This window comes from Microbacterium sp. NPDC055988 (assembly GCF_042269505.1).
In the GTDB taxonomy this organism is placed as follows: domain Bacteria; phylum Actinomycetota; class Actinomycetes; order Actinomycetales; family Microbacteriaceae; genus Microbacterium.
Genome location: NZ_JBHJXY010000001.1, coordinates 2,776,890 through 2,833,972 on the forward strand (window position 1 = coordinate 2,776,890; position 57,083 = coordinate 2,833,972).

At 67.7% G+C, this 57,083-nt stretch carries 54 protein-coding genes, 1 tRNA gene and 1 other RNA gene (1 of these 56 only partly in view); 42 read left to right on the forward strand and 14 right to left on the reverse strand.

Annotated elements, in window-relative coordinates:
* Window position 1: 1 nt before the first annotated feature.
* The 18 genes from ACFC14_RS13235 (at window position 2) to dapF (ending at window position 16,563) form a co-directional block, all read left to right on the forward strand.
* On the forward strand, window positions 2-811 hold the full coding sequence (locus tag ACFC14_RS13235) for a thymidylate synthase (RefSeq protein WP_136043715.1): 810 nt from the start codon (window positions 2-4) through the stop codon (window positions 809-811).
* A complete protein-coding gene (locus ACFC14_RS13240) occupies window positions 808-1,284 on the forward strand; it encodes a dihydrofolate reductase (protein WP_376105236.1) in 477 nt (158 codons plus the stop codon). The genes ACFC14_RS13235 and ACFC14_RS13240 overlap by 4 nt, the downstream gene beginning before the upstream one ends.
* Window positions 1,284-2,045, forward strand: a complete 762-nt coding sequence (locus ACFC14_RS13245) for an SDR family NAD(P)-dependent oxidoreductase (protein WP_376105239.1) — start codon at window positions 1,284-1,286, stop codon at window positions 2,043-2,045. Before ACFC14_RS13240 ends, ACFC14_RS13245 begins: the two co-directional genes overlap by 1 nt.
* A gap of 51 nt (window positions 2,046-2,096) precedes the next feature.
* Entirely contained in the window at window positions 2,097-3,074 is a 978-nt protein-coding gene (gene dapA / locus ACFC14_RS13250; RefSeq protein WP_029259018.1) for a 4-hydroxy-tetrahydrodipicolinate synthase, read from the forward strand.
* Between the two features lie 53 nt (window positions 3,075-3,127).
* Window positions 3,128-4,804, forward strand: coding sequence for a ribonuclease J (locus ACFC14_RS13255; protein WP_376105243.1), 1,677 nt, complete (start codon window positions 3,128-3,130; stop codon window positions 4,802-4,804).
* A gap of 73 nt (window positions 4,805-4,877) precedes the next feature.
* Window positions 4,878-5,372, forward strand: coding sequence for a GNAT family N-acetyltransferase (locus ACFC14_RS13260; protein WP_376105246.1), 495 nt, complete (start codon window positions 4,878-4,880; stop codon window positions 5,370-5,372).
* Window positions 5,373-5,446: 74 nt separating this feature from the next.
* Entirely contained in the window at window positions 5,447-8,167 is a 2,721-nt protein-coding gene (locus ACFC14_RS13265) for a DNA translocase FtsK (RefSeq protein ID WP_376105249.1), read from the forward strand.
* The gene (gene pgsA, locus ACFC14_RS13270) at window positions 8,167-8,745 is read left to right on the forward strand and encodes a CDP-diacylglycerol--glycerol-3-phosphate 3-phosphatidyltransferase (RefSeq protein ID WP_376105252.1); all 579 of its coding nucleotides are present in this window, start codon (window positions 8,167-8,169) and stop codon (window positions 8,743-8,745) included. Before ACFC14_RS13265 ends, pgsA begins: the two co-directional genes overlap by 1 nt.
* Window positions 8,742-9,230: a CinA family protein gene (locus ACFC14_RS13275; RefSeq protein WP_376105255.1), complete on the forward strand. Its 489-nt coding sequence runs from the start codon at window positions 8,742-8,744 to the stop codon at window positions 9,228-9,230. Before pgsA ends, ACFC14_RS13275 begins: the two co-directional genes overlap by 4 nt.
* Window positions 9,231-9,371: 141 nt before the next feature.
* Window positions 9,372-9,680 carry a helix-turn-helix domain-containing protein gene (locus ACFC14_RS13280; RefSeq protein ID WP_017830901.1) on the forward strand — a complete coding sequence of 103 codons (309 nt, stop codon included), beginning with the start codon at window positions 9,372-9,374 and terminating at the stop codon, window positions 9,678-9,680.
* 21 nt (window positions 9,681-9,701) lie between these two features.
* Window positions 9,702-9,926, forward strand: coding sequence for a DUF3046 domain-containing protein (locus ACFC14_RS13285; RefSeq protein ID WP_376105258.1), 225 nt, complete (start codon window positions 9,702-9,704; stop codon window positions 9,924-9,926).
* 269 nt (window positions 9,927-10,195) lie between these two features.
* A complete protein-coding gene (gene recA, locus ACFC14_RS13290; protein WP_105668419.1) occupies window positions 10,196-11,245 on the forward strand; it encodes a recombinase RecA in 1,050 nt (349 codons plus the stop codon).
* Entirely contained in the window at window positions 11,245-12,105 is an 861-nt protein-coding gene (locus tag ACFC14_RS13295; protein ID WP_376105261.1) for a regulatory protein RecX, read from the forward strand. The genes recA and ACFC14_RS13295 overlap by 1 nt, the downstream gene beginning before the upstream one ends.
* A gap of 49 nt (window positions 12,106-12,154) precedes the next feature.
* On the forward strand, window positions 12,155-13,702 hold the full coding sequence (miaB, locus tag ACFC14_RS13300) for a tRNA (N6-isopentenyl adenosine(37)-C2)-methylthiotransferase MiaB (protein WP_376105264.1): 1,548 nt from the start codon (window positions 12,155-12,157) through the stop codon (window positions 13,700-13,702).
* Entirely contained in the window at window positions 13,699-14,625 is a 927-nt protein-coding gene (gene miaA, locus ACFC14_RS13305) for a tRNA (adenosine(37)-N6)-dimethylallyltransferase MiaA (protein ID WP_376105267.1), read from the forward strand. Before miaB ends, miaA begins: the two co-directional genes overlap by 4 nt.
* A gap of 42 nt (window positions 14,626-14,667) precedes the next feature.
* On the forward strand, window positions 14,668-15,207 hold the full coding sequence (locus ACFC14_RS13310) for a dihydrofolate reductase family protein (RefSeq protein WP_376105270.1): 540 nt from the start codon (window positions 14,668-14,670) through the stop codon (window positions 15,205-15,207).
* On the forward strand, window positions 15,204-15,668 hold the full coding sequence (locus tag ACFC14_RS13315) for a GNAT family acetyltransferase (protein ID WP_376105273.1): 465 nt from the start codon (window positions 15,204-15,206) through the stop codon (window positions 15,666-15,668). Before ACFC14_RS13310 ends, ACFC14_RS13315 begins: the two co-directional genes overlap by 4 nt.
* A 22-nt stretch (window positions 15,669-15,690) precedes the next feature.
* Window positions 15,691-16,563 (forward strand): diaminopimelate epimerase, encoded by an 873-nt coding sequence (gene dapF / locus ACFC14_RS13320; protein ID WP_376105276.1) that lies wholly within the window; start codon window positions 15,691-15,693, stop codon window positions 16,561-16,563.
* A gap of 48 nt (window positions 16,564-16,611) precedes the next feature.
* Here dapF and ACFC14_RS13325 read toward each other — a convergent pair whose 3' ends face one another.
* Complete coding sequence (locus ACFC14_RS13325) at window positions 16,612-17,259, reverse strand: class I SAM-dependent methyltransferase (protein ID WP_376105280.1); 648 nt, start codon at window positions 17,257-17,259, stop codon at window positions 16,612-16,614.
* Window positions 17,260-17,514: 255 nt separating this feature from the next.
* On the opposite strand from ACFC14_RS13325, the gene hflX reads away from it, so the two are divergent.
* The gene (gene hflX, locus ACFC14_RS13330) at window positions 17,515-18,840 is read left to right on the forward strand and encodes a GTPase HflX (RefSeq protein WP_376107201.1); all 1,326 of its coding nucleotides are present in this window, start codon (window positions 17,515-17,517) and stop codon (window positions 18,838-18,840) included.
* 6 nt (window positions 18,841-18,846) lie between these two features.
* On the opposite strand, the gene ACFC14_RS13335 is transcribed toward hflX, so the two are convergent.
* Window positions 18,847-19,512 (reverse strand): SIMPL domain-containing protein, encoded by a 666-nt coding sequence (locus tag ACFC14_RS13335; protein WP_376105282.1) that lies wholly within the window; start codon window positions 19,510-19,512, stop codon window positions 18,847-18,849.
* A 141-nt stretch (window positions 19,513-19,653) separates the two neighbouring features.
* Here ACFC14_RS13335 and ssrA point away from each other — a divergent pair.
* Window positions 19,654-20,023: a transfer-messenger RNA gene (gene ssrA, locus ACFC14_RS13340) on the forward strand.
* A gap of 74 nt (window positions 20,024-20,097) precedes the next feature.
* Here the strand turns inward: ssrA and ACFC14_RS13345 are convergent.
* The gene (locus ACFC14_RS13345; protein ID WP_376105285.1) at window positions 20,098-20,697 is read right to left on the reverse strand and encodes a hypothetical protein; all 600 of its coding nucleotides are present in this window, start codon (window positions 20,695-20,697) and stop codon (window positions 20,098-20,100) included.
* Window positions 20,698-20,833: 136 nt separating this feature from the next.
* On the opposite strand from ACFC14_RS13345, the gene ACFC14_RS13350 reads away from it, so the two are divergent.
* Window positions 20,834-23,695: an HAD-IC family P-type ATPase gene (locus ACFC14_RS13350; protein ID WP_376105287.1), complete on the forward strand. Its 2,862-nt coding sequence runs from the start codon at window positions 20,834-20,836 to the stop codon at window positions 23,693-23,695.
* Window positions 23,696-23,719: 24 nt separating this feature from the next.
* On the opposite strand, the gene ACFC14_RS13355 is transcribed toward ACFC14_RS13350, so the two are convergent.
* Entirely contained in the window at window positions 23,720-24,292 is a 573-nt protein-coding gene (locus tag ACFC14_RS13355; protein WP_376105290.1) for a hypothetical protein, read from the reverse strand.
* A gap of 20 nt (window positions 24,293-24,312) precedes the next feature.
* Window positions 24,313-25,110, reverse strand: coding sequence for an inositol monophosphatase family protein (locus tag ACFC14_RS13360; RefSeq protein WP_376105293.1), 798 nt, complete (start codon window positions 25,108-25,110; stop codon window positions 24,313-24,315).
* A 154-nt stretch (window positions 25,111-25,264) separates the two neighbouring features.
* On the opposite strand from ACFC14_RS13360, the gene ACFC14_RS13365 reads away from it, so the two are divergent.
* Window positions 25,265-25,337: transfer RNA gene (locus ACFC14_RS13365), tRNA-Lys, on the forward strand.
* Window positions 25,338-25,593: 256 nt separating this feature from the next.
* Window positions 25,594-27,147, forward strand: coding sequence for an Ig-like domain-containing protein (locus ACFC14_RS13370; protein WP_376105295.1), 1,554 nt, complete (start codon window positions 25,594-25,596; stop codon window positions 27,145-27,147).
* Between the two features lie 111 nt (window positions 27,148-27,258).
* Here the strand turns inward: ACFC14_RS13370 and ACFC14_RS13375 are convergent, their stop codons facing one another.
* The 4 genes from ACFC14_RS13375 to ACFC14_RS13390 all read right to left on the reverse strand — a co-directional run bounded on the left by ACFC14_RS13375 (window position 27,259) and on the right by ACFC14_RS13390 (window position 30,302).
* A complete protein-coding gene (locus ACFC14_RS13375) occupies window positions 27,259-27,741 on the reverse strand; it encodes a YbaK/EbsC family protein (RefSeq protein ID WP_376105298.1) in 483 nt (160 codons plus the stop codon).
* A gap of 71 nt (window positions 27,742-27,812) precedes the next feature.
* Complete coding sequence (locus ACFC14_RS13380; protein WP_376105301.1) at window positions 27,813-29,042, reverse strand: MFS transporter; 1,230 nt, start codon at window positions 29,040-29,042, stop codon at window positions 27,813-27,815.
* Entirely contained in the window at window positions 29,039-29,476 is a 438-nt protein-coding gene (locus tag ACFC14_RS13385; RefSeq protein WP_376105304.1) for a MarR family winged helix-turn-helix transcriptional regulator, read from the reverse strand. Before ACFC14_RS13385 ends, ACFC14_RS13380 begins: the two co-directional genes overlap by 4 nt.
* Before the next feature lie 37 nt (window positions 29,477-29,513).
* Entirely contained in the window at window positions 29,514-30,302 is a 789-nt protein-coding gene (locus ACFC14_RS13390; protein WP_376105307.1) for an IclR family transcriptional regulator, read from the reverse strand.
* Between the two features lie 104 nt (window positions 30,303-30,406).
* On the opposite strand from ACFC14_RS13390, the gene ACFC14_RS13395 reads away from it, so the two are divergent.
* From ACFC14_RS13395 to ACFC14_RS13405, 3 genes are read left to right on the forward strand one after another with little or no spacing between them, the layout of a single operon-like run.
* Entirely contained in the window at window positions 30,407-31,180 is a 774-nt protein-coding gene (locus ACFC14_RS13395; protein WP_376105310.1) for a CoA transferase subunit A, read from the forward strand.
* A 1-nt stretch (window position 31,181) separates the two neighbouring features.
* Complete coding sequence (locus ACFC14_RS13400; protein WP_376105313.1) at window positions 31,182-31,850, forward strand: CoA transferase subunit B; 669 nt, start codon at window positions 31,182-31,184, stop codon at window positions 31,848-31,850.
* A complete protein-coding gene (locus ACFC14_RS13405; RefSeq protein ID WP_376105315.1) occupies window positions 31,843-33,027 on the forward strand; it encodes an acetyl-CoA C-acetyltransferase in 1,185 nt (394 codons plus the stop codon). The genes ACFC14_RS13400 and ACFC14_RS13405 overlap by 8 nt, the downstream gene beginning before the upstream one ends.
* Window positions 33,028-33,051: 24 nt before the next feature.
* Here the strand turns inward: ACFC14_RS13405 and ACFC14_RS13410 are convergent, their stop codons facing one another.
* On the reverse strand, window positions 33,052-33,351 hold the full coding sequence (locus tag ACFC14_RS13410; protein ID WP_029263584.1) for a hypothetical protein: 300 nt from the start codon (window positions 33,349-33,351) through the stop codon (window positions 33,052-33,054).
* Between the two features lie 9 nt (window positions 33,352-33,360).
* On the reverse strand, window positions 33,361-34,566 hold the full coding sequence (locus ACFC14_RS13415; protein ID WP_376105318.1) for a PLP-dependent aminotransferase family protein: 1,206 nt from the start codon (window positions 34,564-34,566) through the stop codon (window positions 33,361-33,363).
* A gap of 235 nt (window positions 34,567-34,801) precedes the next feature.
* Here ACFC14_RS13415 and ACFC14_RS13420 point away from each other — a divergent pair, with 235 nt between their 5' ends.
* The 7 genes from ACFC14_RS13420 to ilvC all read left to right on the forward strand — a co-directional run bounded on the left by ACFC14_RS13420 (window position 34,802) and on the right by ilvC (window position 43,589).
* Window positions 34,802-36,064, forward strand: coding sequence for an MFS transporter (locus ACFC14_RS13420; protein ID WP_376105320.1), 1,263 nt, complete (start codon window positions 34,802-34,804; stop codon window positions 36,062-36,064).
* A gap of 66 nt (window positions 36,065-36,130) precedes the next feature.
* A complete protein-coding gene (locus ACFC14_RS13425; protein ID WP_376105323.1) occupies window positions 36,131-37,537 on the forward strand; it encodes a trehalose-6-phosphate synthase in 1,407 nt (468 codons plus the stop codon).
* A gap of 52 nt (window positions 37,538-37,589) precedes the next feature.
* The gene (gene otsB, locus ACFC14_RS13430) at window positions 37,590-38,387 is read left to right on the forward strand and encodes a trehalose-phosphatase (RefSeq protein WP_376105326.1); all 798 of its coding nucleotides are present in this window, start codon (window positions 37,590-37,592) and stop codon (window positions 38,385-38,387) included.
* A 9-nt stretch (window positions 38,388-38,396) separates the two neighbouring features.
* Window positions 38,397-40,115, forward strand: coding sequence for a dihydroxy-acid dehydratase (gene ilvD / locus ACFC14_RS13435; protein WP_091027444.1), 1,719 nt, complete (start codon window positions 38,397-38,399; stop codon window positions 40,113-40,115).
* Between the two features lie 50 nt (window positions 40,116-40,165).
* Window positions 40,166-41,968, forward strand: a complete 1,803-nt coding sequence (locus ACFC14_RS13440; protein WP_376105330.1) for an acetolactate synthase large subunit — start codon at window positions 40,166-40,168, stop codon at window positions 41,966-41,968.
* A 3-nt stretch (window positions 41,969-41,971) separates the two neighbouring features.
* The gene (gene ilvN / locus ACFC14_RS13445) at window positions 41,972-42,481 is read left to right on the forward strand and encodes an acetolactate synthase small subunit (RefSeq protein WP_376105332.1); all 510 of its coding nucleotides are present in this window, start codon (window positions 41,972-41,974) and stop codon (window positions 42,479-42,481) included.
* Window positions 42,381-43,589 carry a ketol-acid reductoisomerase gene (ilvC, locus tag ACFC14_RS13450; RefSeq protein ID WP_376105335.1) on the forward strand — a complete coding sequence of 403 codons (1,209 nt, stop codon included), beginning with the start codon at window positions 42,381-42,383 and terminating at the stop codon, window positions 43,587-43,589. The genes ilvN and ilvC overlap by 101 nt, the downstream gene beginning before the upstream one ends.
* A 68-nt stretch (window positions 43,590-43,657) precedes the next feature.
* On the opposite strand, the gene ACFC14_RS13455 is transcribed toward ilvC, so the two are convergent.
* On the reverse strand, window positions 43,658-46,492 hold the full coding sequence (locus ACFC14_RS13455; protein WP_376105337.1) for an FAD-binding and (Fe-S)-binding domain-containing protein: 2,835 nt from the start codon (window positions 46,490-46,492) through the stop codon (window positions 43,658-43,660).
* A gap of 73 nt (window positions 46,493-46,565) precedes the next feature.
* Here ACFC14_RS13455 and ACFC14_RS13460 point away from each other — a divergent pair, with 73 nt between their 5' ends.
* Window positions 46,566-47,234: a GntR family transcriptional regulator gene (locus tag ACFC14_RS13460; RefSeq protein ID WP_376105340.1), complete on the forward strand. Its 669-nt coding sequence runs from the start codon at window positions 46,566-46,568 to the stop codon at window positions 47,232-47,234.
* Between the two features lie 13 nt (window positions 47,235-47,247).
* Here the strand turns inward: ACFC14_RS13460 and ACFC14_RS13465 are convergent, their stop codons facing one another.
* Window positions 47,248-48,189: a hypothetical protein gene (locus ACFC14_RS13465; protein WP_376105343.1), complete on the reverse strand. Its 942-nt coding sequence runs from the start codon at window positions 48,187-48,189 to the stop codon at window positions 47,248-47,250.
* A gap of 85 nt (window positions 48,190-48,274) precedes the next feature.
* On the opposite strand from ACFC14_RS13465, the gene ACFC14_RS13470 reads away from it, so the two are divergent.
* The 3 genes from ACFC14_RS13470 to serA all read left to right on the forward strand — a co-directional run bounded on the left by ACFC14_RS13470 (window position 48,275) and on the right by serA (window position 50,799).
* A complete protein-coding gene (locus ACFC14_RS13470) occupies window positions 48,275-48,739 on the forward strand; it encodes a hypothetical protein (RefSeq protein WP_376105345.1) in 465 nt (154 codons plus the stop codon).
* Window positions 48,736-49,071 (forward strand): hypothetical protein, encoded by a 336-nt coding sequence (locus ACFC14_RS13475; protein WP_376105347.1) that lies wholly within the window; start codon window positions 48,736-48,738, stop codon window positions 49,069-49,071. Before ACFC14_RS13470 ends, ACFC14_RS13475 begins: the two co-directional genes overlap by 4 nt.
* 123 nt (window positions 49,072-49,194) lie before the next feature.
* A complete protein-coding gene (gene serA, locus ACFC14_RS13480; RefSeq protein ID WP_376105350.1) occupies window positions 49,195-50,799 on the forward strand; it encodes a phosphoglycerate dehydrogenase in 1,605 nt (534 codons plus the stop codon).
* Window positions 50,800-50,863: 64 nt separating this feature from the next.
* Here the strand turns inward: serA and ACFC14_RS13485 are convergent, their stop codons facing one another.
* Entirely contained in the window at window positions 50,864-51,406 is a 543-nt protein-coding gene (locus ACFC14_RS13485) for a TetR/AcrR family transcriptional regulator (protein ID WP_376105353.1), read from the reverse strand.
* A 95-nt stretch (window positions 51,407-51,501) separates the two neighbouring features.
* Between ACFC14_RS13485 and ACFC14_RS13490 the strand changes: the two genes are divergently transcribed.
* The 5 genes from ACFC14_RS13490 to ACFC14_RS13510 all read left to right on the forward strand — a co-directional run.
* Entirely contained in the window at window positions 51,502-53,037 is a 1,536-nt protein-coding gene (locus ACFC14_RS13490) for an MFS transporter (protein WP_376105355.1), read from the forward strand.
* A gap of 79 nt (window positions 53,038-53,116) precedes the next feature.
* Complete coding sequence (locus ACFC14_RS13495; protein ID WP_376105358.1) at window positions 53,117-54,160, forward strand: 3-isopropylmalate dehydrogenase; 1,044 nt, start codon at window positions 53,117-53,119, stop codon at window positions 54,158-54,160.
* A 60-nt stretch (window positions 54,161-54,220) separates the two neighbouring features.
* On the forward strand, window positions 54,221-55,321 hold the full coding sequence (locus tag ACFC14_RS13500; RefSeq protein ID WP_376105361.1) for a branched-chain amino acid aminotransferase: 1,101 nt from the start codon (window positions 54,221-54,223) through the stop codon (window positions 55,319-55,321).
* A gap of 830 nt (window positions 55,322-56,151) precedes the next feature.
* Window positions 56,152-56,481, forward strand: coding sequence for a hypothetical protein (locus ACFC14_RS13505; RefSeq protein ID WP_376105364.1), 330 nt, complete (start codon window positions 56,152-56,154; stop codon window positions 56,479-56,481).
* 189 nt (window positions 56,482-56,670) lie between these two features.
* Window positions 56,671-57,083, forward strand: the 5' portion of a protein-coding gene (locus ACFC14_RS13510; RefSeq protein WP_376105366.1) for a fumarylacetoacetate hydrolase family protein. It continues 364 nt past the right edge of the window; only the first 413 of its 777 coding nucleotides appear in the window; its start codon is at window positions 56,671-56,673; its stop codon lies beyond the right edge, outside the window.

Genomic DNA, 57,083 nt, shown 5'->3' on the forward strand with positions numbered 1-57,083 from the left:
CATGAGCGCAGCCGTCCCGACTCCCTACGAAGACCTGCTCCGCGACGTCCTGGAGACCGGCACGCACAAGTCGGATCGGACGGGAACCGGGACCACGAGCGTCTTCGGCCGACAGATCCGCTTCGACCTGTCGAAGGGGTTCCCGCTCATCACCACGAAACGCGTGCACTTCAAGTCCATCGCCTACGAGCTGCTCTGGTTCCTCCAGGGCGACTCCAACGTCGGATGGCTGCGGGAGAACGGCGTCACGATCTGGGACGAGTGGGCGGATGAGTCGGGCGATCTTGGCCCCGTCTACGGTGTGCAGTGGCGGTCGTGGCCGACGCCCGACGGCGGCAGTATCGACCAGCTGTCCGAGGTGATCGAGCAGATCCGCCGCTCGCCCGATTCGCGCAGGCTGATCGTGTCGGCGTGGAACCCGGCCGACATCCCCGACATGGCCCTCGCGCCCTGTCATGCGCTCTTCCAGTTCTACGTGGCCGACGGCAAGCTCTCGTGCCAGTTGTATCAGCGCAGCGCCGACATGTTCCTCGGTGTGCCGTTCAACATCGCCTCCTATGCCCTGCTCACGATGATGATCGCGCAGCAGGTGGGGCTCGAGCCCGGTGACTTCGTGTGGACGGGTGGCGATTGCCACGTCTATGACAACCATGTCGACCAGGTGCGCGAGCAGCTGAGCCGCGAGCCTTTCGAGTACCCGACGCTGCGCTTCGCGCGGAAGCCGGAGTCGATCTCGGACTACCGCTACGAGGACTTCGTCGTGGAGGACTATCAACACCACGCCCCCATCCGCGCGGCGGTGGCGGTATGACCTGGGTCGGCCTCATCTGGGCCGAGGCTCACGGCGGCGTGATCGGCGCCGAGGGCGGCATGCCCTGGCACGTGCCCGAAGACCTGGCTCATTTCAAGGACGTCACCCTCGGTGCGCCGGTGGTGATGGGGCGCAAGACCTGGGATTCGCTACCTGAACGGTTCCGGCCGCTCGCGGGCCGCGACAACATCGTGGTGACCCGACAGCAGGACTGGTCCGAAGAAGGTGCGCGTCGCGCGGCGACGGTGGCCGAGGCAGTCCGGGGCCAGGACAGGCTGTGGATCATCGGTGGCGCGGAGATCTTCCGCCAGGTGATCGGGGACGCCGACCGGCTTGAGGTGACCGAGCTCGATCTCGATGTCGACGGCGACGCCTACGCGCCCGCCAAGACCGGGTGGCGACTCGTCGACGAGGGGGAGTGGCAGACTTCGCGCACCGGCATCCGCTATCGCTTCCTCGGATTCGAGCGCTGATGCCCACTGCTCTGATCACGGGAGCCAGCGCCGGACTGGGGGCGGAGTTCGCCCGCCAGCTCGCCAGGCGCCGAGCCGACCTCATCCTCGTCGCCCGATCCGAGGACGCGCTGCAGCAGCTGGCAGCCGAGTTGCGCAGTGAATATGGGGTGGCGGTCGAGGTGCTTCCCGCCGATCTGGCGGACGCGGCCGGGGTCGAGGGCATCGCCGCACGGCTGCGCGACACTGCCGACCCCGTCGACCTGCTCGTGAACAATGCCGGGTTCGGGTTGCCGCTCCAATTCGCCGACAACGACATCGACGACGAGGTCCGGCACCTCCGGGTGCACGTCGAGGCGTCGATGCGCCTCATGCACGCAGCGCTGCAGTCGATGCGCGGACGCGGAGGCCGCATCATCAACGTGGCCTCCGTCGCCGGCTTCATCTCCCGCTCCACCTATTCCGCATGCAAGTCCTGGCTGATCGGCTTCAGTCGCTGGGCGAACGCGGAGTATGCGCGCGACGGAGTCAGCGTCACCGCCCTCTGCCCGGGATTCACGCACACCTCATTCCACGAGCGGATGGGCTTGGCTGTGGGCGAGGAGGGCGTGCCGGGGATCATGTGGTTGAACGCGCGCGACGTCGTCCGCACGGCATTGCGTGATGCGGCCCGCGGCAAGTCCGTGTCCATTCCGTCGCTGCGATACAAGGCGATCGTGGGGTTGACGCGTGTGCTGCCGAGTTCGCTGACGTCGGGCGTCGCCCGTCGTGGTCGCGTGTGACGAGCGTCACCGCGTCCGCATGACGGTGACCCGAACCGATACGCTGGGTCTATGACGCACTCGGGCAACCCTTTCGGACAGGTTCTCGTCGCGCTCGTCACTCCGATGACGGCCGACGGCGAAGTCGATTGGCCCGCCGTCGAGAAGCACATCGATGACGTGATCACCGCGGGTGCGGACGGCATCGTCGTGACGGGAACGACCGGCGAGACCTCGACCCTGACGGACCCTGAGAAGCTCAAGCTCGTCGAAGTCGGCAAGTCGGTCTCGGCAGGCCGCGCCAAGATCATCACCGGAGGTGGCTCGAACGAGACGGCGCACGCGATCGAGCTGTACAAGGCCAGTGAGAAGGCCGGCGCCGACGGCATCATGATCGTCACGCCGTACTACAACAAGCCCACGCAGGCCGGAATCCTCACGCACTTCCGCCTCGTCGCCGACGCCACCGACCTGCCCGTCATCCTGTATGACATTCCCGGCCGAACCGGTGTGCCGATCAAGTACGAGACGATCCTGCGCCTCGCGAAGCACCCGAACATCCTCGCGGTGAAAGACGCCAAGGGCGACTTCTCCGAGGTGAGTCGCGTGCTCAACCAGACCGATCTGATGTACTTCTCCGGCGACGACGCGAACGTGCTGCCGCACCTCGCGATCGGGGCCACCGGCCTCATCGGCGTGACGGCGAACGTCGCCGCTGCGCCGTACCGCACGATCATCGACGCGGTGAACGCCGGCGATCTGGCCACGGCGACAGCCGAGCACAAGCGGCTCGAGCCGCTCGTGCGCGCTGTCATGACCCACGTGCCCGGAACCGTTGCAGCCAAGTACATCCTGCACGGGCTCGGACGCATCTCCAGCCCGCGCGTCCGCCTCCCCCTGGTCGGTCCCGAGGAATGGGAGGCCGCGCTCATCGAGGATGAGCTCGACCTCGTCCAGAACGTCCCAGGAGCCGATTTCTCGAACTTCCGACCCGACCGCAACGCGGCTGCGGGTGGTGCCCTGCCCAAGGTGCACGGCACGACGCGCTGAGTCGCGTCCCCATGAACGAACGGACGCGCGGAGTGTCCGACTGAGGAGACAGCATGTCCATTCCCCTGGTAGAACCGGCCCCTCTCGCTGACGGGACGCTGCGGGTCATCCCGATCGGCGGGCTCGGCGAGATCGGTCGCAACATGACCGCCTTCGAGTACGACGGCAAGATCCTGATCGTCGACTGCGGCGTGCTCTTCCCCGAGGAGCATCAGCCGGGCGTCGATCTGATCCTTCCGGACTTCGAGCCCATTCGTGACCGGCTCGACGACATCGTCGGTGTCGTGCTGACGCACGGCCACGAGGACCACATCGGCGCCGTTCCGTACCTGCTGCGCCTGAAGAGCGACATCCCGCTGATCGGTTCGGGCCTGACCCTCGCGCTGGTCGAGGCGAAGCTCAAGGAGCACCGGATCAAGGCCTTCACCCTCACGGTGAAGGAAGGGCAGCAGGAGCGGGTCGGGCCGTTCGATCTCGAGTTCGTCGCGGTCAACCACTCGATCCCCGACGCTCTGGCCGTCGCCATCCGTACCCCTGCCGGCATGGTGCTCGCCACGGGTGACTTCAAGATGGACCAGCTGCCATTGGACGGCCGCATCACAGACCTGCGGGCCTTCGCACGCCTCGGTGAGGAGGGTGTGGACCTGTTCCTCGTCGACTCGACCAACGCCGACGTCCCCGGCTTCACGCCGACCGAGCGCTCGATCGGTCCCGTTCTCGATCAGGTCATCGCCAAGGCGCCTCGCCGCGTCATCGTCGCGAGCTTCTCCAGCCACGTCCACCGTGTGCAGCAGGTCATCGACGCCGCGTACGCCAATGGTCGCCGCGTCGCCTTCCTCGGTCGGAGCATGGTGCGCAACATGACGATCGCCGAGCAGCTCGGCTACCTGAAGGTCCCCGACGGGGTCCTCATCGACTTCAAGAAGGCGCGCGACCTCCCCGACGAGCAGATCGTCTACATGTCGACCGGTTCCCAGGGTGAGCCCATGGCGGTGCTGAGCCGCATGGCGAACATGGACCACGCGATCGAGATCAGCGAGGGCGACACCGTCATCCTCGCCTCCAGCCTCATCCCGGGCAACGAGAACGCTGTCTACCGCGTGATCGACGGGCTGACCAAGCTCGGCGCGAACGTCGTGCACAAGGCGAACGCGAAGGTGCACGTCTCCGGACACGCTGCCGCCGGCGAGCTGATCTACTGCTACAACATCCTGAAGCCGAAGAACGTCCTTCCAGTGCACGGCGAGTATCGGCATCTGATCGCGAACGCCAAGCTCGCGCAGGACACGGGTGTTCCGGAGTCGAACACGATCATCGCCTCGAACGGCACGGTGATCGACCTGAAGGACGGCGTGGCGAGCGTCGTCGGGCAGCTGGATCTCGGGTTCGTCTACGTGGACGGCTCTTCGGTCGGAGCGATCACCGATGCGGACCTGAAGGATCGACGCATCCTCGCCGAAGAGGGCTTCATCTCCGTGATCGTCGTCGTGGATGCCGCGACGGGCCGCATCATCTCCGGGCCCGAGATCCACGCGCGTGGTGTGGCCGAAGACGACTCCGTCTTCGACGACGTCGCGCCGAAGATCGTCGCGGCGCTCAAGGAGGCGGCGGGCAACGGGGTGCGCGACACCCATTCGCTGTCGCAGGTCGTGCGACGCACCATCGGTCGCTGGGTCAACCAGCGTCTCCGCCGTCGGCCGATGATCGTCCCGCTCGTCATCGAGGCGTGACGGCAGGGAAGACCTCTTCCCACTCACGGCTGCCGGACATCCCGGCGTAACACCGTCGTCCTAGGCTCGCGTCATGGACAGGGGCATTGCCCTTCGCAGGGCGGCGCAGACGGATGCGAAGTTCCTCGGCGACATGCTCGTCGAGGCCGCCAACTGGCGCGCCGGGGGAGTGCGTCCGCGCCACGAGGTGCTGACGTCCCCGGAACATCGGCGGTATCTCGCGGGCTGGAAGCGCCTGTCCGACGACGGTCTTGTCGCCACCGGCGGCGACGGCGTCTCGGTCGGTGCCGCCTGGTATCGGGTGTTGCCCCAGGATGCCCCGGGATTCGGCTTCGTCGGTGCCGCTGTCCCCGAGCTGATCATCGGAGTGCACCCGCTCTGGCGCGCTCGGGGGGTCGGACGCTCCCTCCTGCGCGGCATCGTGCAGCTCGCCGGAGCGGAGGGGCACGCACGGATCAGCTTGAGCGTCGAACGGGACAACTTCGCGCGCAACCTGTATCGCGCCGAGGGATTCACGGTCGTGGGGGAGGGTGCGACCCGCGACACGATGGCACGTCGCACCCGATAGCCGGCGTTGCCCGGATCGGTGGAAAGCCGCGTCATTACGCGGAGATGTCGGCTGTTGGACGTAACGTGAGAATCATGGCCAGGAGTACCACGAAGACAGAGCGCGCGTCGACAAGCGCGCCGTCGCGCCCCAAGCGGCAGACGGCTCCCAAGGCCCAGCCCGCTCCCAAGAAGTACATCGACGAGGCGGAGAAGCCTCCGGTCGCCGTTCGTGCCTGGCTCGGACTGGCGCACGGTGTCGGCGGCCTCTTCCGCGCCTTCGGACCGGAGGCTCTCGAGAAGGATGACCGTCGAGACGGCTTCCCGTTCCTCCTGGTGCTGCTCGCTGCCCTGGGGGCCGTGAACGAGTGGGTCTTCATCGGCAACGAGGTGGCCGAGAACATCAGCGCCTACTCGGTGGGGCTGCTCGTCGGCAGAGTGGCGTTCATCATGCCCCTGCTCCTGCTCGTGCTGGCAGGATGGCTGTTCCGTCACCCGGCCTCCGTTCACGACAACGGACGCATCGGCTTCGGTTTCGGCCTGTTCGTGATCTCGCTCGCGGGTTTCTGCCATGTCGCCGGTGGACAGCCGCAACCCCAGCCGGACATCACCGCATTGAGTGCGGGGGGCGGCCTATTCGGGTGGCTCGTGGGTCAGCCGCTGACGTACCTGACCGTCATCCCCGCCTATATCGTGCTTGCTCTGCTGACCGCACTCAGCATCCTCATCCTCACCAAGACCCCGCCGAACCGCATCGGTCGGCGCCTCGGCGACCTCTACGCGTGGATGTTCGACGCCGAGCGTCCGGAGAAGCCTGCGAAGGACGTCGCTGCGATCGACGACGCCGACAAGGTCGACGACCCTGACGTGCTGCCGTGGTGGCGGCGCAACAAGACCGGGCGGGAAGAAGACCCCGACGAGGGCACTCTCGGCTCCGATGACATCACGGCTCTCCTCACGACCTCCGACCCGACTCCGGCCTACGACCAGGCGGTTGTCGTCGAGAATCCCTACGACGCCGCCACCGAGGTGCTGTCCGATGTCCGGTCGGTCGCCGATTCGCTGGCCGAGCAACAGACCACGGCTCTGCTCGATGATTCCTCCGACACCGGAGAGGTGCCGGAGCTTCCCGGCCTCGACGGTTTCGGCACGGAGGGCCCGGGCGACCGTGGGCCGCAGGCCCCCGTCACGCCCTACATCCTTCCCTCTCCGGGCCTCCTGGTCGAAGGACCGCCGCCGGTCATGCGCTCCGAGGCCACCGACAAGGTGATCGAGCAGATCACGAGCGTGCTGTCCCAGTTCAAGGTCGACGCGAAGGTCACCGGCTTCTCGCGCGGGCCGACGGTCACGCAGTACGAGGTCGAGGTCGGTCACGGTGTCAAGGTCGAGAAGATCCTCCAGCTGAGCAACAACTTCGCCTACGCCGTGGCGTCGAACGACGTCCGCATCCTCTCGCCGATCCCGGGCAAGAGCGCGATCGGCATCGAGATCCCCAACGCCGACAAGGAGATGGTCGCGCTCGGCGATGTGCTGCGCTCGCCCGCCGCCCAGAAGAGCACGCACCCGATGACGATCGGTGTCGGCAAGGATGTCGGCGGCAACATCGTCATCGCCAACCTCGCCAAGATGCCGCACCTCCTGGTCGCCGGTTCAACGGGCTCCGGTAAGTCGAGCTTCGTGAACTCCATGATCACGAGCCTGCTGATGCGGGCGCGCCCCGCTGACGTGCGTATGGTCCTGATCGACCCGAAGCGCGTGGAGCTCACCAGCTACGCCGGCGTCCCTCACCTCATCACGCCCATCATCACGAACCCGAAGAAGGCAGCCGAGGCGCTGCAGTGGGTCGTGAAGGAGATGGACATGCGGTACGACGACCTCGCGTCGTTCGGCTTCCGCCACATCGACGACTTCAACCGGGCCGTGCGTGCGGGCGAGGTCGAGGTGCCGGTCGGCAGCGAGCGGGTGCTCAAGCCGTACCCTTATCTGCTGGTCGTGGTCGATGAGCTGGCCGACCTCATGATGGTCGCCCCGCGCGACGTCGAGGATTCGATCGTCCGCATCACCCAGCTTGCTCGAGCTTCCGGCATCCACCTGGTCCTCGCGACGCAGCGCCCCAGCGTCGACGTGGTCACCGGTCTCATCAAGGCCAACGTCCCGTCGCGACTCGCGTTCGCCGTCACCAGCGTCACAGACAGCCGCGTCATCCTCGACAGCCCCGGTGCCGACAAGCTGATCGGGCAGGGAGACGCGCTGTTCTCACCGATGGGGTCCTCGAAGCCGTTCCGTCTGCAGGGGGCCTGGGTCGACGAGAAGGAGATCGACGCGGTCGTCAAGCACGTCACCCGTCAGGCTCGTCCGGATTACCGTCCCGACGTTCAGGAGGCGATGGAGCCGACGAAGAAGAAGGAAGTCGACGAAGACATCGGTGACGACCTGGAGCTGCTGCTCGCGGCTGCCGAGCTCATCGTCTCCTCGCAGTTCGGATCGACGTCGATGCTCCAGCGAAAGCTGCGTGTCGGCTTCGCCAAGGCGGGTCGCCTCATGGACCTTCTGGAATCGCGCGAGATCGTCGGACCCTCCGAGGGGTCCAAGGCTCGCGATGTGCTGGCCACGGCTGAGCAGCTCCCGCAGGTGATGGCGAAGCTGCGCGGAGAAGATGCCCCGGCGGCGTCCCCGGCTTCGGCTGCTCCGGTGGCCCCTCCGGTGCCGCCAATGCCTCAGACGCACGATCCGATCGCTGCCCAGTACGAAGGTCTCCCCGAGGTGGAGGCCGAGGGCGGCGATGAAGACGCCTGGGGTCTGACGGGGCGCGACTGATGGCGATTCCTCGGCAGCTGCCCAACGCCATCACAGTCGCGCGCATCCCGCTGGCGGTCATCTTCTTCGTGCTGCTGCTGCTGGGCGGTACGTACGGTCTCCCCGACCCCGGCCTGCGCTGGGCGGCCGCCATCATCTTCATCGTCGGGATCTCCACCGACTGGGTCGACGGTTACCTCGCACGCAAGTACGACATCGTCAGTGACTTCGGCAAACTCTGGGACCCGATCGCCGACAAGATGCTCACCGGAGCGGGCTTCATCGGGCTCGCCATCCTCGGCGAGGTCAGCTGGTGGATCGTCGCGATCATCCTCGTCCGTGAGTGGGGGATCACCATCCACCGTTTGATGGTCGCCAGCGAACATGTCGTCGCGGCAGCCTGGATGGGCAAGATCAAGACGGCCTTCCAGGGCGTCGCGCTCGGCTGGGCGCTGCTGCCGCTGCACGTCCTCATCGGCCTCGAGGCCTGGACGATCATCACGTTCATCCTGATGCTCATCGTGCTTGTCCTCACGGTGGCCAGCGGTGTCGACTACATCGTTGCCCAGGTGCGCGGATCGCGCCAGAAGCGGGCATGAGCGACGCGGGCACCGCCGCACTGCTGTCGGCGCTGACTCGCCGCGGCTGGACTCTGGGCGTCGCGGAGTCACTCACGGGCGGTGCGCTGTGCGCCGAGGTCGTATCCGTTCCGGGAGCCTCGAAGGTCCTGCTCGGCGGCGTCGTGGCCTATGCGACCCCGGTCAAGGCGACCGTCCTCGGCGTGGACCCCGAGCTCCTCGCCGCACAGGGACCGGTCCATCCGCAGGTCGCCCTGCAGATGGCCGACGGCGTGCGCAGGGTCGTGAGCGTGGATGGCGTGCCGGCTGACGTCGGGCTGTCGACGACCGGTATCGCCGGCCCGGATTCCCCCGACGGCCAGCCTGTGGGAACTGTTCACATCGGGATCGTGACGCCGGACGGCTCTTCGGTGAAGGCGCTGCACCTGAGCGGTAGCCGTGATGCGATCTGTAGGCAGACGGTGACGGCGGCTCTGACGACGCTGCTCGAGACGGTCTCGGAATAGTGACGGCCCGACGTCGGTTATTACCGATGTGCTCACATTCAAACCACAGAGTGCAGGGGTAGATTTCGTGCAGGCCAGGAGTACTAGACTGGCTGTCTCATCGGGGGAGACCTCGAACGATCACACGGGGAGGAGGTTCCGATGATTCTTGTACGACAGGAAATCGGCGATGTGCTGAGGGACTTCCGCCTGCAGAAGGGGCGTACGCTCCGGCAGGTCGCAAGCAAGGCGTCGGTGGCGCTCGGCTACCTCAGTGAGGTCGAGCGGGGCCAGAAGGAGGCGTCGAGCGAGATTCTCGCGTCCGTCGCCGATGCCCTCGACGTTCCCATCTCGACGATCATGCGCGAGGTCGGAGATCGCATCTCGGTGCTCGAAGGTATCCAGGTGTTCCCGGACGTCGTTCCCGACGACCTTGTCGCATCGATCGAGCCCCAGCTCTCGCTGCACTGAGCCGCAGCGTGCGTATGAGCAATGCGTCGTAGCGAGTTCCTTCGCGCCGTCGAAACCGAGTTCCAGGCCCGAGCTTCCTCGTTGGTGAACGATCTCGGGTTGTCGGCCTTGCATGGCCGCACGGCGCTCGAAGCTCTGGAAGACGGTACACCGCCGCGGGAGATCTGGCTGGCGCTCTGCGCCGAGATGGACATTCCCGAGAGCCGTCGACACGGCGTCGGACGGCAGGAGCCGCGCGGGCGCTGAGCCCCGGAGGAATGTCCGCAGGTTACGGGACATGGCGCGCGATCTTCGGCGTGTCGTCGAAGATGTGTTCGAAACGGGCGTAGTCTTCTGCACAAGTGGTTCAGAGCTTCTGCTCTACACCGAATGCGGGTTCGCCGAGACGATGTCGGTGGCCTCTCGTACGGTGGAGAACAAGCCGAAGAGCCATACGCCTTGTCGGAGAGTTCTTCCCAGCCGGGACGAGCCGCGACAGCCTACAGGCGGCACCACGCGCGCAGAAGGAGCACATCATGCCATCACCCGCCGACCGCGAGAAGTCTCTCGAGACCGCCCTCGCTCAGATCGACCGCCAGTTCGGAAAGGGTTCGGTCATGCGGCTGGGCAGCGATGAGCGCGCCCCCGTGGCCGTCATCCCCACCGGCTCCATCGCCCTCGACGTCGCTCTCGGCGTCGGAGGTCTCCCGCGTGGCCGTATCGTCGAGATCTACGGGCCTGAGTCCTCGGGTAAGACGACCCTCACGCTGCACGCGATCGCCAACGCCCAGCGCGCCGGCGGCATCGCGGCTTTCATCGACGCGGAACACGCGCTCGACCCCGACTACGCGGCGAAGCTCGGTGTCGACATCGATGCACTTCTGGTGTCTCAGCCCGACACCGGTGAGCAGGCGCTGGAGATCGCCGACATGCTCGTGCGCTCCGGCGCCATCGACCTCATCGTCATCGACTCCGTCGCAGCGCTCGTGCCTCGCGCCGAGATCGAGGGAGAGATGGGTGACTCGCATGTGGGTCTGCAGGCGCGACTCATGTCGCAGGCGCTGCGCAAGCTGACCGGTGGTCTCAACCAGACCAACACCACCATGATCTTCATCAACCAGCTCCGTGAGAAGATCGGCGTCTTCTTCGGCTCGCCTGAGACGACAGCCGGTGGTAAGGCGCTGAAGTTCTACGCGTCGGTCCGCATGGACATCCGTCGTATCGAGACGCTGAAGGACGGCACCGACGCGGTCGGAAACCGTACCAGGGTCAAGGTCGTGAAGAACAAGATGGCCCCGCCCTTCAAGCAGGCGGAGTTCGACATCCTCTACGGCGTCGGCATCTCACGCGAGGGCAGCCTGATCGACTTCGGCGTCGAACACGCCATCGTGAAGAAGTCGGGTTCGTGGTACACCTACGACGGCGACCAGCTGGGTCAGGGCAAGGAGAACGCACGAACGTTCCTGCTCAACAACCCCGACATCGCGCTCGCGATCGAGACGCAGATCAAGCAGAAGCTCGGCATCGGCGGACCGGCGGCCGTGCCTGCTGCGGCAGACGAGCTCGCTGAGCGTCGTCCGGCCTGATGAATGATGCTCGTGGGGGCGACCCTGACCGGATCGCCCCCATCATTCCCCTTTTCGGGCGCGCCACCAAGAATGTCGACCCGGTTTCGATCAGCCCGGTCGCTGGTGACGACAACTCTGGTGGTGTTCCCGAGCGCGCGGCTGATGCAGAGCTGTGGCGGTCGACGTGGCATTCGCCTGAGGGCGCCACTCCCGTGGCGAGCCGAGCTGAATCAGGTAGTCCAAGCGATCGTCATCCCGCGCGAGGGGCATCAGCCAGATCGGGTTCGTTGACAGCGAGTTCCTCGCCCCGACTTCATGCGCTTGGGACTCCAACCGCGCCTCAGGACGATATCGAGGACTCGGTCGATTCCGACGAGATTCGAACCGCAGCCGAGGAATCCCTCGTGCGAAAGCTGCGGACCCGGTCGCTCTCCGTCTCCGAAGCGCGCCAGGCCCTCCGTGGGCACGGTCTCGAGAACGGCGTGATCGATGAAGTGATCGAGGATTTCCGTCGTCGTGCCTACCTCGACGATGCTGCACTCGCCAGCGTTCTGGTGACTTCCGGTGTCGAACGAAAGGGGCAGGGGAGAGTCGCCCTCGCGCGCGCGCTCGCTCAACGAGGTATTCCACGGGACGTGATCGACGGTGCACTCGACGAGCTACCGGACGACGACGATGAGCGCGCCCTGGAGTTCGCGCGCACCAAGGCGCGTTCTTTGAGCCGTCTCGACAATGACACCGCTCTCCGGCGACTGGTGGGGCAGCTCTCACGACGCGGGTACAACGGGTCCGTGGCGATGAAGGCGGCCAAGCAGGCGCTGCGGGAGACAGGCTCGAATGCGTCGAGCTCTGGCGTCCGGTTCGTCGATTCGGAGTGACTAGGTCACGCAGCAACCGCACCAGCACGGCTCGTAGAATAGGTCGATCATGACTATTCCGCGCAGTGAACCGACGATCATCAGCGCCTCGTCGGCAGCCGTCGACGAAGACGGACGCCAGCGATCGTATGAGGTGCGCACTTTCGGGTGCCAGATGAACGTGCATGACTCCGAACGGCTCTCCGGGTCGCTGGAAAGCGCAGGCTATGTCCGCGCGCTCGACGGTGCCGAGGCCGACGTGGTGATCATCAACACATGCGCAGTCCGTGACAATGCCGCAGGAAAGCTCTACGGCACGCTCGGACATCTCGCCTCTGTGAAGCGCCGCAAGGAGGGAATGCAGATCGCGGTCGGCGGCTGCCTTGCCCAGATGGACAAGCAAGCGGTCCTCGACAAGGCGCCCTGGGTTGACGTCGTGTTCGGCACGCACAACATGGGGTCGCTGCCCGGGCTGCTGGAGCGCGCGCGTCACAACGGAGATGCAGAGCTGGAGATCCTCGAGTCGCTCGAGGTCTTCCCGTCGACGCTTCCGACGAAGCGCGATTCGGCGCATAGCGGATGGGTGTCGATTTCGGTCGGCTGCAACAACACGTGCACCTTCTGCATCGTCCCGAGCCTGCGTGGCAAGGAGAAGGATCGGCGTCCCGGTGACATCCTGAACGAGATCCGGCTTCTGGTCGAAGACGGCGCCATCGAGGTCACGCTTCTCGGGCAGAACGTGAATTCCTATGGTGTGGAATTCGGCGACCGGCAGGCGTTCGGAAAGCTGCTACGCGCGGCCGGCGAGATCGATGGGCTCGAGCGCATCCGCTTCACGAGCCCGCACCCCGCTGCGTTCACCGACGACGTGATCGATGCCATGGCCGAGACTCCGAGTGTGATGCCGCAGCTGCACATGCCGCTGCAGTCCGGCAGCGATCGAATCCTCAAAGCGATGCGGCGGTCATACCGCAGCGAGCGCTTCCTCGGGATTCTCGATCGTGTCCGCGCGCGTATCCCGAACGCCTCGATCACGACCGACATCATCGTCGGCTTCCCGGGCGAGACGGATGAGGACTTCGAAGACACGATGCGTGTCGTCGAACAGTCCCGCTTCGCGTCGGCGTTCACCTTCCAGTACTCGATCCGAGAGGGCACTCCCGCCGCGACGATGGAGGACCAAGTGCCCAAGGAGGTCGTCCAGGAACGATACAACCGCCTGATCGCACTCCAGGAGCGAATCTCCCTGGAAGAGAACCAGAAGCAGGTCGGACGCCAGGTCGAGGTGCTCGTCTCGACCGGCGAAGGTAAGAAGGACGCCGAGACGCACCGCCTCACCGGCCGCGCCGAAGACAACCGCCTGGTCCACTTCGAGGTCACGGCCGGCTCAGACCTACCGCGCCCCGGCGACATCGTGACCGTGACCGTCACGCGTGCGGCCCCCTTCCACCTGCTCGCGGATGACCCGACCGGAGCACCGTTGCGGATCCGTCGGACGCGCGGGGGCGACGCGTGGGATCGCTCGCAGGCGGAATCGTGTGCGATTCCGGCGCCGGCGTCGGATGGCGCCCCTCGTGCCGTGTCGCTCGGCCTTCCCACTCTTCGCGTCGGGGTGTGAGCGAACCGCGCCTCTGGGCGATCGTCGGAGCAACCGGGACAGGGAAGAGCGACCTCGCGCTCGACCTGGCGGAAGCGCTCCGTGCTCGCGGCAATCCGGCCGAGGTGGTGAACGCCGACGCGATGCAGCTGTACCGCGGGATGGACATCGGCACCGCGAAGCTGCCCCTGACCGAGCGACGCGGAATCCCGCACCACCTCTTCGACGTGCGCGAGGTCGACGAGGAGGCCGCAGTCGCCTGGTATCAGCCGGTGGCTCGAGAGGCGATCTGCGCGATCCATCGGCGAGGTGGAGACGCGATCCTCGTCGGAGGCTCCGGTCTGTACGTGTCGAGCGTCGTGTACGAGTTCCACTTCCCGCCGCGCGACGCCGCGATCCGGGATCGTCTCGAGCGCGAGTTGGAATCCGAGGGTCTCGAGGGCCTGCTCGAACGTCTCCGGGCGCAAGATCCCGCGGCTGCGGCGAAGGTCGACCCGCGCAACAGCCGGCGCGTCATCCGAGCCCTCGAGGTTCTCGAGCAGGGAAGCAGCACGCACGGCGCCGCGCTCCCCGAACGCCCCGTCCTGTGGCATCCTCAGACACGCGTGGTCGGCCTGCACGTCGAACGGTCCGACCTGGTGGCGCGCCTCGATGCCCGTGTAGAGCGGATGTGGGAGGCAGGTCTCGTCGCGGAGGTCGCCGATCTGCGCGCGCGAGGCCTCGAACGCGGTATCACGGCTCCGCGGGCCATCGGCTACGCCCAGGCGCTGGGGCAGCTCGACGGGGCCCTCACCGAAGCAGACGCCATCGCACAGACACAGGCACTCACCCGCCGTTACGCGCGCCGGCAGGTGTCATGGTTCAAGCGGTATCCGGAGCTGGAGTGGCGGTCCGCACCCGCCGATGCGGAGGCGCTGCTCCGCACCGGAGCCGTCTCGGACTGACCGAACTTCTGCGATGTCGGTGAGGGCTGCGAGGCTAGGTCCATGACCACCCACTTCTTCACCGCCTCCAGCCTCGACGGCTTCATCGCGACGGACGAGCACTCGCTCGACTGGCTGCTGACGCAAGACGTCGATCCCGATGGCCCGATGGGCTACAACGCGTTCGAGAAGAACATCGGCGCGCTGGCGATGGGGTCGTCCACGTACGAATGGGTCATGCGTCATGAAAACGGGCGGTGGGTCTATACCCAGCCCACCTGGGTGTTCACGCACCGGGAGCTCGCACGCCCTGAGGACGCCGACGTGCGCCTGACTCACGACGTCGTGCAGAGGGTGCACGCCGAGATGCTCGAGGCTGCCAACGGCAAGGACATCTGGATCGTCGGTGGGGGAGACCTCGCTGGGCAGTTCGCCGACGCGGGACTGCTGGATGAGATCTGGGTGCAGTATGCGCCCGTGACGTTGGGGTCCGGCGCGCCGCTGCTCCCGCGCAGGCTCGATCTGGAGCTCCTGGAGGTCGCACGCAACCGGAAATTCCTCTGTGGACGCTACGCCGTCGTCTCGACGGGAGCTACGGCGTGAGCGAGTCGGCCGAGCCGCGGGAAGAGGCGGCCGCCGAGTGGACGGTTCGTGCTTTCGAGAAGGCTGACACGGAGGCTGTCGTCGTGCTCTGGGAAGAAGCAGGACTCACGCGGCCGTGGAACGATCCGCACCTCGACATCGAACGCAAGCTCGCTGTGCAGCCGGACGGCTTCCTCGTCGCCACGACGCAGGACGCTGAAGTGGTCGGATCGGTGATGGCCGGATACGACGGTCATCGCGGGTGGCTGTACTATCTCGCCACGGCAAGTTCGCACCGTGGCCTCGGAATCGCGCGGGCACTCGTGGGGGAGGCCGAGCGTGTGCTTGAGGCGATGGGATGCCCGAAGGTGCAGCTCATGGTCAGGGAAGGAAATGAGGGTGTTCTCGGCTTCTACGACTCGCTCGGCTACGAGCGCTTCACTGTATTGAACACGGGCAAGCGCCTCGTCTCCGACCAGTAGTCGCGCTCTCTAGACTGGGGGGATGGTCGCATTCACCAAGGGTCACGGCACGGGCAACGACTTCATTATCATCGCCGACCCCGACGGGGCGCTCGATCTGACGGTCGAGCAGGTCGCCGTGCTGTGCGATCGCCACTTCGGAATCGGCGCCGATGGCATCCTTCGGGTCGTCCGGTCTGCGGCCATCCCCGACGGCGCGGCCGCGCTTGCGGAGGAGCCCGCAGCCGAGTGGTTCATGGACTATCGCAACGCCGACGGGTCGATCGCAGAGATGTGCGGCAACGGCATCCGGGTGTTCGCGCACTACCTCGTGCGTGCGGGCCTCGCGACCATCGAACCGGGATCGACGTTGCCGATTGGTACTCGAGCCGGTGTGCGCGACGTGACCCGTGGCGCCGCGGGATATCAGGTCGACCTCGGCCTGTGGAAGCTCTCCGGAGACGATCCGCTGGTGCGCGTCGACGGATTGCCGGTCACCCGTCCCGGTCTCGGAATCAACGTCGGCAACCCTCACGTGATCGTGGCGATCGCGTCCGAACACGAACTCGCGTCGCTCGAGTTGCATCGCACGCCGGACCTCGACCCCGTTCTGCCGGCTGGCGCCAACGTCGAGTTCGTCGTTCCGGGCGAGCCGTTGGTGCGCGACGGAGTCGGGCACGTCCGCATGCGTGTGTTCGAGCGCGGCGTCGGCGAGACCCTCAGCTGCGGCACCGGCGTCGCCGCTACCGCACTCGCCGTGCGGTACTGGGCGGGGGAGAATGCGCCGAACAACTGGCAGGTCGAGGTGCCAGGCGGAACTCTCGGAGTGCGCATGTTCCCGGCAGAAGACGGAGAGCACGTCGCCCTGTCGGGTCCGGCGCAACTCGTCTACAGCGGAGAGATCGACCTGCTCTGAGAGGCGCGCACCGCAGCCGCCTGAGGTAGCGACCCGCCGCCGAAGGGGTCAGAGCCCGGATAGCGCGATCGGCTCAGTCGGCGGTGTCCCATGCTTGCGTACCTTGAGGATGCGGTAGCCCTTGCCGGTGGCAGTGCGGAAGACGCTGTAACCCGGGTGGAAGGTCGAGCCGATCCAGCGCTGCAGCGAATCGGCACCGAGATTGCGCTGGACCACGAGCCAGGCATCGCTGCGCTCGTCGAGCCTCGGTATCCACCGTTCAAGCAGGCCGTGCAGCTCGTTCTTACCGACGCGGATGGGCGGATTCGAGCGGATCGTGCGGAACGAGATGTGCTCGGGAACATCGTCGGGCAGAGAGGCGTTGACATTGGAGAGCCCGAGAGAGGCGGCGTTGCGCCGAACCAGATCGAGGGCCCGCTCGTTCACATCGACGGCCCAGATCGTCGCATGCGGTGCGGCGAAGGCCATCGAGATGCTGACGGGGCCCCAACCGCTGCCGAGGTCCAGAAGGTTGCCTCCCGGGGGAACCGGGGGCATGTTGGCGAGAAGCACTGCAGTGCCGGCATCCAGCCGATCCGGGCTGAAGACGCCACCGGCGGTGGTGACTTCCAGCTCTCGGCCTGCGAGCGATACACGGATCCTGCGCAGATTCTCGGGGCTTGCCGGGGCCGCAGTGAAGTAGTGGTCAGACCCCATACGGTGAGCGTACCGGACAGCGCGGGCTAAGGTTAAGGCTCGCTACAAAACCCCAGAGACAAGGAACGGATGACGGATACCACGACACCCTCCAACGGCGACAACACCGTCGATCGCGTGCTCGCGAACGCAGAGAAGCGCTCGGACCTCCACGTGTTCGGAGCTGCACAGGCGCTGCAGGACGAGTCGACCGCTGCGCACGCCAGCACGGACGGGGCGCAATGGGACCTCGAAGACCGTCACGCGCTCCGTCGCGTGGGCGGACTCTCGACCGAGCTCGAGGACGTCACGGAGGTCGAGTACCGCCAGCTTCGCCTGGAGAACGTCGTGCTCGTCGGTGTGTACCCGCAGGGGGCTCAGGAGGATGCCGAGAATTCTCTGCGCGAGCTCGCCGCGTTGGCGGAGACCGCGGGCGCTGTCGTCCTCGACGGTGTCCTGCAGCGCCGCCCGCACCCCGATGCGGCCACGTATCTCGGGCGCGGCAAGGCCCAGGAGCTCAAGGACATCGTCGCCGCGGTCGGGGCCGACACCGTCATCGCCGACACAGAACTCGCACCGAGCCAACGACGCGCACTCGAGGATGTCGTCAAAGTGAAGGTCATCGACCGCACGACCGTGATCCTCGACATCTTCAGCCAGCATGCGAAGAGCCGCGAGGGCAAGGCCCAGGTCGAACTCGCTCAGCTCGAGTATCTGCTCCCTCGTCTTCGCGGCTGGGGTGACTCCATGAGCCGCCAGGCCGGTGGCCAGGTCGGTGCCGGCGGTGCGGGCATGGGATCCCGCGGCCCCGGTGAGACCAAGATCGAGCTCGACCGGCGGCGGATCCGCACCAAGATGGCTCTCCTGCGTCGGCAGATCCGTGACTTCGGGCCGGCTCGGGAGGCGAAGCGTGCTGAGCGCAAGCGCAACACCATCCCTTCGGTGGCGATCGCGGGCTACACCAACGCGGGCAAGTCGAGTCTGCTCAACGCGCTCACCAGCGCCGGCGTCCTGGTCGAGAACGCGCTGTTCGCGACGCTGGATGCGACCGTGCGCCGTTCGGAGACCGAAGACGGCCGTGTCTACACGCTGACCGACACCGTCGGTTTCGTCCGCAACCTCCCGCATCAGCTCGTCGAGGCCTTCCGGTCGACGCTGGAGGAGGTCGGAGAAGCTGACGTCGTGCTGCATGTCGTTGATGCGTCGCACCCCGATCCGGCTGGTCAGTTGCAGACCGTGCGCGACGTGCTGGGCGATGTCGGCGTGCGGGACCTCCCCGAGATCGTCGTCTTCAACAAGGCTGACCTGATCGACGACGACGAGCGACTGGTGCTCCGCGGTCTGCAACCGCATGCGCACTTCGTGTCGTCACGGTCCGGTGAGGGCATCGCAGAACTGCGGGCCGTCATCGAAGAAGCCCTCCCGAAGCCGGCGATCGAGGTTCACGCGGTGATCCCCTACGATCGCGGCGACCTCGTGGCGGCCATCCATGAGACGGGGATGCTCCTCGAGGTGGAGCATCGGGAGGCCGGCACGGCCGTGCACGCACGGGTATCCGAACGCCTCGCGGCAGAACTCGCCCCCTTCACAGTAAGCAGCTGACCCGCCTCAGCGGGCGAGGAAGCGCGCCTCGACCGTTGCGGAGATGACGATCTCCTCCGGCTCGTATTCCATGGCAGGGGCTGCGTCGGCGGCGAAGCCGACCCCTCCGCGGGCCTTCATCATGGGTGCACCCGGCATCGGCTGCCCGCTGGAGATGAGGCCGACATCGGCGATCTCGAGCGGCGTGACCTCGTCGAGGCCGAGAGCCCCCGCATAAGCTTTGGCGCGAGTCACGGCGGCGCTGACGGCCTCGGCGGCCACCTCCCGCTCGACCTGAGTTCGCGTCACGGGGGTGAGGTGCCAATCCACCCACCCCACTTCGACGCCGTCCCACGGAGAGATGTCGGACACCCAGATCGAGAGCTCGGATGCCTCGGCGAACGTCGCGGTGAAGTCTATGCTCGCGTAATAGACGGGTGCGAGGCGCTTGCCGTCGTTGTTCCACGGGCGCTCGGCTCGCACGGAGAGTCGCTTGCTGGTCCAGTCGACGACGCTGCCCGTGTCTGCCCGTTCGGTGATGCTGCCGCGCACGGGCTCGGCCAGCCGCATGACGTGTTCGACGACGGTCGTTCGCTCGGAACCCTCCGCCCGCACGCTCACACGGATGGTGGCGCGCTCGGGGGCGATACGCGCCTCGTGCTCGCCGCGGACGGTGACGGTGACTTCGCTCATGGGCCGACTCTACGCCAGCAGTTCCGACCTCCACGGAATGGCGGAGAGCTGGGGAACGTTGTAGTCTGTGATGCTCGGGTGTTCGTCGCTCGAGATGGTAATTCCACAGTGTGACAGCGGCTCCTTCGAGAGAAGGACCACGGGGCTGATCGGTTTCGACAGCGCCTGTGAATCCACGAGAAGCGGGCCGAGGATGCAGAGTTATCTCGTTAACGCTCTCTGCAAAAAAATAGTTGCCGAAACCAAGCGCAACGACTTCGCCCTCGCTGCATAAGCGAGCCCGATAGTCCGTCAGGCCGTATGTGATTCCGATACGGATCCTGGCGTCATTTAGGAATCTTGCTGCGTGATGGCGTCTGGACATCACGTGGGACTCTTCCCAGGCTGGGCTCGTCGACTTAGGTGTCTGTGACAAAGGTCGGAGCCGAGTAGAACGTCTTCACAGACTGCGCCCGGAGAAGGCGTGGAGACTCAGCGTTGGACGGGGGTTCGATTCCCCCCAGCTCCACCAAGCCGTTGTCACTGAAGAAGCCCCGTGCTCTCCTTCCAGGAGGCACGGGGCTTCTTCGTGTGCGGAAGGGGGGGTCACTCCACCGTCTGCGTGTAGGGCACCGTGAGAACGGCGTCCGCATAGCCCGGCGCGGAGAAGCGGATCGTGATGATGCCGTCCCAGAAGGCGGACCCACCGTTCTGGGTTTCCGCGCCGAACATGAACCCCTCACTCGGGTCGCCGAGGTAGGTCGAAACAGTCGGCACCGTCGCGGTGCCCGCCGCGACGGTGGTGCCGAAGACGAAGGCGCTGTACAGCTGGTCGTCGGCAGCGCCCTGCAGGGTGGTCCACCCGCTGATGCCGCCGTCCTGGGCGGGAGACCCGCCGTCGTAGAGGTAAAGTCCCTGTGCGCCTTCGTTCGCACCGGTGCCCTGCCAGGTGATGGTCGCCGTGACCTGCGTCGGTGTGGCGGTTTCGGGCGAAAGGGCGAGCTGACCGCTCAGCGTGAACGTGGAACTCCACTGCGGTCCCGTGAAGGCGAGAGCCACTCCACTGGCGTCGATCACTCCTCCGCTCGCCGCGTGGGCCGGCGTGGCGACGATGAGGGCGACAACGGGGACCGACCACACTGCGGCACCGATGACGGTGCGGCGAGAGATTGCGGGACGGGCCGCGAGAGGAGGTTCGTCGAGCACGGAGCATCCTTCGGGGAGAGATGAAGCGGTCCGACAGCAGAGGGCCTCGGTGCGTGCAAGAGAGTAGCAGAGACGAGCGGATGGGGAAGCGCGAGGGATCTCCGCTGGTTTCGACGGGGGACCTATATTGAGGTCTGTGGAATCGACCCCCGAAACCGACTCGACCGGTCTCACCCGAGCCGAGGTCGCCGAGCGCGTCGCGTCCGGGAGGACGAACGCCTTCGTGGCGGACACGAGCCGAAGCGCGTGGAGCATCGTGCGCGCGAACGTGTTCACGCTCTTCAACGGCATCGTCTTCGCGTGCTTCTTCGTCCTCTTCCTGGTCGGGCGTTGGCAAGATGCGCTCTTCGGGCTCGCTGCCTTCGCCAACGCGATCATCGGCTGTGTTCAGGAGTTCCGAGCGAAGTCGGCCCTCGATCGCCTCGCGCTGATGAACGCGCCGCGTGCGCTGGTGCTCAGGGACGGTGCGGAGGAGGAGATCGCCCCCACCGAGGTGGTGCTCGACGACGTGCTCGTCTTCCGCGCCGGCGAGCAGGTACCCGCCGACGCTCGGATCCTGACGGCGCGTGGGCTGCAGATCGATGAGTCGATGCTGACCGGCGAGTCCGACCCGGTGGAGAAGCAGCCGGGCGATGAGGCGCTTTCGGGCGCGGTGGTCGTCGCGGGTGAGGGAACAGCGCAGGCGACCCGCGTGGGCGCCGACTCTTATGCCAACCACTTCGCGGGCGAAGCGAAGCGCTTCTCGCTCGTCTCCAGCGAGCTCCGTTCGTCGGTCAACCGGGTCCTGAAGTGGGTGAGCTGGGTGATCGGGCCGGTGGGGCTGCTCGTCCTGAACGCGCAGATCATCGTCACCGGCGGGTACGCCACCGTCTTCTCCAGCGGTGCCTGGGTGCAGGCCGTCGTGAACACCATCGCCGCATTGACAGCCATGATCCCGCTCGGGCTGGTGCTCATGACGAGCATCGCATTCGCCGTCGGCGCATCGAAACTGGCGCGGAGGCAGGTTCTCGTGAATGAACTGCCCGCGGTCGAGGGGCTCGCGCGGGTCGACGTCGTCTGCCTCGACAAGACGGGAACCCTGACTGTCGGGGAGATCGGGTTCGACGAAGCTCACCGACTCACCGGCGTCACGTCGGAGCGTGCGGAGGCTGCAGCGACGGCGCTGAGCTGGTATGCGGCGTCTCCGGACGCGAATGCCACCGCGCGATCGATGCGAACGGCCTATCCGGCCGGGTCTCCGCTCACGGTCGCGGAGTACATCCCGTTCTCCTCCGCGCGCAAGTGGAGCGCGGTCTCCTTCGAGGAGGTTGCAGGGACCTGGGTGATGGGGGCACCGGAGATGGTGTTCGGCGATGCCGCGACATCGGACGCGACCGAGCTCGGGCGCACTGTCATCGCCCTCGCAGAGACCGGACGTCGCACGCTGGTCCTCGGTCACGCGGAAACGGCGCTGTCCGAGGCGGATGTCGATTCCGAGCGGCTTCCGGACGGCGTGGCCGCTTCCATCGTCCTGACCTTCCGCGAGCAGGTCCGCCCCGACGCCGCACAGACGCTCGAGTACTTCGCGCGGCAGGACGTGGACATCCGGATCATCTCGGGCGACAACCCGCGCACTGTGGCGGCGATCGCGCGCGAGGTGGGATTGGACGTCGACGAGGGGTTCGATGCACGTCGCCTTCCCGACGACGATGTCGAACTCGCAGACGTGCTCGACGCGCACATGGTGTTCGGACGCGTCTCGCCCGAGCAGAAGAAGCGCATGGTCTCGGCCTTGCAGAGCCGCGGGCACACCGTGGCGATGACCGGAGACGGTGTCAACGATGCTCTCGCGATCAAAGCCGCCGACATCGGCATCGCGATGAACTCGGGGTCGCCCGCCACGAAGGCCGTGGCGCGGCTGGTGCTGCTCGACGGGCAGTTCTCGCACCTGCCCGATGTCGTCGCGGAAGGGCGCCAGGTCATCGCGAACATCGAACGCGTCTCGATGCTCTTCCTGAACAAGACCGTGTACGCCACGCTGCTCGCGATCATCTTCGGGGTGTTCGTGCTCGAGTTCCCGTTCCTCCCGCGTCAGCTTTCCATCACAGACGGCCTCACGATCGGCATCCCGGCGTTCTTCCTCGCGCTCATGCCCAACGCGGCGCGCTATGTGCCCGGGTTCCTCCGGCGATCGTTGAGCTTCGCCATCCCCTCGGGGATCGTCGTGGCGCTCGGCCTCACGTGGTTCACCTTCGTCGCGCGCGGGCTCGAGGCAGACGAGGATCAGCTGCGTACCGGAGCGACCGTCATCCTCGCCGTCGTGGGCATCTGGGTGCTGGCTGTGCTCGCCCGCCCCCTCAACCGCTTCAAGGTGCTCGTCGTGGGTGCGATGTTCGTTCTGCTCATCGCCGTGTTCTCGCTACCCCTCGCGCGACAGTTCTTCGTCCTCGTCGATCCGGGGGAAGACGTCGCGATCGCGCTCACCGGGATCACGATCGTGATGATCGCCGCGATCGAACTGGTGCGCATCGTGCATCGCCGGATCGTCCTGAGAGAGGAGCCGGCAACGGTGCCTGCACCGGCGGCCGAGCCGGGCGTCGGTGCCGATCGTCGTCTGGCGACGGTGATCACGACGACGGTCGCGGTGCTCTCCTACGTGTTCGGGATCCTCGCGACGGGCTTCGGGATCGTGGTCTTCCTCGGACGCTACGATCCGGACGTGAGCGCCTCCGGGTTCTCGCTCGCGGGCGCGGCCATCGCGCTGTTCGGCCTGCTGGTGTTCGCGGTCGCCGCCGGCGTCCGCCGGGGGAGTGGGCTCTCGCGGCTGCTGCTGACCATCTTCCTCGGGGTCGTGATCGCGCTCAGTGTCCTCGTCCTCGTCTTCGGAGATCGGTGGGACTGGGGAGCAGCCGTCACCGCCGTGGTCGCTGCCCTCATCGTCGTCCTGCTGTGGACGCCACCGGTCGCCCGGGGGTTCCGGCCCGTCCTCGAGAGCTCGATGGGGAGGGCAGCGCCGTAGCGACCTCGCGAGCTCGAGTGGAGCTCAGCCGGTCCACTCGATGAGGATCAAGCCCTGACGCGTGTCCGCGAACCGCACCCATCCGTCCCCGAACAGATAGGTCATCCCGTAGCCGTCTTCATCGAGTCCCATCGCGTATCGCGGATCCTCCGTGAAGTAGACGCCGTCGGAGCCGTCTTCCCGTTTCCAGCCCTCGCCGAGGAGACCGGCCTGAGCCTGTGCGGCATCCTCCGTGCTCAGGGCCGCCCAACCATAGAGCTGGCCGTGGTCGGACGCGACGCTGTAGTCGGCCCAGAAGCACAGCAGCCCGTCGGTCAACTTCTCGCCCCCGACGACGAACTCCTTCGGCTGTGCCGTCCATCCCATATCGGTGAACGCGGAGACCGTTCCCTCCGAGATCATGGACTCGCACGTGAGCTCCGCGGGACGCTCCGGCGCGCTCGAGCTCGCGGGCTCGGGCGTCGCAACGGGGCTAGGGGCGACGGCCTCTGCCGTGGGTGTGGGTGTGGCCGGCGGCTCCGCAGGTGCTCCGCACGCCGTCAGCGCCACCAGCAGCAACAGGACGCCGGCAGCGGCGGACATGTTGCGGGGGGTCATGTTGCGTCTCGTGATTCGGGTCAGTCGTGCAAGAGGGTCAGGAACTCTTCGTGGAGGGTGCCGTTGGTGGCGAGTGTCGAGCGCGCCGCTATCGTCTCGGCGCCGTCGATCGCTGTCATGCGTCCTCCGGCCTCCCGGACGATCGGCACCGCTGCGGCGATGTCGTACTCCTTGACGTCGAACTCGGCGACCATATCGATGCGCCCCTCGGCGAGAAGCATGTAGGAGTACACATCGCCATATGCGCGGTCGCGCCAGACGCGCGCCGCGACCCGGAGGAGAGTGTCGAGTCGTCCCGCGTCGGACCACTGCGCGATGCTCTGGAAGCTCACGCTGGCATCGTCGAGAGATGACACGGCGGAGACCTGGAGTCGGCGGGGCTCGCCGTCGGCGGCGGTCCAGGAGCCTTGGCCGTCGGCTGCCCACCAGCGTCTGCCGAGTGCCGGCATGCTGACGACACCGAGCTGGGGGACACCATCGATCGCGAGAGCGATCATCGTGCCCCACAGCGGAACGCCTCGGAGGAAATTGGCCGTGCCGTCGATGGGGTCGATGATCCACTGCCGGTGCGTCCCGCCTTGCGCGCCGAACTCCTCTCCGAAGATTCCGTCGTCGGGTCGTTCGGTCTCGAGGATGGCGCGGATCGCGCGCTCCGTGGCGAGGTCGGCATCGGTCACGTGCGACTTGTCGGCCTTGGTCGAGACCTCGAGGTCGGCGGCGTCGAACCGCGGGAGCGACTGGGCGTCGGCGGCGTCGGCGAGGCGGAGAGCGAGGAGGAGATCGCTGCGCAGGTCATCGGCGTGAGGGGAGGCGGTCACGCTCCCAGGATAGTCGGCGGAACAACGGGCGCTGAGGGCCGAACGGCCATGTTTCCGAGTGCGACGGGGACCGGCACGCCCGGGCCCGGCTCGATTTCGCATGGGGCCGGTCGGCTGGTAATGTAATTCCTCGGTCGGGGTTATCCCGGGCCACGCACCTCTAGCTCAATCGGCAGAGCAACTGACTCTTAATCAGTGGGTTCTCGGTTCAAGTCCGAGGGGGTGCACGGATCAGCCTCAGAAACTCTCGCCAGTTTCTGAGGCTTTTCTGCTTTCTGTTGGATGTGGGTGCGTTCGGCCGTTCCGGCGCCGCTCCCGACACCGCGATTCCGGGGACTCGCAGAGAATGCTGTTATATCGCGTAATGGGTCCTCTCCGGGGCCGTCTCTCACACGGGGACAACCGCGTCGCCGTCATCGAATACGCCGCTGTGAAGCAGCGCATCCGAGGCGGTGGGGCTTCGACAAGAAACTGGGGAACACCGTGTACAGAAGAGACCGACGCGCCCGCGCGCGCCGCACATCCATCACATTCGTCACTGCCGCTGCGGCAGCACTCATCGGTTCGATGGCGCTCGGGGGAGCGGGAACGGCTGTCGCTGCCGAATACGACCATCCTGCAGCGATAGATCCGGCATCGATCACGGTCACCACTGTGGACGGCGATGAAACGTTGGCGCAGTACGACCAGGTCCGCGTCGACGCCGACTGGTCGGTGCCGGACGGTTCGCTCGGCGGCGAAACGTTCGGGTTCACGCTCCCGAGCCAATTCGCACGCTCAGGCCTGAACTTCTCGGTCCCGGCGACCGATGACCCGAGCAGGACGATCGCGGAATGCGCCGTCAGCGCCGACGCGGCACCCGTGGTGACGTGCACGCTCACGGACTACGTGAACGGGCGCACCGACGTCAACGGTTCGCTGTGGTTCCTCGCCAGCGCGGACGAGCAGACCACGCAGACGACGCTGGAGTTCGTCGTCGACGGCCAGATCACCCGTGTCGAGACTCCCGGCGGTGGGATCGTGCCCCCGGCGTCGCCGCCGACGGACCCTCGGAAAGTCTCCTGGCAGACGGACGACGGCAACATCGCGTGGCAGCTCGATCTCCCGGGAGCGAAGTTCCCGGGAGCAGAGTCGATCATCATCGACGACGTGGTGACCGCACCGGGGGGCGAGTTCGCCGAACACCACAACGAAGACGGCAAGCTCGTGGTCTGGAGCACGGACGCCGACAACGGTGACTACCGGACGATCACGAACTGGACCGGCTCCTGGAACGAGGCGGGCACCGCGTTCCACCTGGAGATCCCCGGCGCGATCGACACGGCGCGGACATATTCCGTCAGTTACCTCACGGTACCGAGCTCGCAGGCCGACGGCACCTCGTTCAGCAACGTCGCCAACGTCAACGGAATCATCCTGCAGGACCGAGAGGTCTGGCAGGTCACCGGGGGCGGCGACGGAGACGGAACCGCGACCGGCGCATTCACCCTGACCAAGGCCGTCGCCGGCTCGGGAGCGATGGACGTGCCTGCTGGCGCCGAGTATACGGTCCGCTACAGCTACGGTGACCCGGCGGTGGAGAACACCGTCGCCGTGACCACAGGAGCGGCGACCGATCCTGTGCGCCTCCCCGCCGGCACCATCGTCACGCTCGAAGAGCTGACCCCGCCGGCCATCGACGGCATCGAGTGGGGCACGCCGGCGTTCTCGGGCAACGGAGTACGTGTGACTGCGGATGGCGGTGCACAGGTCACCGTCGGCGAGGGCTCGACGCTCGCGATCACCCTCACCAACACCGCGACCGAGAAGCCGCCGGTGGTCCCGCCGACCGTGCCTCCCACACCGGAGACTCCGGTGACACCGCCGACGGACGTGACGCCGCCGACGGAGCTGCCGCTGACCGGCGACTCGCTCGCCACGACCGGTGGCGATGTGCCCGCAGTCTTGCTCTGGAGTGCCGGTGGGGCGCTCGTTCTCGGTGTCGCACTCACCACGCTGGCTGCCGTGCGCGCTCGGCGCCGCGCGACGCAGGGCTGATCCACGCATCGGGGTCGACGCCGTCAGAGCACTCGCTTCGCGGTGTCGGCCCCGCCGTGTGCGCGGAGGTTTCGCGCACACGCAGAACGCGCTCGGGATCCGGGGAAACCCTCACGCCACGGCGATGACCGTGCCTCCGGTGATGAGGCGCAGCTGGTCGAACGTGAGCGGCATGACGGTGTGCGGGTGGCCGGCTGCGGCCCACAGCTCGTCATGGTCCTGGAGTGCGTCGTCGAGGAAGGTGCGCAGCGGTGTCGGGTGCCCGACCGGTGCGACGCCGCCGATGGCCTGGCCGGTGGCCGCGCGGACGACGGAAGCCGGTGCCATCGCCACGTCCCGTGCGCCGATGCTCGCCGTGAGCACGGCGAGCTCCGCGCGGCGGCCGCCGCTGGTCATGACGAGGACGGGCTCGCCGTCGGCGATGAACACCAGGCTGTTCGCGATCGCGGCGATGTCGCATCCGATCGCTGCTGCCGCCTCCGCCGCGGTACGAGCCGAGTCCGGCAGGACCCGGATGGAGGTATCGACGCCCGCGGCCTCGAGGTGCCGTTGCACGGCTCGGCTGCGTTCGGGAAGGGGAGTCTCTTCACTCATCGCCCCACGATATCCGAGCGTGGTGGTGCCGGATCGGGCGTCGATGACCGATCCGGCACGGAAGGGGTGGCTCAGGCGGCGTCACCCACGAGGATCGCTGCGGCATCCTCGGTCGTGGTGTCCTCGGGCTCGTCGTCGATGTGTGCGAGCACACGACGCCCGAGGAACACCGTCAGCGCCGCGAGGAGAACCGATGCCGCCGCGAACAGGTACGGAACGGTCGCGTTGAACGCGTGCCAGAGCAGCGCCGCGATCGGAGGAGCCATCGCACCGCCGAGGAATCGCACCGCGGAGTACGCGGACGATGCCACGGACCGGGGGAGATCCGTCGCCTCCATGACGGCCTCGGTGAGCACGGTGTTCATCACCCCGAGCAACAGCCCGCCGATGACGATGCAGACCACGAGGGCGGCTGCGCTCTCGACCACGAGCCCGGCGGCGACGAGATCGAGCGCGAGCAGCGGCAGCACCACGAGGATGATCCGCGTGCGCGGCATGCGCCGCATCAGCACCGGCGCCACCCAGACACTCGTGACCGCGAGAGCGACGCCCCAGCCGAAGAACGTGAATCCGATGCCCATGGCGCCGAAACCCAGGGGGAACGGCGAGAAGGCCAGCAGCACGAAGAACCCGATGTTGTAGAACAGGGCGGCGACCGCGAGGATCGCGAGGGCGGGGCGACGAAGAGCCGTGAACGGGGCGGAGAAGGGCACGGGGACCCGCTTCTCGCCCGGCCCGCGCAGGAGCACGAGCACCGCGACGAACGCGATTGCCATCAGCACGACGACGCCGAAGAAGGGGCCGCGCCAGCTCTGCTCGCCGAGGAGGCCGCCGAGCAGTGGCCCCACCGCGATGCCGAGGCCGAGCGCTGCTTCGTACAGGATGATCGCGGCGCTGCTCCCACCGGACGCGGCACCGACGATCGTTGCGAGCGCGGTCGAGATGAACAGCGCGTTGCCGAGTCCCCAGCCTGCGCGGAAGCCGATGACGGCATCGACGCTGCCGCTGAGCGCGCACAGGAGAGCGAATACGACGATGAGTGCGAGGCCGATGAGCAACGTGGCCTTGGCGCCGATGCGGCTCGAGATCCAGCTGGTCACCAGCATCGCGAGGCCGGTCACCAGGAGGTAGCTGGTGAAGAGCAGTTCGGTCTCCACCGGCGACGCCTGAAGCGACTCCGCGATCGCGGGGAGGATCGGATCGACGAGTCCGATTCCCATGAAGGCGACGACGCATGCGAAGGCGACGGCCCAGACCTGCGCCGGCTGTTTCCACACCGAGGGGGTGGCGGTGGTGTTCACCGAGATTCTCCTGTTCGTTCCGTAGTGGTGTGCGCAGCGAGGATCTCGGCCGCGCGTGTGAGCGTGGACCAGTCGTCGTCGCTCAGCGCGGCGAACCGGGGCGCGAGGGTCTCGCGGAACTCGGCGCGCCAGGCCGCGACGGCGGCAGCCCCCTGCGGGGTGATGTCGACGACGGTCGCTCGCGAGTCGTCCGGGTCGGGGGAGCGCCGCACGAGCCCGTCCTTCTCCAGCATGCCGAGGAGACGGGTCATGCCGGGTTGGGTGGTGCGCGCAGCGGCGGCCAGTTCGCCCACGCGCCGGGCGCCCTCCTGTTCGAGGAGGCTCAGCACCCGCCATTGCGCGGCGGGTGCATCGTTGCCGGCATCCTGCGCCGCGATGCGGCCCAGCGCGTAGCCGGAAAGCACCAGCGACGCGATTACGTCCGAACGATTCATACCAACAAGTATATACCGCACGGTATGTATATGTCGGCTAGCGTCGCGCGTTCGCTATCCGTGCAGAGAGTTGATGGGCGTGCGCGAGCAGAGTGCGACCGAGCTCCGCCATGCGATCCGGACCGAAGCGGAACTCGACGCCGGTCAGACTCAACGCCCACTCCGGGCGACCGGAGCGATCGAAGACCGCGGCGCCGATGCCCCAGCTGCCCTCGACGATCAGGCCGGGATTGACGGCGTACCCGCGCTCCTTGGTCTCAGCCAGTCGGGTGCGCAGTGCGCGCGGGCGGTGCGTGGGCCCCCACGCGCTTTCGAGGTCGGGATGCCGCTCCAGATACGTGTCCACATCATGGTCAGGCAGGAAAGCCAGGATGGCGAGTCCCGCGCTCGCGACACCGAGGGGGAACCTCACCCCCTCGCTCAGGACGAAGGAGCGGATGGGGAAGGAGCCTTCCTCCCGAAGCAGGCACACCGTCTCGTCGCCCCGACGCACGGAGAAGAACGCGCTCTCCTCGGTCTTGACCGCCAACGACCGGACGATGTCCCGTGCGAGGGCGGTGACGTCATAGCGCGCGGCGGCGACCGAGCCCATCAGGAACAGCTCGGGGCCGGGCATCCAGCGGGTGCTGTCCTCGTCGCGGTCGACGAGCCCCTCGAGCTTGAGCGCGCTGAGCAGGCGATGCGTGGTCGAGCGCGACAGCTCGGCGGCACGCGCGAGATCGTGCAGGTTGGCGCCCTCGGCCCCGGCGGCGGTCACCAGCCGGAGCAGGCGAGCCGCGCGAGCGACGGCCTGCGCGCCGGGGATGGAGTGCGCCATGGATTCCATATCGTGGACGCTACCTTCGGATCTGACCACATCGCAAGATCGGATCGCCAAGCCGGGGCGCGGAGAGCGGATGCTGGAGTGAGGCACGATTCGAAGGAGCAGACGTGATCGACAAGCAATGGGACTCGGCAGCGCGCGCCGTGTCCGACATTCCGGACGGAGCGTCGTTGGCGGTCGGCGGATTCGGGTTGTCCGGCAACCCGATCGCGCTCATCGAAGCCCTGCTGGCCCAGGGCACGAAAGACCTCAGCGTCGTGAGCAACAACTGCGGCGTAGACGACTGGGGACTCGGCGTGCTTCTCGCCGCGCAACGCATCCGCAAGATGACATCGTCGTACGTGGGGGAGAACAAGGAGTTCGAGCGCCAGTTCCTGAGTGGCGAGCTCGAGCTCGAGCTCACTCCCCAGGGGACCCTGGCCGAGAAGCTCCGGGCAGGGGGATCCGGGATCGCGGCCTTCTACACGCAGACGGGGGTGGGCACCCAGGTGGCAGAAGGCGGGCTGCCCCGCCGTTACAACGCGGACGGTACGATCGCCGTCGCCTCCCCGGTGAAAGACGTCCGTTCCTTCGATGTCGACGGCAACCCTGCGGACTTCGTGCTCGAGGAGGCGATCACCACGGACTTCTCGCTCGTGCACGCCGCCCGCGGCGATCGCCACGGGAACCTCGTCTTCAACAAGGCGGCACGCAACTTCAACCCGCTCGCCGCGATGGCCGGACGCATCTGCATCGCTCAGGTCGAACAGCTCGTGGAGCCGGGGGAGCTCGACCCGGACAGCATCCATCTTCCCGGTGTCTTCGTGCACCGCATCGTCGAGGTGGGCACCGACATCCCCAAGCGCATCGAGCGACGCACCGTCGCCGTGGAAGGAGCCTGAGATGGCACTCACGCGAGACCAGATGGCGGCGCGCGCGGCCGTCGAACTGCAGGACGGCTCCTACGTCAACCTGGGAATCGGCTTGCCGACGCTCGTTCCGAACCACGTGCCGAGCGACGTCACGGTGGTGCTCCAGTCCGAGAACGGCATCCTCGGCGTCGGACCCTACCCGCGGGAAGAGGCCGTGGACCCCGACCTGATCAACGCGGGCAAGGAGACGGTCACGACCCTTCCCGGCGCGGCGTTCTTCGACTCCGCCACCAGTTTCGGGATGATACGCGGCGGCAAGATCGATGCCGCGATCCTCGGCGCGATGCAGGTCTCCGTGCGCGGAGACCTGGCGAACTGGATGATCCCTGGCAAGATGGTGAAGGGCCCCGGCGGCGCCATGGACCTCGTGCACGGCGCCGCTCGCGTGATCGTCCTGATGGAGCACGTGGCCAGGGACGGATCGGCCAAGATCGTGGACGAGTGCTCGCTGCCTCTGACCGGTCGCGGGGTGGTCGACCGGATCATCACCGACCTGGCCGTGATCGACGTCACGCCAGAGGGGCTGACACTCGTCGAGACGGCCCCGGGAGTCAGCGTGGACGAGGTCATCGCCGCGACCGAGCCGCCGCTCACCATCCACCCGGATCTCCTCCACGAAAGGACCTCGCACCATGAATGACAACGACATCGTCATCGTCGCCGCCGCCCGCACACCGCAGGGGCGACTGAAGGGCCAGCTGGCGGCCTTCACTGCGCCTCAGCTCGGTTCCTTCGCCATCAGAGGCGCGCTGGAGCAGGGCGCCGTCGATCCGGGGGACGTCGACGCGGTGATCGTCGGACAAGTGCTGGCCGCCGGCTCGGGTCAGAACGCCGCGCGACAGGCGGCCATCGGGGCCGGCATCGGCTGGGACGTCCCGGCCCACTCCGTGAACAAGGTGTGTCTGTCGGGCTTGACCGCGATCATCGACGCTGCCCGGATGATCCGCACCGGCGACGCGGACGTCGTCGTCGCCGCGGGGATGGAGTCGATGACGCGGGCCCCGCACATGCTGATGGGATCCCGCGACGGCTGGGCATACGGCAGCGTCGAAGTGCTCGATCACATGGCGTACGACGGTCTGACCGACGCCTACGACCGGGAGAGCATGGGAGCGTCCACGGAACGCCACAACGCGCGTTACGAGCTCACTCGGGGGGCGCAGGACCGCGTCGCCGCGCTGTCGCACCAACGCGCGGCCGCCGCGCAGGAAGCAGGTGTGTTCGAGGCCGAGATCGTCACCGTCGACGTGCCCCAGCGCCGGGGCGAGCCGGTACGCGTGACGAAGGACGAGGGGGTGCGCCCCGACACGACGGTCGAGACTCTCGGCGGTCTGCGCGCGGCCTTCGCGGAGGGCGGATCGATCACCGCGGGAAACTCATCCCAGATCTCCGACGGCGCATCTGCGGTGGTCGTCACCACACGGCGCACGGCCGGGGCCAAGGGCTGGTCGGTGCTCGCCTCCGTCGGCGCCAGCGGCCAGACGGCCGGCCCGGACAATTCCCTGCAGGCGCAGCCGGCACGCGCGATCGAGCGCGCGTGCGAGAAACAGGGGATCGCCCCCTCGGAGCTCGACCTCGTGGAGATCAACGAGGCGTTCGGCGCGGTGGTGGCCCGCTCGCAGGTCGAGCTCGGGCTGGACGAGGGCATCGTGAACATCCACGGCGGAGGGATCGCGATCGGACACCCCATCGGTGCATCCGGCAACCGACTCGTGGTGCACGCCGTTCACGAGCTCGTGCGTCGCGGTGGCGGAACCGCAGCCGTCGGCCTGTGCGGCGGCGGCGGTCAGGGCGAGGCGCTGATCCTCACGCGATGAACGATGCGCTCGGGGCGCGCGGTGTCAGTGCCGTGCGTCCTTGGCGTGGTCCTGCGTGTCGGCGAGGGCCTTCTGCGAACGGAACTGGAGTCGCTGGGCCTTCTTCGCCTTCTTGACCGACTGCGGTGAGTCTGCATCGACGAGCACACCGCGTCGTTCGCGGTTCATGTCGATCACGGCGCCGACCGCGAGCGCCATCGTGATGCCCCAGCTCAGCCAGGACAGCAGGGAGCGCCAGGTGATCGGCTGCTCGCGGGTGCCGCGTAGCAGCGAGACCCCTGCAGAGATCGCAGCGACGAGTCCGGTGCTGAAGAGGTAGCGCATGCCCCCACGCTACCTTCCCGCGCCCCAGCTCGTCCCGAGCCTTGACAACCCCTCCCTGATCCTGTCAGGGGGGTATGTCGTGAATGACAGGCGGAGCGTCCGCCGATCGGGCGTCCCGGAGTAGAACGAGACTCCGGGGACGTACGCGACATCGTTGGCAAGAGCGGGTGCGAGCGACTCGGCGGCATCCACCCGCTCAGGCAGCCGAGCCCAGACGAACATTCCGCCGTCGGGGCGATTCCAGCTGCTGCCGCTCGGCAGCGCGGCGGGCAGGGCTTCGAGCATCGCGTCGCGACGGGCAGCATAGGCGTCGCGGATGCGCTCGAGCGCGGGCTCGCCGCGACCCGAGAGGAGGTAGTGGGCGGCCGCGGCCTGGTCGATGGTGGAGGTGTGGAGGTCGGCGGCCTGCTTCGCGATCGTGACGGCGGGGCGGATATCCACCGTCGTGCGGATCCATCCGATGCGCAGCCCGGGCGCGATCACCTTCGAGAAGCTGCCGAGACTGATGACGTGCTCCGGTGCCAGCGCAGCCAAAGAGGGGAGGGGCTCGCCGGAGTACCGCAGCTGGCGGTAGGGCTCGTCCTCGATGATGCGGAATCCCCGTCGTTGTGCGACCGCGGCGATGCCGTAGCGTGCCTCGAGCCCGTGGGTGCGGCCGGTGGGGTTCTGGAAAGTGGGCACCGTGTAGAGGAACTTCGGGCGGTGTTCGGCGGCCAGCCGGTCGAGCGCTTCGAGATCCAGCTCGTCCCCGTCGTAGGGAACGCCGATGACACGCGCTCCGGCCAGCGCGAAGGTCTGCAGCGCCGCGAGGTAGCACGGCTCCTCGACCAGGATCGTGTCGCCGGGATCGAGGAGCGTCGTCGAGATCAGGCCGAGCCCCTGCTGCGAACCGGTCGTGATGATGAGGTCGGATGCCGCTGTGGGCAACCCGTCCTCCGAGTACCGCCGGGCGACTTCCTCACGGAGTCGAGCGTCGCCCTCGGATGTCGAGTACTGCAGCACACCGGGGGAGTCGAGGACCGCGTCGAACGCCGCCCGGATGCCGGCGACGTCGAAGAGCTCGGGTGCGGGAAGGCCACCCGCGAACGAGATGACCTCTGGGCGCGCGGTCAGCGCAAGAAGGTCGCGCACCGGGGAGGTCTTCGCGGTGCCCGCGCGTTGCGAACGCGGAGGCAGGGAGAGTGCGGTGGCAGCGGCATGCGGGGCGGTGGTCAACGGAGGACTTCCTCGGAGGAGTGAGGTGCGGGACTGCAGTGCGGCGGTGTCGCCCAGAATAGACCCGTCTCGAACGTTGCTCGTCGTGGTCCCCTCCCGGCCGGTTCCCGGGCGCATCCGCTATCCTGGGCTCGTCGCGGCTCGCCGCGGCCGCAATAACCGTGTATCTACCGGCCGTCGGCATCCCGGCGGACAGCGGCGGCACCCGACATCGCGTCTTCGACGCGCGAGAGCCATGACACGCGAATCAGCACCCCCACAGATCATCGAGCCGAGCCCGAGCCTTCTGCGTCTCGCCGGACTTCCCTACTTCCTCATCGCCTTCATCGCGCGGCTTCCGTTCGCCATGATGGTCGTCGGCGTCCTGACGGTCGTCGTCTCGGCGCGTGGCTCGCTCTCGCTGGGCGGGCTCACGTCGGCGGCCGTCGGCCTCGGGACGGCGTGCTTCGGTCCCCTTCTCGGTGCTGGCGCCGACCGGTTCGGCCAGCGGGTGGTCCTGGTCGTGCTCGCGCTGGCCAACGGCGCGATGCTCCTGCTCTTCACCTTCGTGGTCTACGGGGATGCCGCAGACGGCTTCGTGCTGCTGGCGGCGGTCGGCATCGGCGCCACGGCACCGCAGGTCGCTCCCCTCTCACGTTCGCGTCTGGTCACGATCATCGCCGATCGGATGCCGGAGGCGCGTCGCGCCAAGACGGTGTCCGGGACGATGGCGTACGAGTCCGCGGCCGATGAGACCGTGTTCGTCTTCGGTCCCTTCCTGGTCGGCATCCTGGCGTCCGCGTTCGCACCCTGGGCTCCGCTGGTGGGCGCTGCCGTGCTCACCGTCGTCTTCGTCGGTGCTTTCGCGTTGCACCCCAGCGGACGTCACGTCTCGCAGGATCGCGACGCCGATGGGCGGGCGCCGTCCGCGGTCTCGGAACTGTTCCGGCCACAGCTGCTCATCGTCGTCCTCGGCATCCTCGGCGTGGGAATCTTCTTCGGGACGATGCTCACGTCGCTGACATCGTTCATGGCGGACCGCGGTGCGCCCGAGCAGGCCGGTCTGCTCTACGGAGTGATGGGTGTCGGGTCGGCGGTGCTCGCGTTGGGTGTCGCGTGGCTTCCTCCGTCGTTCTCGATGCGCGCACGCTGGCTCGTCTTCGCCGGCATCCTGCTCGCCGGAACGCTCTTGCTCGGCTTCGTCGACTCCCCGGGCACCATGATGCTGGCGCTGGCGATCATGGGAATCGGCATCGGCCCCACCCTGGTCACCCAGTACAGCTTCGGAGCCGCCCGAAGCCCGCGCGGTCGCTCAGCGACGGTCATGACGATGCTGGGCTCCGGCGTGGTGGTCGGGCAGTCGATCGGCGCCGCCGTGGCCGGCGAGATCGCCGAGAACGTCGGAACGTCCGCCGCACTCCTGCTGCCGATGATCGCGGCGTTCATCGCCTTCGGAGCAGGCGTGGCGAACTGGGCTCTCAGCAGTGAGAGGCGCCCCCGTTCGTCGGTGACGGCCTGACCTCCGGCAACGGTATTCCGCGATCCTGGGTAGGTTTGATTCCATCGCTGATGTGAGGAGTCCTCTTTGACCGCCGCAGATTTCGTCGTCGTCGCCAATCGCCTCCCGGTCGACCGGGTGGAGGGCCCTGACGGCGAGGAAGTCTGGCGCACGTCTCCCGGTGGGCTCGTGGCCGCTCTCGAGCCTATGATGCGCAACGTGCACGGTGCGTGGGTGGGCTGGGCGGGGCAGGCGGATGTCGAGCTGGCGCCGTTCGAAGCCGGTGGCATCGAATTGGTTCCCGTCGCGCTGAGCGCGCAGGAGGTCGCGGAGTACTACGAGGGCTTCGCGAACGACACGATCTGGCCGCTGTACCACGACGTGATCGCGCCGCCGCAGTACCACCGCGAGTGGTGGGATGCGTACGTCCGGGTCAACCGCCGGTTCGCCGAGGCCGCGGCTGCCGCCGTGGCGAAAGAAGGCACCGTCTGGGTGCACGACTACCAGCTGCAGCTCGTCCCGCAGATGCTGCGCGAACTGCGGCCGGACGTGACGATCGGCTACTTCCATCACATCCCGTTCCCGGCTCACGGCCTCTACGCCCAGCTGCCATGGCGCGATCAGGTGCTGCGCGGGCTGCTCGGTGCCGATGTCATCGGCTTCCAGCGGGCTCAGGACGCCACTTACTTCCTGACGGCAGTGCGCCGCAGGCTTCGCTACGAGGTCAAGGGGCCCCACGTCTCGGTCCCGGAGGGCGAGGGGTCGCGCACCGCGCTGGCACGGGCGTTCCCGATCTCGATCGACACGACGCCGTACATCGAGCTCGCAGCGCGCGAGGACGTCCGTGCGCGCGCCGCCGAGATCCGCGCGAGCCTCGGAAACCCCAAGCGCATCCTGCTCGGCGTCGACCGGCTCGACTACACCAAGGGCATCCGCCACCGCATCAAGGCCTACGGGGAGCTGCTCGCGGAGGGACGGCTCAACGTCGAAGACGTCACTCTCGTCCAGGTCGCGAGCCCCAGCCGGGAGCGCGTCGACGCCTACGTGCACCTGCGTGACGAGATCGAGCTCGCGGTCAGCCGCATCAACGGTGACACCGACACGATGGGCCACTCCGCCATCCGATACCTGCACCAGGGCTATCCGCGCGAGGAGATGGTCGCGCTCTACCTGGCCGCCGACGTGATGTTGGTCACGGCTCTGCGCGACGGAATGAACCTCGTCGCCAAAGAGTACGTCGCCACGCGCGTCGACGATCGCGGCGTCCTCGTGCTCAGCGAGTTCACCGGTGCGGCGGACGAGCTGCGGCAGGCGGTGCGGGTCAACCCGCACGACATCGAAGGGCTCAAGGACGCGATCATGACGGCGGTGGAGATGCCCCCCGCCGAGCAGGGGCGGCGCATGAGGTCGCTGCGTCGTCGCGTGCTGGACAACGACGTGAACGCCTGGTCCTCCTCGTTCCTCGCCGCCCTGTCCGAGGTGCGCGGACGCTGAGCATCCGCGGGGCCGCGATACTGGGAACGAACCCCCTGCGATTGGAGAACCCGTGACGCGCCCCTGGATCCCCGGAACCGCCGACGACGATCTGAGTGCCCTGGCGGCGACGCCTCGCCTGGTCGTGGCACTCGACTTCGACGGCACCGCCTCACCGCTGGTGCCCGACCCGATGGCTGCGCGCGCACTTCCCGAGGTCGCCCTCCAGGTGGAGCGCCTCGCGTCGCTTCCCGACACCGTCGTGGCCTACGTCTCCGGACGCAGCATGCACGACCTGCGTGTGATCACCGAACACACCGACGACTCCGCGATCGCGCTGGCGGGCTCGCACGGCGCGCAGTACTGGTTCCCCGGGGAGGGAGACCCCGAGATCGCGGGCGACGTCACCGAGGACGGCTCGCGTGAAGAGCTGTGGGCGGCCGCGAAGCCGATCATCGAGCGCTATGAGGGTGCCGAGTTCGAACCGAAGACCTTCGGCATGGGTGTGCACACCCGCCGCGCGGACCCTGCGACCGAGGAGCGCGTCTTCGCCGAGATCGACGCTCTCGTCGCCGAGCGATTCCCGCACTGGCGCCGTCGAGCCGGACACCGCGTGCTGGAGTTCTCCTCGCGCGCGGAGGGTAAGGATGCGGCGATGGCCGCGCTCCGGGAGCGCTTCGACGCCACCGGAATCTTGTTCGCCGGCGACGATGTCACGGACGAGGACGCGATGCGCGTGCTCGGGCCCGGTGACCTCGGAGTGCGTGTCGGTCCGGGCGAGAGCGCCGCGGCGCTTCGTGTGGACACTCCACAACAGATCGCCGCGCTTCTGGAGGCGCTGGCGGACGAACGTACCTCCGGGCAGCAATAGACTTCCGTCATGTCCTCGCATGATCCCTCCAATAGCGCGCCCATCGACATCAAGCCCCGCAGCCGCGTCGTCACCGACGGCATCGAGGCCACGACCTCCCGAGGCATGCTCCGTGCCGTCGGGATGGGGGACGCCGACTGGGACAAACCGCAGATCGGCATCGCGTCCAGCTGGAACGAGATCACGCCCTGCAACCTGAGCCTCGACCGGCTCGCGCAGGGCGCCAAGGAGGGCGTGCACTCGGGCGGCGGCTACCCGCTGCAGTTCGGAACGATCTCCGTGTCGGACGGCATCTCCATGGGCCACGAGGGGATGCACTTCTCGCTGGTGTCGCGTGAGGTCATCGCCGACTCCGTCGAGACCGTGATGATGGCCGAGCGCCTCGACGGCTCCGTCCTGCTCGCCGGCTGCGACAAGTCGATCCCGGGCATGCTCATGGCGAGCGCCCGCCTCGACCTCTCGAGCGTGTTCCTGTACGCCGGCTCGATCGCGCCGGGTTGGGTCAAGCTCTCCGACGGCACCGAGAAGGACGTCACGATCATCGACTCGTTCGAGGCGGTCGGCGCGTGCCGTGCCGGTCTCATGAGCGAAGAGGACCTCAAGCGCATCGAGTGCGCGATCGCCCCGGGTGAGGGTGCCTGTGGCGGTATGTACACCGCCAACACGATGGCATCCGTCGCCGAGGCGCTCGGCCTCAGCCTCCCGGGGTCGGCCGCGCCGCCCGCTGCGGACCGTCGCCGCGACTACTTCGCGCACCGTTCGGGCGAGGCCGTCGTGAACCTGCTTCGTCAGGGGATCACGACGCGCGACATCCTCACCAAGGAGGCGTTCGAGAATGCGATCGCGCTGGCGATGGCACTCGGCGGCTCCACCAACGTCGTGCTCCACCTGCTGGCGATCGCCCGCGAGGCCGACGTCGAGCTGAGCCTGCACGATTTCAACCGCATCGGCGACAAGGTTCCCCACGTCGCCGACATGAAGCCGTTCGGCAAGTACGTCATGAACGACGTCGACCGTCACGGCGGCATCCCCGTGATCATGAAGGCGATGCTCGACGAGGGTCTCCTGCACGGTGATGCACTCACCGTCACGGGCAAGACGCTCGCCGAGAACCTCGCCGACCTCGACCCGCAGCCGATCGACGGCGAGGTCATCCACACGTTCGACAACCCCATCCACGCGACGGGCGGACTCACGATCCTGCACGGCTCGCTCGCTCCCGAGGGTGCCGTCGTGAAGACGGCCGGCTTCGATGCCGCGGTGTTCGAGGGGCCCGCCCGGGTATTCGAGCGCGAGCGCGCCGCCATGGACGCCGTCGCCGAGGGCGAGATCGAGCCCGGTACCGTCATCGTCATCCGCTACGAAGGCCCCAAGGGCGGACCGGGGATGCGCGAGATGCTCGCCATCACGGCGGCCATCAAGGGCGCGGGGCTCGGAAAAGATGTACTACTCTTGACTGACGGACGATTCTCAGGCGGCACAACCGGCCTGTGCATCGGCCACATAGCACCCGAAGCGGTGGACGCAGGTCCTATCGCCTTCGTGCGCGATGGTGATCTGATACGGGTCGATATCGCAGCTCGCTCTCTCGATCTACTCGTCGATGACGCAGAGCTCGCCTCCCGCCGTTCCGGCTGGGAGCCGCTTCCCCCGCGCTACACCCGAGGCGTTCTTGCCAAGTACTCGCGCCTCGTGCGGTCCGCCGCCGAGGGAGCGACCACCGGCTGACCCGGCCGCCCGGCGTCCGGTGTCCTCCACAGATCATCAGAAGGAAAGTCATGACTGCTGACTCCGCCCCGGCTGTGCCGAGGCCGCCCGCCCGTCAATCCTCTGCTCCGGAGATCACCGGCGCCGAGGCCGTCGTCCGCTCGCTCGAGCTGCTCGGTGTCACCGATGTCTTCGGTCTTCCCGGAGGCGCGATCCTCCCGGTGTACGACCCGCTGATGGATGCCGAGGACCTGCGGCACATCCTGGTGCGGCACGAGCAGGGAGCCGGGCACGCGGCCGAGGGCTACGCCTCGGCTTCGGGCAAGGTGGGCGTGTGCATCGCGACCTCCGGCCCCGGTGCCACGAACCTCGTCACCGCGATCGCCGACGCCTACATGGACTCGGTGCCGATGCTGGCCATCACCGGCCAGGTGTTCTCGACGCTGATGGGAACCGATGCGTTCCAGGAAGCCGACATCGTGGGCATCACGATGCCGATCACCAAGCACTCGTTCCTGGTGAAGGACGCTGCCGACATCCCGGGCGCGATCGCCGCGGCCTACGAGATCGCCGGCACCGGTCGTCCCGGTCCCGTGCTGGTCGACATCACGAAGGATGCGCAGCAGGCGACGGCGCCGTTCGTGTGGCCGCCCAAGATCGATCTCCCCGGCTACCGACCGGTGACCAAGGCGCACGGCAAGCAGATCCAGGCCGCAGCGACCCTGCTCGCGGAGGCCAAGAAGCCGGTGCTGTACGTCGGTGGCGGCGTGATCCGCGGCAAGGCGTCGGCGGAGCTCCTCGAACTCGCGGAGTCCACTGGTGCGCCCGTGGTCACCACGCTGATGGCTCGCGGCGCGTTCCCCGACTCCCACCCGCAGCACCTCGGGATGCCCGGCATGCACGGCACCGTTCCCGCCGTGCTGGCGCTCCAGGAGGCCGACCTCCTCGTCTCCCTCGGCGCGCGGTTCGACGACCGCGTGACAGGCAAGGCGGCGCTCTTCGCCCCGAACGCCAAGGTGGTGCACGTCGACATCGACCCCGCGGAGATCTCGAAGATCCGCACCGCGGATGTGCCGATCGTGGGCGACGTCCGCGACGTGCTGACCGACCTGGATGCCGCGTTCCGCGGCGCGACGGCAAGCGCGAAGCCCGACATCGAGGAGTGGTGGTCGTACCTCGATGGCCTCCGCACCGAGTTCCCGCTCGGCTACGCGCCGACGACCGACGGGCTCCTCGCCCCGCAGTACGTGATCCAGCGCATCGGCGAGCTCACGGGCCCCGAGGGCATCTACGCCTCCGGCGTCGGCCAGCACCAGATGTGGGCGGCGCAGTTCATCAAGTACGAGCGCCCCAACGCCTGGCTGAACTCCGGCGGTGCCGGCACCATGGGCTACTCGGTGCCCGCGGCGATGGGCGCGAAGGTCGCAGAGCCCGAGCGTCACGTCTGGGCGATCGACGGCGACGGATGCTTCCAGATGACCAATCAGGAGCTCGCGACCTGCGCGATCAACAACATCCCGATCAAGGTCGCGATCATCAACAACTCCTCGCTGGGCATGGTGCGCCAGTGGCAGACGCTGTTCTACGACGGCCGCCACTCGAACACCGACCTCAACACCGGGCACGGCACTGTTCGCATCCCCGACTTCGTGAAGCTCGCCGAGGCCTACGGGTGCCTGGCGATCCGCGTGGAGAAGGAGGAAGAGGTGGATGCCGCCATTCAGCTCGCGCTCGAGACGAACGACCGCCCCGTGGTCATCGACTTCGTCGTCAGCGCCGACTCCATGGTGTGGCCGATGGTCCCGCAGGGAGTCAGCAACAGCTATGTCCAGTACGCCCGCGAGCACGCGCCCGCCTTCGACGAGGAGGACTGATCCATGTCGACCCACGTGCTGAGCCTGCTGGTGGAGAACACCCCCGGCCTCCTCACCCGCGTCGCAGGGCTGTTCGCCCGTCGCGGCTTCAACATCGACTCCCTCGCCGTCGGCGTGACCGAGGTGCCGGGGATCTCCCGGATCACGGTCGTCGTCGACGTCGACGAGCTGCCGCTCGAGCAGGTCACGAAGCAGCTCAACAAGCTGATCAACGTGATCAAGATCGTCGAGCTCGACTTCTCGACCTCGGTCCAGCGCGAGCACATGCTCGTGAAGGTCCGCACCGACAACACCACGCGCTCGAACGTGATCGAGGTGGTGAACCTCTTCCGCGCATCCGTGGTGGACTACGCCTCGGACGCGCTCGTGATCGAGGTGACCGGCGACAAGGGCAAGGTCGACGCGATGCTCCGTGCACTGGAGCCCTTCGGCATCAAGGAGATCGCGCAGTCGGGTCTCCTCGCCATCGGGCGCGGCGGCAAGAGCATCACCGAGCGCGTCCTGCGCGGCTGACCGACCCGAGTACCCACTTTTCGCCGCTCATCGAGCACGCGAAGCCAGACGAAACGCAAAGAACAAGGAGAAACACACCGTGAGCACCGAGATCTTCTACGACGCCGACGCAGACCTGTCCCTGATCCAGGGCAAGAAGGTCGCGATCGTCGGCTACGGCTCGCAGGGCCACGCCCACGCGCAGAACCTGCGCGACTCGGGCGTCGAGGTCGCCATCGCGCTGAAGGAGGGCTCCAAGTCCGCCGAGAAGGCCGAAGAGGCCGGCTTCCCCGTGAAGACCGTCGCCGAGGCCACCGAGTGGGCCGACGTGATCATGATCCTCGCGCCGGACCAGCACCAGCGCATCATCTACAGCGAGTCCATCGCGCCGAACCTCACGGCCGGCAAGACCCTCGCCTTCGCGCACGGCTTCAACATCCGCTTCGGCTACATCGACGCACCCGAGGGTGTCGACGTGATCCTGGTCGCCCCGAAGGCGCCGGGCCACACCGTTCGCCGTGAGTTCGTCGCCGGCCGTGGCATCCCGGACATCATCGCTGTCGAGCGCGACGCATCGGGTCACGCCTGGGACCTCGCCCTCTCGTACGCGAAGGCCATCGGCGGCACCCGCGCCGGCGTCATCAAGACGACCTTCACGGAAGAGACCGAGACCGACCTGTTCGGCGAGCAGGCCGTGCTCTGCGGTGGCGTGAGCCACCTGGTGCAGGCCGGCTTCGAGACGCTGACCGAGGCGGGCTACCAGCCGCAGATCGCGTACTTCGAGGTGCTGCACGAGCTCAAGCTCATCGTCGACCTGATGTGGGAGGGCGGCATCGCCAAGCAGCGCTGGTCGATCTCCGACACCGCCGAGTTCGGCGACTACGTCTCGGGCCCGCGCGTCATCGACGAGCGCGTCAAGGAGAGCATGCAGGGCGTGCTGGCAGACATCCAGTCGGGCGCCTTCGCGAAGCGCTTCATCGACGACCAGGACAACGGCGCGGAGGAATTCCTCGCGCTGCGTGCCAAGGAGGAGCAGCACCCGATCGAGGTCACCGGCAAGGAGCTGCGTTCGCTCTTCGCCTGGAAGCAGCAGGACGAGGACTACGTCGACGGCAGCGCCGCGCGCTGACTTGAGACCAGACGAAAGAACGGGCGTCCCCTCGGGGGCGCCCGTTCTTTCGTTGCTATCCCGGCGGGTCAGGGTCGGGTGAGTTCCGCTAGGATCTCGATCACGTGACGGTACGGGCGACCGGTGGCCCTGGTCATGCCGATCTCGCACGTCCGGTTCGCCGAGACGAACGCATCGAAGCCGCCGCGCTCGCCCTCGGCCGCCGCGATCTCGGCCGATTCCTGCGCCGTCGCACTGGCGGTGAGTTCCGGATGCAGCATCCCGCGGTCGCCGGCGAAGGCGCAGCATCCCCAGCCCTCGGGGATGAACACGTCGTCCGCGACGGCGTCCGCGATCGCGGTCAGAGCTCCGGTCGCGCCGAGGGCGGTCGTCGAGCACGTCGGGTGTACGGCAATCGTCGGGAGCTTCGCAGACACGGTCAGCCGCGGCAGCACCTCACGGGCGACGTAGGTCGTGGCATCCTCGATCCGGAGCCCCGCGTACTTCGGGTTGTTAGACACGGACTGCGCGAGCATCACATCGAGCCCCTCGGTGCACGAAGCCGCGTCGCACACCACGGGAAGCTCTCCCTGCCGGCTGGCCTCCCAGAGGGAATCCAGCACCCGGTCTGACATGAGGCGGTAGCCGTCCAGGTGGCCCTTCGACTTCCAGGGCGTGCCGCAGCAGAGGCCGCCATTCTCCTCCGGGATCACCACAGGGATTCCGGCGCGGTCCAGCAGCTCGCGCAGCGCGTCCCTCGATCCCTGACCTTCGGCCTCCGCGCCGAACATCGTGCCGATGCACGCGCCGAAGAACACGGCCCGTGCGTCGCTCGGGGATTCGGGCCGCGGAGGCTTCGACCCGCCGCGGGGGAGTCCACCGTCGTAGAGAGGAAGTGTGTCGGCGCCCAGCACCGCCCGTCCCACCTGGGTCACACCGCGGACCAGCGGCGCCGGGAGCGCGTCGGCGACCGTGAGGGCGACGCCACCGGCACGGGTGACCGTGCTCCAGTGTTTCGCGGCGGTTCCCCACAGGGCGCCCTCGAGCGCGTTCGACTGCTCCGCCCGCAGTCGCCGCACCAGGTCACCGGTGTTGATGTCCACCGGGCACGCCACGCCGCACATGCCGTCGACGGCGCAGGTCTGCACGCCGTCGTAGTCGTAGTCCTTCTGCAGGTCGCGCAGCAGCTCGGTATCGCCCTGCTCTTCGGCCCAGGCCATGTCGCGGCGGATCACGATGCGCTGGCGCGGGGTGAGCGTGATGCTCTTGCTCGGGCACGTCGGCTCGCAGTATCCGCACTCGACGCAGCGGTCGACCTCGTTCTCGACCGTGGGGACCCGCTTGAGGTCGTGCAGGTACGAGTCGGGGTCGTCCGAGAGCACGACGCCCGGATTGAGGATGCCGTCGGCGTCGAGCAGCCGCTTGATCTCCCACATCATGTCCGTCAGCTCGTCGCCGTACTGGCGGCGGACGAACGGTGCCATGATGCGACCGGTTCCGTGCTCGGCCTTCAGTGACCCCTGCTGGGACAGCACCAGGTCGACCAGGTCGTCCGTGAACCGACGGTAGCGGGCGACGCTGTCGGCGTCGTCGAAGCGCTCGTTGAGAAGGAAGTGGACGTTGCCGTCCTTCGCATGCCCGAAGATGACCGAGCCCTCGTAGCCATGCGCGGCGAACAGCTCGATCAGACGCTCGCAGGTCGCGAGCAGACGGGGGACAGGGACGACGATGTCTTCGAGAAGAGCCGTCGTGCCGGAGGGGCGGGCTCCGGCCACAGCGGTGTAGAGGCCCTTGCGCACGTGCCACAGCGCGGCACGTTCGCCCGCATCCGTCGTGAGACGGGGCGCCACGGCCAGCGGCAGCTCCTCGAAATGCACCTGGGCGGCGGCACTCGCCTCCGTGAGGGACGCGGCATCGGACGCGTGGACTTCGACGAGGAGGGCCGCATGCCCCTGCACGTCGATCTCCGCGATGGCCGCCGGAACATCGCTCAGCCCCTGTGCGACGCGGAGCGATGCCGCATCCATCAGCTCGATCGTCGCGAGGCCGAGACGTGTCAGATCGGGGAGCGCGGTCATGGCCGCGGACAGGGTCTCGAAGACCAACAGCCCGGTCGCGATCGCCGGACGCACCTCGATCGTGCGGAACCGTGCCTCGGCGACGAACGCGAGAGTGCCCTCGGAGCCGATGATGAGGTGCTCGAGGATGCGCACCGGATCGTCGAAGTCGAGCAGGGCGTTGAGGCCGTAGCCCATGGTGTTCTTCATCGAGAACTGCTGCCGGAGGAAGGCGACGTGCTCCGGCGAGGCGAGGAGCCGTGCGCGCAGGCTCAGGAGCCCGTCGGCGATCGCCGGTTCCGCGGCGCGCAGCAGCTCGTTCGCGTCGGAGCGTCCGGTGTCGAGGATCGTTCCGCTCGGGAGCACGATCGTCATCGATTCGATGGTCTGGTACGAGTTCTCGGTGATGCCGCAGGCCATGCCGCTGGAGTTGTTGGCCACGACCCCGCCGATCGTGCAGGCGATCTCACTCGCCGGGTCGGGGCCGAGTTTGCGGCGGTGGCGTGTCAGACGGGTGTTGACCTGGCGGACCGTTGCTCCGGGACCGACGCGGACGAATGCGCCGTCGTCCTCCACGCGGATGTCGCGGAAGTGGCTGCGTGTGTCGACGAGGATGTCGCCGCTGACGCTCTGCCCCGAGAGGCTCGTCCCGCCGGAACGGAAGGTCATCGTGCGTCCCGCGGCCCGCACCGCGCCGAATGCGCGGGCGACGCCCTCGGCATCCGCGGGGGAGAGCACCGCATCCGGGATCAGCAGGTAGTGGGAGGCGTCGTGTGCGCGGGCGAACCGGTCGATGGACCGGGAGTGCACCTCGGTCGTGGGGCCCAGCAGCGCGGGGTCCAGCGGTTCGGCGATCGTGGTCGGCACGGTGCTCCTCTGCTCCGTCGAAAGATTGTCTGACAAGTGTACCGACGCTGGAGCGTTTCGTTAGACTGACCGGATGACCACGACCACGACCTTGGACGCGCCGCTCGGCATCGTCGGCGTGGTCGACGCCGTCACCTCTCAGCTGCGCGGACGCATCCTCAGCGGGGAGATCCGCTCCGGTGCGCCGCTCACGGAAGCGGCCGTCTCGCAGACGTTCGGTGTGGCCAGGCCGAGCGCGAAAGCGGCGATCGAACAGCTCGTCGCGACCGGACTCCTGGTTCGCACCGCTCATCGAAGTGCGCGCGTCGTCGGGATCGATGCCGATACCGTGCGCGACGTCTATCGCACGAGGGTGAGGATGGAGAGTGCGGCGCTGCGGGAGCTCGCTGCGACCGGGACGGTTCCCGATGCCGCCCGCGACGCCAACGCTGAGATCCTCGCGCTGCCGGGCGGCCCCGACCCGGCGACCGTCGATCCCGATCTGCGCTTCCACACCGCACTCATCGACGCGCTCCAGAGCGAGCGGACCGGTCGGATGTACCGCAGCGTCCTCGACGAGGTGCGACTGTGCATGGCGCAGGTGCAGGGCCGTCGCCTGCTCGACGCCGCGGTGATCGCTGCTCAGCACACCGATATCCTCGACGCGGTCGAGTCCGGGGAGGGCGAGCGTGCGGCCGCCCTTCTCGACGCACATCTCTCGTCAGCCGAGGAGAGGCTCGTCGAAGCACTCGACGCCGACTAGAGAGTGCCGGCCGTCACTCGGCCGGGGCCTCCTCGACCACGATGGGTGCTTCGGCGGAATCCGCCCACTCCGGTGCGGGCAGGACGGTGTCGACCTGCCCCGCCTGGATCGCCCGCAGCGCCTCGGTGATCTCCTCGTCGTTCTCCGGAACAGGAAGGTCGCACGCACGCAGCTCCGAGGCGAACTGCAGCGTCAGCCGGTTCTTGCCCGCTTCCACGGCCTCGGCCGTCGTGCCGGTGATGATCTCGCTGCCGGTCTGGATCGCCGAGACCTCGTCGCAGACGTGATAGACCTTGCCACCCTCGACCCAGACGACCTCGTCCTTGCCGAGCAGCTGGATCACGGCGGACTGGTCGGCCGTGTACTGCTCGACCGACGGCGGAGCGAAGTCCACGCCGAGGACGACGGCGAGAGCCGCGAGGGCCACTCCGACGATGCCGGCCGTCGTCTTCTGGCCCTTGTCCATGTCCTTGTTGAGGAAGATCAGGATGACGAGCGGGAGGAAGGCGACGATCGCGATGATCGCACCGAGCTGGTTCTGCACGAAGAAACGTGCCTTGTCGGACTTCCTCGCGGGGTCGAGACGATTCGCCTTCTTCCAGAGCACCGATCCGGTGATCGAGAGTGCGGCGATCACGACCAGCAGCACGAGGAGGGCGATGAAGGCCCATTGCGGGAACGTCGCGGTGACGCCCTGCTCTTCCAACAGGCCGGTATCGGGGTCGCGGACGAGCTTCCCGTCCTCACCGACGAACTCCCGCTGACGCAGCAGCCAGAAGATGCCGACGGCCTCGCCGATGATCGCGATGGCCCACAGCACGGCTGCGATCCAGCGGAAACGGGTCGCCTTCGCCCTGCTCTCAGGAGTGGGGACCCATCCGGCGGGCGGCTCGGTGTTCGTGCCGCTCGCCGCGGGCTGCTCGACGTCGGCGTTCTTCTTGTCGCTGTCGGCCACGGTGCTCCCCTTTTCCCTCCGATGCCCGCCATACCGGCTCGAGGCAACCCCGAGCATAGTGGACGGGGTGTCCTACTCTGGGGAGATGACTTCCGATTCCGACGACGCCCTCAGCTGGGAGGGCGACGACGCCGCGGCGCCGCAGGATCGCGCGCTTCCACACGGCTGGAACGCCGTGGGCAGGGGCAGTGAAGACGTGGGGACGGTCGAGGAAGACGGCACCGACGCCGCCGCTGCGCCTGACGAGCCCGCCGGCCTGAGCACGCCGATGCTCCTGATTCTCGGGATCGTCGGCGGCGTCTATCTCCTGTACACGATCGGCTGGATCGTCGGCGGGCTACGTCTCAAGCCGCTGGCCTCGTTCCTCGTCGATGACGCGATGTTCCTGCCGTGGTTCGTGCTGGCGATCGCCGCGCCGGCGCTGTGGTTCCTCGCGACCTGGGTCCTGACCCGGGGGAGGGCCGCGTGGATCCGCGTCGCCGTGCTGCTCGCGGGCGTGGTCCTCCTCGTTCCCTGGCCCTTCGTCACCGTGGGGGTGATCGGATCGTGAGTGCGTCTTCCGCTCCTCAGCAGGTCTCGGCGGGTTCGCCTCGCTGGCTCGTCGGACTCGTCATCGGTCTGGCCGGGCTGTTCTACGCCTACGCGGTGTGGAACGCCGTCGCGCACCTGATCACGATGGCGCAGACCGGATTGACCGGAGGGGGATGGGCGACACTCCTGTTCGGCGTCGCCTTTCCCGCCATCGTCTTCGCCTTCGCCTTCGTGATCGGTCGACGGCGCAATGTCGGAGAGCTCGCGCTGGTGTTCCTCGCGGGTCTCGGCGTCGTCGCGGTCTTCTGGATGAGCCTCATCGCGCTCAGCCTGACGATGCCGAGCGCCTGAGTCGCTCACGGTCACACGGCACGGAGGGCCTCGAGCGCTCGGGTAGAGTTGACGCGATCGCGCCCCCATGGTGTGCGGCGCATCGGCCACTCCCGCCTGCCGCGCTGCCCCGAAGGATCCACTGTGCCGAAGCCCGTCGTGCTCATCGCCGAAGTACTCTCTCCCGCCACCATCGAGGCCCTGGGCCCCGACTTCGACGTCCGCGACGTCGATGGCACCGACCGCGAAGCGCTGTTCGCGGCGCTGGCGGATGCCGACGCCGTGCTCGTCCGCTCGGCGACCCGCATCGACGAGGAAGCTCTCACGCACGCGCCGAAGCTCAAGGTCGTCGCCCGTGCCGGAGTGGGCCTCGACAACGTCGACATCAAGGCGGCCACGGCTGCCGGCGTCATGGTCGTCAACGCGCCGACCTCCAACATCGTCTCCGCCGCCGAGCTCACGGTCGGCCACATCCTGAGCCTCGCCCGCCGCATCCCGGCCGCGCACGCCTCGCTCTCTGCAGGCGCCTGGAAGCGCAGCTCCTTCACCGGAGCCGAACTCTTCGAGAAGACGGTCGGCATCGTGGGTCTCGGCCGCATCGGCGCACTCGTCGCGGCGCGCCTCGCGGCGTTCGACATGCGCGTCGTCGCCTACGACCCCTACGTCACCTCGGCGCGCGCCCAGCAGCTGGGCGTGCAGCTCCTCTCGCTCGATGAGCTCGTCGCCGAGTCCGACTTCCTCACGATCCACATGCCCAAGACGCCGGAGACCACCGGCATGATCGGCGCCGAGCAGTTCGCGGCCATGAAGCCGACCGCTTTCGTCGTCAACGTCGCGCGCGGCGGCCTGATCGACGAAGAGGCGCTGCACGCCGCCCTCGTCGCCGGGGAGATCGCCGGCGCGGGGCTCGACGTCTTCACCTCCGAGCCCCCGGCAGAGGGCGGTACCGCTCGTCCGCTGCTCGAGCTTCCCAACGTGGTCGTCACCCCTCACCTCGGCGCGAGCACCGAGGAAGCGCAGGAGAAGGCCGGCGTCTCGGTCGCCCGTTCCGTGCGTCTCGCGCTCGGCGGAGACCTGGTGCCCGACGCGGTCAACGTGGCCGGCGGCGTCATCGACCCGTACGTGCGCCCCGGCATCTCGCTGGTCGAGAAGCTCGGTCAGATTTTCGCGTCGCTGGCGACCTCGCCTCTCACGAGCCTCGACGTCGAGGTGCACGGCGAACTCAACGACTACGACGTGAGCGTGCTCAAGCTCGCCGCGCTCAAGGGCGTCTTCACGAACATCGTCAGCGAGACGGTGTCGTATGTGAACGCCCCGCTCCTCGCCGATCAGCGCGGCATCGCCGTGCGTCTGCTCAAGGACGACGTGAGCGACGAGTACCGCAACGTCATCACGCTCACCGGTGCCCTGTCCGACGGCTCGCAGCTCTCGGTCTCCGGCACGCTCACCGGGCCGAAGCAGACGGAGAAGCTGGTCGGCATCAACGACCACACGCTCGAACTGCCGATCGAGAAGCACCACGTCGTGATGCTCTACACCGACCGCCCCGGCATCGTCGCGGTCTACGGTCAGAAGTTCGGCGAGGCGGGCATCAACATCGCCGGTATGCAGATCGCCCGCAAGGCGGCCGGTGCACAGGCGCTCAGCGTGCTGACGCTGGACTCCCCGGTGTCCGACGAACTGCTCGACGATGTGCGCGACGCGATCGACGCCGACCTGTTCCGTCAGATCGAGATCACCGAGGTCTGATCGGCGGCTTCAGACAAGAGGGCGGGAGCGTGATGCTCCCGCCCTCTCGCGTGTTCCGGTGGGGTCAGGCGGTCGCCTTCAGGACCAGCGCGATCAGCTCGGCGAGCTCGTCGCTGCGGGGGACCAGTCGATCGGGCCCGTGCACGTCGAGCGAGTTGTTGAAGTAGAGGCCGTCGCTGACCAGCATCACGAGGTCGAGGCTCGCGGTGTCCCGCACGTGCGGACGGATCGTCTCCGCCCAGCGGCGTCGGGTGTCGCGAAGCATGTCGGCTGCCGGCACGGATCCGCCCTGGGCGAGTCGGGTCGCGGCGATGAGCGCGCGGTCGAGCGCATCGTCCTCCATGACCGATGTGCGCACGTAGTAGGCGACGGGTCCTTCCTCGGCGGCAGACATCCGTTCGAGATCCAGAGTCGTCAGGCGGTCGAGGCGCTCCATCAGCCCGGCTTCGAGTTCGTCCTTCGAGCCGAAGTGATAGAGCAGGCCCCCCTTGGAGACCCCCGCCGCCTTGGCCGTCGCGTCGAGCGTCGCGGCGCGTTCGCCGTCTTCGATGAGGATCGCTTCGAAGGCGTCGAGCACCTTCTCGCGGGCGAGGGGAGGTCGGGGCATCGTGGATCCTCTGCACAGGGAAGGGGCGGGAACTCTGTTACTATACCATCCGGACGGTTCACTAACCGTGCGATCAAGATTCTGAGAGGTGTTCCATGACCCGTACTGCGTCGATCCCGACGACAGAGACGGATGCTCCCCGCGTCGGAGCCCGTGGCTGGGCGGCGCTCGTCGTCCTCATGCTGCCGGTGCTTCTGGTGTCGGTGGACAACACGGTGCTGAGCTTCGCGCTCCCCGAGATCTCCATCGCGCTCGCTCCCACCGGGGCCGAGCAGCTGTGGATCATCGACGTGTACCCGCTGGTGCTCGCCGGCCTCCTGGTGACGATGGGCACACTGGGTGACCGCTTCGGTCGTCGGAAGATGCTGTTGATCGGCGCCACCGGTTTCGCCGCGGTCTCTGCTCTCGCGGCCTTCGCGCCCACGGCCGGGCTGCTCATCGCAGCCCGCGCGCTCCTCGGTTTCTTCGGCGCCATGTTGATGCCGTCGACCCTCTCGCTGCTGCGCTCGATCTTCCAGAACCGCGACCAGCGCCGCATGGCGATCGCGGTGTGGGCGTCGGCGTTCTCCGCCGGGTCCGCGCTCGGCCCGATCGTGGGCGGGTTCCTTCTCGAGCACTTCTCCTGGGGATCGGTGTTCCTCATCGCCGTCCCGGTGCTCATCCCGCTCCTGATCGCGGCCCCGCTGCTCGTCCCGGAGAGCCGCGACCCGAACCCCGGTCGTATCGACCTGATCAGTATTGCGCTGTCGATGGCGACCATGATCCCCGTCGTCTACGCGATCAAGTCGCTGGCCGTCGACGGACCGAGCCTCACGGCCGGCGCATGGGCTCTGCTCGGCTTCGGGATGGGGTACCTGTTCGTCCGTCGCCAGTTGCGCTCCCGGACGCCGATGCTCGACATGGCACTCTTCCGGCGAGGTTCGTTCTCCGGGGCGATCCTGGTGAACCTGCTCAGCGTCGTCGCGCTCGTCGGCTTCCTCTACTTCGTGTCGCAGCATCTGCAGCTGGTCCTCGGGCTGTCGCCGATGATGGCGGGCCTCGCACTCGTGCCCGGCATGCTCGCGATGATCGTCGCCGGCCTCTCGGTCGTGCCTGTCTCGCGCCGTGTCCCGCCGCACATCGTGATCCCGGTCGGACTCGCGTTCTCGGTGGCCGGATATCTGATCGTGGCGTTCACGACGCATGAGCACGGCGTGCTCCCGCTCGTGGTCGCCTTCGTCGTGCTCGGCATCGGCATCGGCGCGGCCGAGACGATCTCCAACGAGCTGATCCTCTCCAGCGCCCCCGCCGCGAAGGCGGGTGCGGCGAGTGCAGTCTCCGAGACGGCCTACGAACTCGGCGCCGTACTCGGCACCGCGGTGCTGGGCGGCATCATCACGGCGTTCTACCGCGGTGCACTCGTACTTCCGGAAGGGCTGCCGGCCGACGTGGCGCATGCCGCGGGAGAGACACTCGCCGGTGCCTACACGGCTGCGCAGGAGCTCCCCGCGGCGCTCGGCACGGCGCTCTGGGACGCCGCGGCCGCCGCGTTCGGCTCGGGCGTCATGGTGACGTCGCTGATCGGCGCCGGCCTCGTGGTCGTCGCCGGCGTCGTCGCCGCCGTCACACTGCGCAAAGCCCCCTCGCACTGACCAGTACGCTGGGAGGACCGGCCCGCTCGACCTCGTCGGGCCCGGCCGGTCCATCCCCGTGCAGTTCGCAAGGAGTGTCATGTCGCGTGTCGTGAAGCTGGCCGTCATCCCCGGTGACGGCATCGGTCCCGAGGTCATCGCCGAGGCGGAGAAGGTGCTCGACGCCGTCACTTCCTCCAGCGGCGTGGTCTTCGACAAGACCCGGTTCTCGCTGGGCGCCGGACGCTTCCTCGAGACCGGCGACACCCTCACGGACGAAGACCTCGCGTCGATCGCGGCGAACGACGCGATCCTCCTCGGCGCGGTCGGCGGCACTCCGGGCGACCCGCGTCTGAAGGATGCGAACATCGAGCGGGGACTGCTGCTGAAGCTGCGCTTCACGCTGGACCACTACGTGAACCTGCGGCCGTCGAAGCTCTTCACCGGTGCCCCCGGCCCGCTGGCAGCTCCCGGAGAGATCGACTTCGTCGTGGTCCGCGAGGGCACGGAAGGCCCGTACGTCGGCAACGGCGGTGCCATCCGCAAGGGCACGCCGCAGGAGGTCGCGAACGAGACCTCGGTGAACACGGCATTCGGCGTGGAGCGCGTCGTGCGATACGCCTTCGAGCTCGCCGAGCGCCGTCGGAAGAAGCTGACGCTCGTGCACAAGACCAACGTTCTCGTGCATGCGGGCGGCATCTGGCAGCGCATCGTCAACGAGGTCGCCGCCGAGCACCCCGACGTGACCGTCGACTATCTCCACGTCGACGCGGCCACGATCTTCCTGGTCACCGACCCCTCGCGCTTCGACGTGATCGTCACCGACAACCTGTTCGGCGACATCCTCACCGACCTCGCCGGAGCAGTGACCGGCGGTATCGGACTCGCCGCCTCGGGGAACATCAACCCCGATGGCGCGTTCCCCTCGATGTTCGAGCCCGTGCACGGTTCGGCGCCCGACATCGCAGGCCAGCAGAAGGCCGATCCGACCGCGGCGATTCTCTCGATCGCGCTGCTGCTCGACAACCTCGGCCTCGCCGAGGAATCTGCTCGCGTGAGCGCCGCGGTCGAGGCCGATATCGCCGCCCGCTCCGGCGCGCGTGCCACCGCGGAGATCGGCTCCGCGATCACTGCACGCCTCTGACTGCAGGCGTAGGCTGAATGGGCGCGACGATGCGCCCACCCACGAGGAATGGATGATGAGATGACGACCATCGATGCCGAGGCGACCGTGGCTCCACTGGAGTTCCTCGTCATGAAGAACCTGAACGCTGTTTCACCCGACCGTCTCGCCGAGGCGCTGGAGAATCCGGGCTTCGGCGTGGTCTTCACCGATCACATGGTCGACATCTGCTGGTCCGCCAAGGGCGGGTGGCACCGTCCTCGTGTGCAGCCGTACGGTCCGATCCCGCTCGACCCTGCGGCATCAGTCCTGCACTACGCGCAGGAGATCTTCGAGGGCATCAAGGCCTACCGTCACGCCGACGGCTCGATCCACACGTTCCGCCCCGACCGCAACGCCGCGCGCCTGCAGGCCAGTGCCCGCCGACTCGCGCTGCCGGAACTCCCGACCGAGTACTTCATCCAGTCGCTGCGCGAGCTCATCGCCGTCGACGGCCGGTGGGTGCCGTCCGGCGCGGACCAGAGCCTCTATCTGCGGCCCTTCATGTTCGCCAAGGAGGCCTTCCTCGGCGTCCGTGCCGCGCAGAAGGTCGCCTACTATGTCATCGCCAGCCCCGCGGGCGCCTACTTCACCGGTGGTGTGAAGCCGGTGCGCATCTGGCTCTCCGAGGACTACGCCCGCGCAGGCAAGGGCGGCACGGGCAAGGCGAAGACCGGTGGCAACTACGCGTCGAGCCTGCTCGCGCAGAGCGAGGCCAGCGCGAAGGGCTGCGACCAGGTCGTGTTCCTGAACGAGAAGCGCGACGTCGAGGAGCTCGGTGGTATGAACGTCGTCTTCGTCTTCAAGGACGGCCGCGTGGTGACCCCCGAATCCGACAGCATCCTCGAGGGGATCACCCGCGACTCGCTGCTGCAGCTGGCGGAGGACCGCGGCTACACGGTCGAGAAGCGGCCGATCTCGATCGACGAGTGGCGCGAGGGCGTGGCCTCCGGCGACATCGTCGAGGTGTTCGCGTGCGGTACGGCCGCGGTCGTCACCCCGATCGGCGCACTCGTCGGCGACGGGTTCGACGAGCCGCAGCCGCTGGGCGAGCTCGCGCTCTCGCTGCGCGAAGAGCTGACCGACATCCAGTACGGCCGCCGAGAAGACAAGCACGGCTGGCTCCTGCGCCTCGACGCCTGAGCTCTTACGCCGAGACCCCGCCTTTCCGTCGAGACCCCGCCGTCTCGACTCCAGCAAGGCGGGGTCTCGGCGTCTACTCGGGGTCTCGGCGGACGCCAGTCTTCCTGCACATCGGTGATCTGCGTCGACGAGCCTGTGGACCGTCGGTTGTCCCGCTTTCCGTGCGGTCAGAATGGTGGATGCCACGAAAAATCGACCTCGATCGCGCCGAGCGCCTACTGCAGTCGCGGGAGGATCTACTGCTTCGAGGATCCTCGGAGAGGACTCGGAGGGACGCGGTCGACAGCGGTGCGCTGCGTCGAGTCCACCGAGGCCATTACATCGAGAGTGCCGCCTGGGAGGACCTGTGGCCGGAGGGACGGCAGCTGGTTCACCTTCTCGCCGTTCGGCGGGCGAGCCCAGGTGACGGTCCGGTGTTCTCGCACGCCTCCGCCGCGGCACTGTGGGGTCTGCCGTTGGTGGGACCGATCAGTGACGTCGTCCACACCGCCATCCGGGGTCGTCGCCACAGCCGCACCGAGTCGGGGGTCGCGCGTCACGCAGTATCGCTCGATTCCGGGGACATCGTGCGGCGCCACGGAATGCTCTGCACGTCCCTTGCGCGCACGGTCTTCGACGTAGCCCGAGTGCTTCGACCTGAGGCCGCGGTCGCCGCGGCGGATGCTGCGCTTCGGCTCGTCTCGATACGGGGACATGACATCGACCTCGAGGCGTACGCCGCCTGGCGAGATGATTTCCGAGGGAGGTGCGCCGTGGGGTTGCGTGGTGTTCGGCACGCCAGATGGGTGGGTGACTTCGCCGACGGTCGAGCACAATTGCCGGGCGAGAGCGTGAGCAGACTTCAACTCCACCGGCTCGGGTTCCGAGACATCGAGCTTCAGGTGCCGATCAAGGGCGCGGCAGGAGCGGAGTATTTCGCAGACTTCGGATTTCGCCGCTCCCGAGCATTCGGCGAGTTCGATGGTGAGGGCAAATACCTCGAGTCGGACCTGCGGCTCGCGCCCACGCCCGTAGACGCCGTCCTCGCGGAGAAGCGTCGTGAGGACGACATCCGTGGTGTCACCGGGTGGCGTGTCGCTCGCTGGGGCGGGGCGCACATTCGGACGGCGGAGGCTCTCGGCACGCGGCTCGCCGCGTTCGGCATCCGTCCGCCGGGGTGAGTGCGCTCCGACACCCCGGGCTCGCGTCGAAGCCCCGACCTACGGTCGCCTGAAACACGGGGCGTCGGCGTCAACCCGGGGCCTCGACATCAGAAAGGGGGAGGGAGGCGGGGAGGGAGGCGGGGAGGGAGAGGGGGAGGGAGAGGGGGAGGGAGAGGGGGAGCAGGCGCGCTCGCTAGGCTGGATCCCATGAAGATCGCCCGGTTCAGCCACGACGAAGCCATCATGTACGGGATCATCGACGAGCGCGAGCTCGTGGTGCTCGCCGGAGACCCGATGTTCACCGGGTACGAGACCACCGGCGCCCGCGTACCGCTCGCGGATGCTGCTCTGCTCGCCCCGGTGATCCCACGGTCGAAGGTGGTCTGCGTCGGCAAGAACTATCACGATCACGCGGCGGAGATGGGGGGAGTGGCGCCCGAGGAGCCGCTGCTCTTCCTGAAGCCCAACACCTCCGTGATCGGCCCCGGCGACGCGATCGTGCGCCCGACCCTTTCGGAGCGGACCGAGTACGAGGGCGAGCTCGTCGTCGTGATCGGCAAGATCGCGAAGAACGTGAAGGCCGAGAACGCGCTCGACTACGTGCTGGGCTACACGATCGG

Coding starts and splice junctions, on each gene's coding strand:
- ACFC14_RS13265 (WP_376105249.1), top strand. CDS start 5,447: ATGGCCAGGAGTACCACGAAGACAGAGCGCGCGTCGACAAGCGCGCCG.
- ACFC14_RS13400 (WP_376105313.1), top strand. CDS start 31,182: ATGGCACTCACGCGAGACCAGATGGCGGCGCGCGCGGCCGTCGAACTG.
- ACFC14_RS13460 (WP_376105340.1), top strand. CDS start 46,566: ATGACCACGACCACGACCTTGGACGCGCCGCTCGGCATCGTCGGCGTG.
- pgsA (WP_376105252.1), top strand. CDS start 8,167: ATGGCGATTCCTCGGCAGCTGCCCAACGCCATCACAGTCGCGCGCATC.
- ACFC14_RS13275 (WP_376105255.1), top strand. CDS start 8,742: ATGAGCGACGCGGGCACCGCCGCACTGCTGTCGGCGCTGACTCGCCGC.
- ACFC14_RS13470 (WP_376105345.1), top strand. CDS start 48,275: ATGACTTCCGATTCCGACGACGCCCTCAGCTGGGAGGGCGACGACGCC.
- ACFC14_RS13260 (WP_376105246.1), top strand. CDS start 4,878: ATGGACAGGGGCATTGCCCTTCGCAGGGCGGCGCAGACGGATGCGAAG.
- miaB (WP_376105264.1), top strand. CDS start 12,155: ATGACTATTCCGCGCAGTGAACCGACGATCATCAGCGCCTCGTCGGCA.
- dapA (WP_029259018.1), top strand. CDS start 2,097: ATGACGCACTCGGGCAACCCTTTCGGACAGGTTCTCGTCGCGCTCGTC.
- ACFC14_RS13410 (WP_029263584.1), bottom strand. CDS start 33,351: ATGCGCTACCTCTTCAGCACCGGACTCGTCGCTGCGATCTCTGCAGGG.
- ACFC14_RS13355 (WP_376105290.1), bottom strand. CDS start 24,292: ATGACCCCCCGCAACATGTCCGCCGCTGCCGGCGTCCTGTTGCTGCTG.
- ACFC14_RS13490 (WP_376105355.1), top strand. CDS start 51,502: ATGACCCGTACTGCGTCGATCCCGACGACAGAGACGGATGCTCCCCGC.
- ACFC14_RS13255 (WP_376105243.1), top strand. CDS start 3,128: ATGTCCATTCCCCTGGTAGAACCGGCCCCTCTCGCTGACGGGACGCTG.
- ACFC14_RS13335 (WP_376105282.1), bottom strand. CDS start 19,512: ATGAGCGAAGTCACCGTCACCGTCCGCGGCGAGCACGAGGCGCGTATC.
- ACFC14_RS13285 (WP_376105258.1), top strand. CDS start 9,702: ATGCGTCGTAGCGAGTTCCTTCGCGCCGTCGAAACCGAGTTCCAGGCC.
- recA (WP_105668419.1), top strand. CDS start 10,196: ATGCCATCACCCGCCGACCGCGAGAAGTCTCTCGAGACCGCCCTCGCT.
- ACFC14_RS13485 (WP_376105353.1), bottom strand. CDS start 51,406: ATGCCCCGACCTCCCCTCGCCCGCGAGAAGGTGCTCGACGCCTTCGAA.
- ACFC14_RS13295 (WP_376105261.1), top strand. CDS start 11,245: ATGAATGATGCTCGTGGGGGCGACCCTGACCGGATCGCCCCCATCATT.
- ACFC14_RS13280 (WP_017830901.1), top strand. CDS start 9,372: ATGATTCTTGTACGACAGGAAATCGGCGATGTGCTGAGGGACTTCCGC.
- ACFC14_RS13245 (WP_376105239.1), top strand. CDS start 1,284: ATGCCCACTGCTCTGATCACGGGAGCCAGCGCCGGACTGGGGGCGGAG.
- ACFC14_RS13405 (WP_376105315.1), top strand. CDS start 31,843: ATGAATGACAACGACATCGTCATCGTCGCCGCCGCCCGCACACCGCAG.
- ACFC14_RS13500 (WP_376105361.1), top strand. CDS start 54,221: ATGACGACCATCGATGCCGAGGCGACCGTGGCTCCACTGGAGTTCCTC.
- ACFC14_RS13495 (WP_376105358.1), top strand. CDS start 53,117: ATGTCGCGTGTCGTGAAGCTGGCCGTCATCCCCGGTGACGGCATCGGT.
- ACFC14_RS13235 (WP_136043715.1), top strand. CDS start 2: ATGAGCGCAGCCGTCCCGACTCCCTACGAAGACCTGCTCCGCGACGTC.
- ilvN (WP_376105332.1), top strand. CDS start 41,972: ATGTCGACCCACGTGCTGAGCCTGCTGGTGGAGAACACCCCCGGCCTC.
- dapF (WP_376105276.1), top strand. CDS start 15,691: ATGGTCGCATTCACCAAGGGTCACGGCACGGGCAACGACTTCATTATC.
- ACFC14_RS13420 (WP_376105320.1), top strand. CDS start 34,802: ATGACACGCGAATCAGCACCCCCACAGATCATCGAGCCGAGCCCGAGC.
- ACFC14_RS13440 (WP_376105330.1), top strand. CDS start 40,166: ATGACTGCTGACTCCGCCCCGGCTGTGCCGAGGCCGCCCGCCCGTCAA.
- ACFC14_RS13390 (WP_376105307.1), bottom strand. CDS start 30,302: ATGGAATCCATGGCGCACTCCATCCCCGGCGCGCAGGCCGTCGCTCGC.
- ilvD (WP_091027444.1), top strand. CDS start 38,397: ATGTCCTCGCATGATCCCTCCAATAGCGCGCCCATCGACATCAAGCCC.
- ACFC14_RS13310 (WP_376105270.1), top strand. CDS start 14,668: ATGACCACCCACTTCTTCACCGCCTCCAGCCTCGACGGCTTCATCGCG.
- ACFC14_RS13325 (WP_376105280.1), bottom strand. CDS start 17,259: ATGGGGTCTGACCACTACTTCACTGCGGCCCCGGCAAGCCCCGAGAAT.
- ACFC14_RS13385 (WP_376105304.1), bottom strand. CDS start 29,476: ATGAATCGTTCGGACGTAATCGCGTCGCTGGTGCTTTCCGGCTACGCG.
- ACFC14_RS13240 (WP_376105236.1), top strand. CDS start 808: ATGACCTGGGTCGGCCTCATCTGGGCCGAGGCTCACGGCGGCGTGATC.
- ACFC14_RS13375 (WP_376105298.1), bottom strand. CDS start 27,741: ATGAGTGAAGAGACTCCCCTTCCCGAACGCAGCCGAGCCGTGCAACGG.